The organism is Phenylobacterium sp. (assembly GCF_046590535.1).
GTDB lineage: Bacteria > Pseudomonadota > Alphaproteobacteria > Caulobacterales > Caulobacteraceae > Phenylobacterium.
This window is the reverse complement of the sequence record NZ_JBKJTG010000044.1, coordinates 1-46,069: the sequence shown is the minus strand read 5'-3', so window position 1 is coordinate 46,069 and position 46,069 is coordinate 1. Positions and strand designations below refer to the sequence as shown.

Genomic DNA, 46,069 nt, shown 5'->3' with positions numbered 1-46,069 from the left:
CTGCAGGGTGCGGCGGTGCATCCTGGCCAAGCGCGCCCCGCAGCGCATCCTGGCCAAGCGCGCCCCGCGCTAGAGCATTTTCCGATAAGTGTGAAACGGTTATCGGGTCGAAAAATGCTCTAACTTTTTGAATTAGAGCCCTTTTTATCCGATCTGATTGACGCAGTCAGGTCGGAAAGGGCTCTCGAGCGGGATGCGAAAAAGTGGGAACCGGTTTTTCGCGTCAATCCCGCTCTAAACAAAAGGGGTCGATCACGTTTATGATTTTGGATCGGTTCGATCCAAGATCATCGTGATCTAAGGCGCGATGACCTTCAGGGTCTCGGGGTCGAAGATCTGAATCTCGCTGCCCACATCGGCATAGACGACGAGGTCAGGGTGGCCGGGCAGGACCTTGAAATAGCGGTTCCCAGCCGCCGAAACCCCCATGGGGCCGCAGGGCGGGTCCTGGGGCTCCAGCGCCTGGCTGGCCTCCCAAGACGTCTTGGCCGCGCCTGTGGGTTCGAGCACGAAGCGGCCCTTGTCCTTGTCGTCATAGCCCTGGGCCGGGGCGAAGGCGCAGGTCGCCGTGTGAGCACCGGGCGACGCCGCGCGGATCGCCGGCAGGATCGCCTCCAGCGGCGCGTCGGCCGGCTTGGCGAAGATGCGCACCACGGGGCGCCGCTCGGCCGGCGGGCCGACATGGACCAGCTGGAAGCCCGGCAGGCCATCGTCGGCCTCGATATGGACGCCGCCCTGCTCAGGCCCGCAGGCGAAGGCCTGTAGGGCGAGCTTGGCGCCCTTCACCTCCTGCCAGGCGCAGGCGGCGAACTCCGGCGCCGAGCGCAGGGTCGAAACCGGCATTTCAGCGACCGGCGCGGCGGGCGGCTTAGCCGCAGGCTCCGGCTGCGAGCAGGCGCTCATCAGGCCGAGGCCGCCAAGGCCGGCGGCCAGTGTGATCCAATGGATGCGCATGGAGGTTCCCCGCTTCCCGAGGCCTGACCTTCGCCGCGATCACCCAGCGGCGCAAGAATGTTGGATCAGGAGAGGTGAACGCCACGCCGGTCGGCGGCCGATTGCGCGGTAGGTCTCCCCGACGGCATCGACGAAGCGCAAGGCGATCATCTCGCCGGCCTCCGCTGCACAGTCGTCGATCGCGGCTTCAACATCCTGTCGGGCCACCTCGCGCGGGATGGCCGGCTTGGCGTTCATCCCGCGGTGGGACCGCGCGCGCGGCGCCGAAGCCAGTCAAAATGGGCTGGATCGGCAGGCGCCGTGGACGCTGACGACGCGCCATCCAGGAGGAGGCCGCGCAGATGCAGGCGGTCCTGATCCCGCCGGATCAGCTCGCGGACGTACTCGCTGCTGGTGCTGTAACCCCTGCCCTCAACCTGTTCATCGACAAAGGTCTTGAGCGCCTCGGGAGGGGAGATGTTCATGGTGGTCAACAGGAAAGAGGATGTTGTCCTGCCAAAATTTGGCAAGACATGGATTGCCAGCGTTCTCGGCGAACCTACGGCTTCAGTGGGGTTCGAAGGTGTCGGGTTGGAGCAGCTCATAGATGGCCGCGATCTTCCTGGTCTTTTTCACCTTGGCGAGTAGCGGCTTGAATTCGTCTTCGTCCTCGTCTCCATCCGAGTAATCCTCTGCGTGGGCCTCCATAGCGGCGCACGCGCGGCGCTGAACCTCCTCGAGTGAGACCTTCTCCAGGGGTTCAAGGTCTTGCTCGATACGCGATTGCCGGGGCCCGAACGGCAGCAACAGAGAGAGCCAAGAACCGGCACGACCCGTTCTGGCAATCGAGCGAACGACCCAGCGGCTTCCCGCCGCATCGATCAATTCCATGCCTATCTGCGTACCTTCCTTCAGCGTGCGAGGACCGCACCTCGTAAGGGTATCCAGATCGCGGAACCCCCAGATTTCCTGGTCTGTGGTAAATCCCAAGACCGGAAAGCGAAAGCTTACGTCAGCAGACCTCATCGACGCCTCCAGATTGGACAAATGGAGAACATAGACTTTCGGCATGGCGTGTGAAGCTTAAATTCAGCGTCGCGGCTTCGTGGAGGGTGCGGAGGTAGGGGGAGAAAATTGGCGTGCGAGATTCTCTACGGAATCCGCGAGGTAGCCGCCCGTAGCTACCGTTCCAGTCTTCATCCAGTCGGTGGTTCCATGCCAGACACGCCTTATGGGGTCATATCGCGGCTTGCCGGCCCAACTCCCGGTCAGACGCCGATGCTGCTCCTTCGGGAGAACCTTGAGGAAGGCATAGTGATTTTTCCAATTCTGGGCGGTGCGACTTGCGCCGTTGAGGGGGACGGTGTGGTGGATTTCCTGCCCCTTTGTCGCCACCCCCCAATCTCGGAGGCGACTGGCGGCGGCCTTGGCGGTAACGGACCCTTTCTTGAGAACGGTCACGCCCTTTCTGGCAGCACTGAGTCCCTTGATAGCGGGGCCGATGGGTAGCGCGTCAGCGACGGCCATCGCGCCGTTGAATGTGGCGCCCGCGTAATTCCCATCCTGTAGATCGGCGACCGCCTCCCAGGCGGGCCCCACGATTGGAATGAACGACTGCGCCAGGTTTGGGCGCGAAATATCTGGACTGTCCTGAAAGTCTCGAAGCGCATTCTGAGCGGCTGCGAGCGGCGAGTGGTATCCTCGATCCTCCCTCTGCGCCCTGAGCTTCGCCATTTCGCGATCATAAAGTTCGCCGGCGGGATCCGGCACAGACTGCGGCTGCCCGCGAGGTGCGCTGGCCATCTTCTTCTCCATCGATGAGGGACATCGGCGCATGCTCAACAGCGGCGAACATGCCCAGCCGTTGCGGCGCCCGAAAGCGCGATACTCTTGCTGCGCTGGCCTTGTCCGTTCAGTTCGGATGACTCGGCGCAGTGATGATCGCAGCCGAACATCTCACGGATGCCCGCAGAAATCGAGAACAAAACACGAACAAGTCGCATACTGCGCGCGATCACATTGCCCCGCTGATGATCTCCAGGCTGTGTTTCTTGCGAAAGCCGTGAAAAGTCAGTGTGCTATGGAGGGCGTCGGCGCTGTCGCGCCAAGTGGATGTAAACAGCGCGCAGCGGTGGCGGCGACTAACCACGTGAGTTCTCAGGAAAAATTGGCGCGCCCGGAACGATTCGAACGTCCGACCCTCAGATTCGTAGTCTGATGCTCTATCCAGCTGAGCTACGGGCGCGCACGCCTTGCGGCGAGGGCGCGGAACCTAGTCGCGGACGGAGCCGAGCGCAAGACGGCGGCGGTGCGAAAATCGCCCTACCCCGCCAGATCTCGCCAGCAGCGCACGTCCGTGCCCGGCCAGGGCGTCGCCTCATAAGCCGCCCGGGCCACGGCGCGGGCCAGGCAGTCGGCGGCCAGGGCGCCCAGGCGGGCCAGAGTGAAATCGGCCGGGTCGGCCAGGGGTTGGGCGGCGGTGGAGATGGCGAACACCACGTCGCCGTCGAACGGGGCGTGGACCGGGCGGATGGCGCGCGCCAGACCGTCCTGGGCCATCACCGCCAGGCGCTTGGCCTGGGCCGGCGTCAGGGCCACGTCGGTGGCGACGCAGGCGAGCGTGGTGTTGCGCGCCGCGTCCGGGCGCTTGGCGAGGCCCCAGTCGTCGGGGCCGGCGGTGAGGCCTGCGGACCCCAGGCCGCCGAATTCCCCGTCGATCTCGAACGGCGCGGCCCAGAAGCTGCGGCCCCCCGGCGCGGTCACCGAGCCCCAGGCGTTCACCGCCACCAGGGCGCCCACCGTGAAGCCATCGGCGCTGACCACCGAGGCCGAGCCCACACCGCCCTTCAGGGCCCCGGCCATGGCGCCGTAACCCGCTCCCGCCGTGCCCAGGTCGAATTGATGGGAGGCCGACGCCACCGCCTCGCGGCCCAGGCCGCGGTAGGGCGGGTCCTCGCTCCAGGCCTTGTCGCCGCCATTGGCCAGGTCGAACAGGATGGCTGCCGGAACCACCGGCGAGGGTGGAATCCTCGGATCGCCGGCCAGGGCGTAGCCGCGACCGCGGGCCCCCAGCCAGACGGCCACGCCGTCGGCTGCGGCCAGCCCGTAGACTGAGCCGCCAGAGAGCACCACGGCGTCCACCGCCTCGACCAGGTTCTCAGGCGAAAGCGCCTCGGTCTCCCGGGTGCCGGGCGCCCCGCCGCGGACATCGCAGGCGCAGACCGCCCTCCGATCGGGCAGGATCACCGTCACCCCGCTGCGCACGCCCACATCGTGGGCCTGCCCCACTTGGAGGCCGGCCACGTCGGTGATCAGATTGCGGGTCCCGGGTCGGGCGCGAGAGCTGGACATGGCCGGCGACCTCGCACGCCTTGGCGTTTGTTGTCCACGCGCGCGCGGCCTATGGGTGGCGCTTTCCGTCCCGGAGCTTCCCGTCCCGTGTCCCTGATGACCCGCTTCGTTCCCGTCGTTGCAGCGTTCTCCCTTCTCGGCTGCGCCACCGCGCCTGCGGCTCCGTCGGCGCCCACCACGGGCATGGTCGCCGCCGCCAATCCGCTGGCGGTGGAGGCGGGTCTGCGGGTGCTGCGCGAAGGCGGCTCGGCGGTGGACGCCGCGGTGGCGGTGCAGGCGGTGCTGGGGCTGGTGGAGCCGCAGAGCTCGGGCCTGGCCGGCGGCGCCTTCATGACCTTCTACGACGCGCAGAGCCGCCGGGTGACCGCCTACAACGGCCGCGAGACGGCGCCCGCCGGCGCGACCCCCGACATGTTCACCGGTCCCGACGGCCGCCTGCTCAGCCCGCCCCAGGCGATCCTCAGCGGCCGCTCCACCGGCGTCCCCGGCGCCGTGGCCATGCTGTCCATGGCCCAGGCCGAGCACGGCCGCCGCCCCTGGGCCAGCCTGTTCGCCGACGCCGAGCGGCTGGCCGACCAGGGCTTCGTGGTCAGCCCCCGCCTGGCCGGCATGATCACCTCGCGCGCGCCGCAGAGCGCGGCGCCCGACGTGATCGCCTATTTCAGCAAGCTCGATGGCGCGAAGTACAAGGCCGGCGAAACCCTGCATAACCCCGACTACGCCGCCACCGTGCGCAAGATCGCCGCCGAGGGGCCGCGCGCCATCCTGCAGGGCCCGATCGCCGCGGCCATTGTCGCCCGGCTGGGCCAGGGACCCCTGCCCGGGACCATGACGCTCGCCGATCTGGCGAGCTATAGACCCAAGTCCACCGCGGCGCTGTGCCGGCCCTATCGGGTCTATATCGTCTGCACCCCGCCGGCCCCCTCAGGCGGCCCGGCCGTGCTGCAGGGCCTGGGCATCCTGGAGCGCACCGACATCGCCACCCGCGGTCCCGACGACCCGCAGGCCTGGTACCTGTTCTCCCAGGCCAGCCGGCTGATGTACGCCGACCGCGACCGCTACATGGGCGACCCGGACTTCGTCGACGTGCCCACCGAGGGACTATTGGAGCCCGCCTACCTGGACCAGCGCGCCAAGCTGATCGCTCCCAGCGCCGGCGCCCCGCCACAGCCCGGCAAGCCCCGCGGCGCCGGCGCGCGCGCCCCCGACGCCACCGTGGAACCGGACGGCACCTCCCACTTCGTGGTCGTCGACCGCTGGGGGGACGTGGTCTCCATGACCACCACTGTGGAGAGCATCTTCGGTTCGGGCCGGATGGTGGGCGGCATGTTCCTCAACAACCAGCTCACCGACTTCTCCTACGCGGCGAAGAACGCCGACGGAGTTCCCGCCGCCAATGCGGTGGGCCCCAGGAAGCGCCCGCGGTCGTCCATGGCGCCGGCCGTGGTGCTCAACCGCGACCGCCGGTTCGTGGCCGCCGTGGGCTCGCCCGGCGGACCGGCGATCCTGGCCTACAACCTCAAGGCCCTGGTGGGCCTGCTCGACTGGAAGCTCTCCATCCAGCAAGCCATCGACCTGCCCAATCTGGTCAGTCGCGGGACGTTCTACGCCGCTGAGGTCGACAAGTTCGCGCCTGGCGTGGTCTCCGGCCTGGCCGACCGCGGTGTGACGCTCAGGTCAGGCGGCGGCGCGGAGGGCTCCGGCCTGCACGGGGTGGTGGCGACCCCCACCGGGCTGCGGGGCGCCGCCGATCCCCGCCGCGAGGGCGTGGCGCGGCAGCCCTAGACCGCAGTCTTCGTCCGCCGCTTGCGGGGCGCCAGCCTGGCCGGCGCCCCCGGCAGGAGAAGCTCGAAGGTGGTCCCCTTGGGGCCGCTGTCGATCAAGGTCAGGTCGCCCCCGTGGCCCTGGGCGAGCTCCCGGGCGATGGCCAAGCCCAGGCCCGCGCCGTCCGGCCGGCTCGACCCGGCGAACGGTAGGAACAGCCGCTCCCGCGACCGATCTGGCAGGCCAGGCCCGTTGTCGCTCACCCGCACCAGGCTGGCGTTCCCCGTCTGGCTCACCGAGACGCGGATGCGGCCAGCCCCGCGGCGCCGCTCCTGGAGTTCGATAGCCTCGCGGGCGTTGCGCAGCAGGTTGACCAGGATCCGGTGCAACTGGTCGGGATCGGCCAGCACCACCTCGGCGCGGCCCACGTCGGCGACCAGCTTCACGCCGTCTTCGGTGAGCCTCGCCTCCTCCGCCGCCTGCTCCAGGGCCACGGCCAGCGGCACGGCCGCCGGGGTCGGCGCGGCCTCTTCGGTCTTGCCATAGGTGAGCACGTCGGTGGCCAGCTTCACCGCCCGGTCCAGAGCCCGCTCCAGGCGCGGCAGGGCCTGGCTGACCTTGGGGTCCTTCAGCGCCGCCAGCCGCTCGGAGGCGATCTGGGCGCTGGTCAGCATGTTGCGCAGGTCGTGGTTGATCTTGGCCACCGCCTCGCCCAGGGCCGCCAGTCGGGCGCGGGAGGAGAGCGCGGTGCGCAAGTCCGCCTGCATAAGGTCCAGCTCGACCTCCGCGCGGCCGATCTCGTCGCGGCGTCCGGAGAGCTGCACCCGCGCCTCCACGTCCTCCGGATCGGCGCGGAACCGCTCCATGGCTTTGGTGATCCGCTGCATGGGCCGCACCAGGAAGAAGTTCAGCGACAGATAGACCAGCACCCCGGCCATGGCCGAGACGAAGGCCGCCACCGAAATCAGGCCCCACAGGTAGCTGACCAGGGCCCGCTTCAACTCCGCGTCGGGGGCGACGATCTCGATGAAGTCAGCCTGGCGGAACCGCGGCTCGGCCACCACCCGCACCCGGCGGCCCTCGCCGCCCAGCAGGGTCTGGAAGGGCGCGGAGAGCCAGGAGGCCACCGCCTGGTCGCGCAGGTCCACCAGGTAGGGCGCCCGATCCAGGGTCGGGCCGCCCAGCACCAGACGGCGCATACCGTCGGTCTGGATCGCCACCCGCTCGACGCCCGCGCCCTGCAGGAGCTGGGCGGAGAGACGTTCGGAGACCACCCGATCGGGCGCCACTTCCGGCGCCAGGGAGGCCAGCTCCGCCGCCCGGATGCGGTCCAGCAGCCACTGCTCCTCGAAGGAGGCCAGGGCCGGCGGCAGCGCCAGGGCGCCGCCCATGGCCACGAACAGGATGGTCAGGATGAGCAGGCGCGCCGACAGGCCGCCCGGCCAGAAGAAGCGGCGCCTGTCGGTCCGGGCAAGCTCGTGCGGCGTTGCGGCGTCCGCCATGATGCCTTCCCGTTAACCCGCCAAGCCGGCTTCGGCAACGCTTCGGAGGCGGCGCAGGCACCTCACGCGCCTGACTATTTTGCGCCAACGGCGTGGCTTGTCGAAGCGAAACCGTCGCCGCGCAGGCGATCGGCCAGGTCGCGCTTGATGCGGGCGACCAGGCCGGGGCCCTCGAACACCAGCGCCGAATAGAGCTGCACCGCGTGCGCGCCCGCCCGGATCTTGGCGTAGGCGTCCGCGCCCGACCCCACGCCGCCAACGCCAACCAGCGCCAGCCGACCGGCCGCGGCCTCCCCGAACCGGCGCAGAACCTGCGTGGAAAGCGCCATCAGTGGCGCCCCGGAAAGCCCTCCCGCCTCGTCTCGTCCGGCCGAACGCAGGGCGGGCCGCGAAACGGTGGTGTTGGCGACCATGATCCCGGCGAGCCCGAAGGCGCAGACAGTCTCCACTATGGTCTCCACCTCGCCGTCCTCCAGGTCCGGCGCCACCTTCAGGAACATCGGGACCCGGCCCTCGGGCGCAAGGCCGTCGCGGGCTTCCGCCACCCGGCCTAGCAGGTCCTCCAGCGCGGCTCTGGTCTGCAGAGCGCGCAGGCCCGGCGTATTGGGCGAGGAGATGTTCAGCGTGAAATAGCTGGCCAGGCCCCACAGGCGCTTCAGGCCGGTCACGTAGTCGGCGATGCGGTCTTGGGCGTCCTTGTTGGCCCCGATGTTGGCGCCGACGATCCCGGGGCCGCGCCGGGCCAGCCGGGCGGCGAAGGGCTCCAGCCCCTGGTTGTTGAAGCCCATCCGGTTGATCACCGCCCGGTCCTGCGTGAGCCGGAAGAGCCGCGGCCGGGGATTGCCCGCCTGCGGCAGGGGCGTGACCGTGCCGCACTCCACCAAGCCGAACCCGGCCCGCAGCATCGGGCCGAACGCTTCAGCGTTCTTGTCGAACCCGGGCGCCAGGCCCACGGGGTTGGGCAGCTTCAGACCCGCAAGGTCCGTGGCGAGGATCGGATCTTCGGGCCTTCCCACCGGGCCCAGCCCCATCTGCAGGGCGCGGATCGCCAGGCCGTGGGCGTCCTCTGGATCAAGACCCCGCAGCGCCCGGGTGGCTAGGCCATGCAGGCCGCTCACGCCAGGGTCCCGACTTGGGGAATCCCCTGGGCGTCCAGCGGCGCGTCGGTGACGTTCAGGACCCGCGCGGCGTCGAGCGGGCCATGCAGGTGCGGAAAGAGATCGCCGCCCCGGGACGGCTCCCAGCGCAGAGCCTCGCCCAGGTCGTCGGTCTCGACCTCCAGCACCACCAGGCCGGCTTGGCCCGCGAAGTGGCGCCGCGCGGTCTCCTGCGCCTGGGCGGCGGTGGAGAAGTGGACGAAACCGTCGGCGAGGTCGACCACCGAGCCCTTGAAGCGGCCGGCGGAGCGGGCAGCCGCCCAGTCAGCGCGGTTGAGGATCTTGTAGATGCGGCTCAATCGCCGCGCTCCGGGAAGAACAGGCCGTCGAAGGCCGGGCGGCCGTTGGAATCGATGAGGAACACCGCCGCCGCCGCGGTGGGAAACCGCCGCTGGGCGCGCGAGACCAGCGAGGCCGGCGCGCCGCCCTCCACCAGCAGCTGCACGGCGAGTTCCTGCAGGCCCGGATTGTGCCCTACCACCATCACGGTTGCCGCGGTCTCGCCGGCCTTCTCCGCCGCCCGCCGCACAGCCCCGGAATCGGCGTGATAAAGGTCGTCGTCGAACCGCGCCTGGGCCCTTGGGAAGGCCGGCTGCGCCGCCGTCCAGGTCTCCCGCGTCCGGGTGGCCGGCGACACGAGCGCAATGTCGGGCTTCAGGCCAAGGTCGGCCAGGGTCTCGCCCATGGCGGCCGATTCGCGCTCGCCCCGCACAGCCAGCCGGCGGTCGAAGTCGTCTCCGCTCTCGGAGTCCGGTTCGGCCTTGCCGTGCCGGAATAGGATCAGCCGCTCCATGGACTCTCCAAGCTTGCAGAAGCCTCATAGCCGCGTCCGCCCGGGCTGCGAAGCATTGACAGTGAATGGGGTTGGCGGTCCAAGGCGGCGATGGACACGACGGCGCAGGCCAGCCCTGCCAGCGAGACGGACGGCGGGACCTGGCGGTTCCCGTCGAGCCAGCCCCTGCGCCTGGACTCAGGCGCCGTGCTGCAGCCCCTGGAGGTCGCCTACAAGACCTACGGCCGCTTGAACACGGAGAAGTCCAACGCCGTCCTGGTGTGCCACGCACTGACCCTGGACCAGCACCTGGCCTCCACCCACCCGACCACCGGCAAGCCCGGCTGGTGGAGCCGTGTAGTCGGTCCCGGCCTGCCCCTCGACCCGGACCGCTATTTCATCATCTGCGCCAATGTGGTGGGCGGCTGCATGGGCACGACGGGACCCGGCTCCACGGATCCCGCCACCGGCGAACCCTATGGCCTGGCCTTCCCGGTCATTACCATCGCCGACATGGTCCGCGCCCAGGCCATGCTAGTGCAAGCGCTGGGCATCGACACCCTGTTCGCGGTGATCGGCGGCTCCATGGGCGGTATGCAGGTGCTGCAGTGGGCGGCGGACTATCCCGGCAAACTATTTTCCGCGGTGTGCATCGCTGCGGCCGCCCGCCACTCCGCCCAGAACATCGCCTTCCACGAGGTCGGCCGCCAGGCGATCATGGCCGATCCAGACTGGCGCGGCGGCGCCTATGAGAAGCTGGGGGTGCGTCCCGAGAAGGGCCTGGCCGTGGCCCGCATGGCCGCGCACATCACCTATCTGTCGGAGACCGCCCTGCAACGGAAGTTTGGCCGGGAGCTGCAGCGGGACAGCCTCTCGTGGGGCTTCGACGCTGACTTCCAGGTGGAGAGCTACCTGCGCCACCAGGGGACCAGCTTCGTCGACCGCTTCGACGCCAATTCCTACCTCTACATCACCCGGGCGCTAGACTATTTCGACTTGGCCGGGGAGCACGGCGGGGTGCTGGCCCAGGCCTTCGTCCCGGCCCGCAGCGTGCGCTTCTGCGTGCTCTCGTTCTCCTCCGACTGGCTCTATTCCACCGCGGAGAGCCGCGACATCGTGCGCGCCCTGAACGCGGCGGGTTGCCGGGCCAGTTTCGTGGAGATCGAGACCGACAAGGGCCACGACGCCTTTTTCCTTGACGAGCCGCAGCTCGACGCCACCCTGCGTGGCTTCTTCGACGCCACCGCCCAGGCCCGGGGGATCGCGTGAGCGTGGTGCGCGAGGACTTCCGCGAGATCCTGCGGCTCGTGCGCCCCGACGCGCGGGTGCTCGACGTGGGCTGCGAGGACGGTGAGCTGCTCGAGCTCCTAAAGCGCGAAAAGAACATCGACGGCCAGGGCCTGGAGATCAGCCAAGCCGGGGTCTCCGCTTGCCTGGCCAGAGGCTTGGCGGTGGTGCAGGGCGACGGCGACCGCGACCTAGACCACTTCCCTACCCGCGCCTTTGACTACGCGATCCTTTCCAAGACCCTGCAGCAGATGCGTGAGCCCCGCCACGTGCTCGCCGAACTGTTGCGGATCGCCGACCAGGCCATCGTATCGGTCCCCAACTTCGGCCACTGGCGGATGCGGACCTCGCTGATGACCCGGGGCCGGATGCCCGAGACCCGCGCCCTGCCCGACCCATGGTGGGCGACACAGAACATCCACCTGTGCACCCTGGTGGATTTCACCGACCTGTGCCGCGAGCTGGGCCTGCGGATCGACGCCTGCGCGGCGCTCAGCGGCGGCAAACCCGCACGACCGATCAACCCCGACGGCGCCTTCGAGAACTGGCGGTCCGAGACAGCGCTCTTCCTGCTCAGCCGCCCGGCGGGGGGCGCGGCTGACGCCGTGCCGACCGACCTGTTCGGCGAGGTGGCGATGCCGAAGGCCGAGGCGCCCGCACGGCGCCGGAAGGCCTGAGCTTCAGCCTTTCGCGGGGGGCTCCCATAGCTCGATGGCGTTGCCTTCGGGATCGTGGATGCGCGATGCCGCCGATGCCGGTGAGGCCCATGCTGATCTCCTCAGCCGGCGATCGCCGCCGCGTCGCGGTCGCCTGTGCGAATCCGCAGGGCCTGTTCCAGATCCATGACGAACACCTTGCCGTCGCCGATCTTGCCGGTGTTGGCGGTGCGCGAGACGGCCTCGACCACCGCGTCGACGATGTCGGTGGGCACGGCGATCTCCAGCTTCACCTTGGGCAGCAGCTTCACCTCGTATTCGGCGCCGCGATAGACCTCGGTCTTGCCCCGCTGGCGGCCATAGCCGCGCACTTCGGTGACGGTGAGCCCGGACGCACCGGCCTCGGTAACGGCTTCCAGCACCGCGTCGAGACGGCTGGGCTTGATGATCGCGACGATCATCTTCATGGGGCAAGGTCTCCGGGAGCTGAACCAGGTCGCACCGTCAGGCTACGGCGTTCGGCGGCCGGCTCCAAGGGGCTGCTGAGGCCCCGCGGCCCAGGCGTCCTCGAAACAGGCGCCCCGCTCGGCGCCAGCACCGGCCGCGCCGCGCGGACCCGGGACCGGGCGCCCCTGGGCTTCACCGCAAAGGTCTGTTTGACCGCCTCCATAAGCACCAGGCCGGCGAACCCTGGCCACAACCGTGAACCGGCCTGTTCGAAGCCCTCGGCCCAGCCGGCCATCCAGTTCACCGGCGGCACATAGAGCGCCCGGGTCCAGCCCGAGGGTTCCAGCTCCGCCTCCCGCAGCAGTTCGGCCAGCTGGCCACGGCTGTAGGGCCGGCCGTGGCCGAAGGGGGTCTTTTCAGTGTTGGCCCACAGGCCGTTGCGCGACGCCACCGCGACCACCACCCGCCCCGAGGGGGCCAGCACCCGCCAGACCTCCCTGAGGAAGGCCACTGGGTCGGGGCTCTCCTCCAGGCCGTGGACCACCAGGATGCGGTCGAACAGGGCGTTGGCGAAGGGCAGGGCGTCCTCGGCGGTGAGGGTCGCCAGGTTGCGCGCGTCGCCCGGCCACACCTCGACCCCCTGCTGCGCCGGCATGGCGGCCACCACCCGGCGCGCGGCGGGGCGAAGCTGCCAGACGAACGGGGTGGCGTAGCCCAGCGCCAGCACGTCCAGGCCGTGAGCGTCGCCCCAGGCCTCCAGCACCTTGCGGCCCACCATGGCGCGCGCCGCCCGACCGAGGTCGGAGGCGTAGAACCGGCGAAGCTCCAGGACGTCTCGGCGCATCTTGCGCGGGCCATGCTCGACTATTGCGTCCGCGCCAGCCTAAATCGCTTTGCTGGCGCCTGTCGCGCCGCGATGGAGACGCGCCTTCGATGTCGCTTACGGTGCACCAGTTTGCCTGCCTGTCGGACAACTATGGATTCCTCGTCCGCGATGAGGCCTCCGGCTACACGGCCTGCATCGACACGCCTGAGGCCGGCGCCATCTTGCGCGAACTTAAGTCCCTGGGCTGGAAGCTCGACCTGATCCTCAACACCCATTGGCATCCGGACCACGCCGGCGGCAACGCCGACGTCCAGGCGGCCACCGGCGCTCGGGTGGTGGGGCCGGCGGAGGTCACCCGCATCGCCACCCTTGACCGCGAGGTGCGCGGCGGCGATCAGGTGCAACTCGGCGACACCCGTTTCGAGGTGATCGAGAGCGGCGGCCACACGCTCGGCCACATCGCTTTCCATTCCCCGGAGGAGAAGGTCGCCTTCGTGGGCGACACCCTGTTCGCCCTGGGCTGCGGGCGCCTCTTCGAAGGGACGCCTGAGCAGATGTGGGCCAGCCTGCAGCGGCTGGCCGCCCTGCCCGACGACACCACCGTCTACTGCGCCCATGAGTACACCGCTTCAAACGCCCGTTTTGCCCTGTCGGTGGACGACGATCCCGCGCTGAGGGCCCGCGCGGAGGCGGTGTTCGCCGCCCGGGAGCGGGGCGAGCCCACCGTGCCCACCACCATCGGCCTGGAGCGGGCCACGAACCCGTTTCTGCGGGCGCCTGTGCTGGCCGAGCGGGTCGGTGCGGCGGGTCAGTCGGACCACCAGGCCTTCGCCGCAGTGCGCGCCGCCAAGGACATGTTCCGGGGCTAGCGGCTTCCGCCCGCCACAGCCACCGCGACGATCCGGTCGGAGGATGGCCGGCCCGCCTGGCCCTGGGCGGGGGCCACGGTGATGCGCATGACGCCTTTGTCGATGATCGCCGCGGCGCGGCGGCCTTCCACCAGCAACACCTTCTGGAACCGGCCCAGCAGGGCGCGGCCGTCCCGGCGCTCGGACATCCGCACCACAGCCACGCTGGTGACGATGGCGGCGTCGGCGATCAGGGCCGAGGAGGCCGGCGTCGCCTCGGCTTCGAAGGTGATGCCGCGCCGGGCCGCGCGGCTGGCGCGGATGCTGGCCTGGAGCAGCCGCTCGGCCAGGGCTTGCGGGCCCATGACCCCCAGCTTCAGCGTGGCTCCGGCCCCCGCCAGCGCCGCCGCCGAGCCGCCGGGCCGTCCCGGTGTGAACAGGGTCACCCCGCCCAGTCGCGTGGCGCGAAGCATCGGCTGGCCCAGGTCGTTCTTGTAGATGGTGTCGCCGCGCGGCGCGGGCTGCTGCTGCAGGGCCCAGACCTCGGGACTGCCGTCGAACTTCAGGAGCGGCTTGGGCTGGCTGCGGTCGAGGACGAAGATGTCGCCGTCCTCGGAGACGTAACGGGCCACCGGCGGGGCGGCGAAGCTGCGGCCATCCCCGCGCTTGCGCAGCAGGTTCTCGCGCAGGGTGTCCGGACCCTGGGCTGCTGCGGGAGCGCCGAATCCCAAGGCGGCCGCGAACAGCAACGCGGCGCAGACCGCCTTTGAAAACGCCGATGGCTCACCCGTTGTCACCGGCAAGGGATGCAGCTTGATCGGGGCGCTTTTAGGACGCAGGCTAGGCCGTCATCCGGCCATGTACTGGCCGCCGTTCAGCGAGAGGGTCGATCCCGTCACATAGCCGGCGTGTTCGCCGGCCAGGAAGGCCACCATGTCGGCGATCTCGTCGCCGCGGCCAAGCCGGCCCACGGGAATCTGGCTGATGATGCTCTCCAGAACCTTCTCCGGCACCGCCTGCACCATCTCGGTGTCGATATAGCCGGGGGCGATGGCGTTCACGGTGACGCCCTTCCTGGCGTTCTCCAGAGCCAGGGCCTTGGTGAAGCCGATCATGCCCGCCTTGGCCGCGGAGTAGTTGGTCTGGCCGATCTGGCCCTTCTGGCCGTTGATCGACGAGATGTTGATGATCCGGCCCCACTCGCGCTCGCGCATGCCGTCGATCACCTGGCGGGTCATGTTGAACAGGCTGTCCATGTTGACCCGGATCACCTCGCTCCACTGCTCGGAGGTCATCCGGTGGAACACGCCGTCGCGGGTGATGCCGGCGTTGTTGACCAGCACATCTATGGGCCCGAGCTCGGCGGTCACCGCGTCGACCGCGCGCTTGCAGTCCTCGAAACTGCCCACGTTGCCCTTGATGACCATGACGCCCAGCTCCCGGGCGCAGGCCTCGGCGGCGGCGTCATTGCCGGAATAGCCGGCCGCCACCTTCATCCCGTCGGCCTTCAGCCGCTCGATGATCGCCCGACCAATGCCACCGGTGCCACCCGTGACCAGCGCAACCCTGGCCATTCGCTTCATCTCCCTAACGACAGTCGCCGGTTGGCCCGGCGTTCCGATCAGACCTGTTCGACGCACATGGCCACGCCCATGCCCCCGCCGACGCACAGCGTGGCCAGGCCCTTGGACGCGCCGGAGCGCTTCATTTCGTGCAGCAAGGTGGTGAGGATCCGCGCGCCGGAAGCGCCGATCGGGTGACCGATGGCGATGGCCCCACCGTTGACGTTCACCTTAGCCGGATCGAGGCCCAGGTCGCGCACCACACAGATCGACTGGGCGGCGAAGGCCTCGTTGGATTCCACTAGGTCGAGGTCGGAGACCTGCCAGCCGGCCCTCTCCAGCGCCTTGCGGCTGGCTGGGATCGGGCCGGTGCCCATGATCTCCGGGTCGACGCCGGCGTGCGCCCACGACGCAATCCGCGCCAGCGGCTTGAGGCCGCGCTTCGCCGCCTCGTCCGCGCTCATCAGCACCAGGGCCGCGGCGCCGTCGTTGAGGCCGGACGCATTGGCCGCGGTGACCGTGCCATCCTTGGTGAAGGCCGGGCGCAGGCCCGAGACGCTGTCCATCGTCGTGCCGTGGCGGATGAACTCGTCCTGGTCGACCACCGTGTCGCCCTTGCGGCCCTTGATGGTAACCGGCGCGATCTCACCAGAGAATTTGCCGGCCTTCTGGGCGGCCTCGGCGCGGTTCTGGGAGGCCACGGCGAATTCGTCCTGGTCCTGGCGGGTGATCTGCCAGCGCGCGGCGATGTTCTCGGCGGTCTGGCCCATGTGATAGCCGTGGAAGGCGTCCCACAGGCCGTCCTTGATCATGGTGTCGACGAAGCCCAGGTCGCCCATCTTCTGGCCGTTGCGCAGGTGGGCGGCGTGCGGCGACTGGCTCATGCTCTCCTGCCCGCCCGCGATGACGATGTCGGCTGAGCCGTCCTTGATCTGTTGGGCGGCCAGGGCCACCGCGCGCAGGCCGGAGCCGCAGAGCTGGTTCAGGCTCCAGGCGGGCGTCTCCACCGGCAGGCCAGCGTTGATCGCCGCCTGGCGGGCCGGGCCCTGGCCGGCGCCGGCCTGCAGCACCTGGCCCATGATCACCTCGTCAACGTCGGCCGCGGCGATACCGGCGCGCTCGATCGCCGCCTGGATCACGATGCGGCCCAGTTCGTGGGCCGGCAGGCTGGCCAGCGCTCCGTTGAACGACCCCACGGGGGTGCGGGCGGCGGAAACGATGACGATGTCGCTCATGGCGTGGCTCCTGAAGGCAAGTCTCAAGCCGCCCAGTGGCCTATCTATCGATAAGGCCAGGGCGGAGGGCAAGCCGCCTCGTTCGGCAAAACACCGCTCCATTTGCCATTAAGCTCGCATCCGCGATACTGCGGTGCAGAAAGATGGGCCGCCAGTTGGGTCGGCTCCTCGCGAAGGATTTCGGATGGCCGACACCCAGGAGACCGGCGCCGGCGCCGCCACAGGCGAAAAAGTCGTCATCAAGAAGTACGCCAACCGGCGGCTCTACAACACGGCTTCCTCCAGCTACGTGACCCTGGAACACCTCTCCGAGATGGTGAAGCAGGGGGTCGATTTCGTGGTCTATGACGCGAAGACCAACGACGACATCACCCGTTCGGTGCTGACCCAGATCATCTTCGAGGAGGAAAGCCACGGGCAAAGCCTGCTGCCGATCCAGTTCCTTCGCCAGCTGATCGGATTCTACGGCAACTCCATGCAGGCCTTCCTGCCCAGCTACCTGGAGCTGTCGCTGGCCAGCTTCACCCAGCAACAGGACCGCATGCGTGGCCAGTTCGCCAACCTGGGCCAGGGCGCCACTCCAGGGGCCTACGAGGAACAAATCCGCCAGAACCTGGCCCTGTTTGACCGGGCTATGAAGATGTTCTCCCCCTTCGCCTATGCGAACCGTCCGGAAGAACCCGGTCCCGCGAAGGCGGTCGAGCCCGCCGCCACGGCCGACGATGCGCTGGTCGCACTCCGCCGCCAGATGGAGGAAATGCAGGCCCAGATCGAGAAGCTGGCCTCCAAACGCTGAGCGTTAGCAGCGTTTCTTAACCCTAGGGCGCAAGGATAGCTGCCCATGACGTCGCCCATCGATCCCATCCGCAGGGCCGCCCTGCTCCGCCGCGCCGCCCGTCCAGAGACCGACGAGGCGGAAGACGCGCCGGATTCCACCGTGGTCAGCCTGCCGGTCCCGGCGGGCCGGGCCTCCCGCGTGCCGCCCCGCGCCGACCCGGGCGACGGCGCCTCGATCTTCGCCGCACAGTTGATGGGCCAGGACGGACAGAGGCGCGGGTTGCGCGCCGGGCCCGCCGCCATCGACAGCGCGAAATTCGCCTACAACAAGACCGAATGGTCGGGCGCCAACGACCGCCGCTCCGGCAAGGGCCGCGCCGCCAAGACCGACGTTTAGCGCGCCGTCAATCGCGCCAGCTCCGCCTCCAGCGCAGCCACCCGCCGTTCCAGTTGTCTGATCCGCGCCTCCGCCGAGCCCTCGCCGGGCACGGGGGTCGAGACCCCGGCGTGGCGGGCCACTTCGTGAGCTTCCACCCCCAGCAGCTCGGCGAAGGCCGCCACCTCGGTGGCGGAAAGCTCCCGCTGGTCCTTGAAGGCCAGCGCCAGGTCCGCCTCGCTGAGGCCGGCGGCGGCGGCCATAACCCGCCGGGACAGGCCGCGTTCGGCCAGCCGGGCGTCGAACCATTGCGTGTCGAAGAATAGGGCCATGGCCTCCGCCTGACGTGGCGCCGGTCTTGCTTAACCGTGATCGCAGCTTCGATCACGGGCCGGACCATGACTCAATTCGCGTTCCGCTTCATCGACCTGACCCTGGTGGCGCTGATCTTCACGGCCTTCACCTAGGCCTCGTCGACGCCGCCCGGATTACGCGCCCGCGACTGTAGCCACATCACGCCCGCCAGGTCCGACAGCGACGCCCAGAGGCGGCCGAGGTTGGTGTACTTCGACTGACCGGTCTCCCGGTGGCGGTGGTTCACCGGCCGAAAGGCGGTCTGATAGCCCTCGCGCAGCATTAGCGCCGGCAGGTAGCGGTGGATGTGATCGAAGTAGGGGAGCGCCAGGAACGCCTCGCGCCGGAAGGCCTTGAGCCCACAGCCGGTATCGTTCGCCGTATCCTTGAGAAGCCGCTTACGCACGCCGTTGCCAAGCCGCGAGGCGATCTTCTTGGCTTGGCTGTCCCGGCGCTTGACCCGCTCGCCCCCCACCAGGGCCAGTTCCGCAGGCCCGGCGGCCAGGGCGTCGGCCAGGGCCGGTCCATCGGCCGGGTCGTTTTGGCCGTCGCCGTCGAGCGTGACGATGATGGCGCCTCGGGCGCCCAGAATTCCCGATCGGATCGCCCGGCTCTGGCCGGAGTTCCTGCGGTGGCTCAGCACACGAAGCTGCGGGATCTCGGCGCTCAGCGCCTTCAACGCCGCGCGTGTGCCGTCGCGGCTGGCGTCGTCCACGAAGACGATCTCGAAACTGCGCCCGGCGAAGGCCCGGGCGATCTCCCGCGCCAAGGCCGGCGCCGCGCCCTCCTCGTCGAAGACCGGGACGACGACGGAGATGTCGGGGGCGGACGCCATCATCCCCCCATAGCGGAAAAGGAGCCCGAAGGAAGGATCGTGCTATCAGGGCGCAATGACGCTCGACGCTGAACTGGCCAAGTGGAGCCGTGGCTGGCGGGGGCCGGCCATCGCCGCCCTGGTGGCCTTCCTGGCCGGGCTGCCGGGCCTGCTGGCCGTCCCGCCCCTGGACCGCGACGAATCCCGCTTCGCCCAGGCCACCGCGCAGATGCTGGAGACCCATGATTTCGTGGTGATCCGCTACCAGGACGAGCCCCGGTTCAAGAAGCCCGTGGGCATCCACTGGATGCAGGCGGCCAGCGTCACCCTGCTCTCCAGCCCCGAGGCCCGGGAGATTTGGGCCTACCGGGTCCCGTCCCTGCTGGGCGCCATGCTGGCCGCCGCCGCCTGCGCCTGGGGCGCCGCGGCCTTCTTCCCCGCACCGGCGGGTCTCTTGGCAGGGGCCATGCTGGCCGCCACCTTCCTGCTCTCCACCGAGGCCCTGATCGCCAAGACCGACGCCATGCTGGCCGGTGTCACCACCCTGGCCATCGCGGCCCTGGCCCGGATCTACGCCGCCGCCCGGGACGGGCCACCGGCCGGACGTCGCACGGTGGTGGTCTTCTGGGTGGCTATAGCCCTGGCCGCCCTGATCAAGGGGCCAGTCGGCCCGCTGATTGTGCTGCTGACCATCCTGGCCCTGGCGGCCCAGGAGCGCCGGGTGCGCTGGCTGGTGCGGCTGAACTGGCCCTGGGGCGTAATCATCGTGCTGCTCATCGTCGGCCCGTGGGCCGGCGCGGTCACCGTGGCCACCGACGGCGGCTTCTGGAGCGCGGCGGTGGCCGGCGACCTGGCGCCCAAGCTGGCCGGCGGCCAGGAGACCCACGGCGCGCCCCCCGGCTACCACACCCTGCTGGCGCCCCTGCTGGCCTTCCCGATGACCCTGCTGCTGCCCGCCGCCATGGTCACCGCCTGGCGCAGGCGCGGCGAGTCCGGCGTCCGCTTCGCCCTGGCCTGGCTGGTCCCCGCTTGGCTGCTGTTCGAGATGCTGCCCACCAAGCTGGTCCACTATCCGCTGCCGGCCTATGGCGCGCTGGCCTGGCTGGCGGCCGCGGCCCTGACCGAGCCCCTGGGCTCGCGGACCCGCTGGGCGGGCGCGGGCCTGTCGGCCCTGGCCGGTGTCGTCCTGGCGGTGGGCGCCTTCTACCTGCTGGCGCTGTATGGCGACGCCTCGGACCTGACCGCCGCGACCCTGGCCGGCGGGCTGCTGGCCGCCGCGGGGCTGGTGGGCGGCTACATGCTGCTGCGCCAGGCGCCGCGGGTCGCCCTGGTGGGCGCGCTCGGCCTGGGGATTCTTGGCCACGCGGCGCTGGCGGCGGGCCTGGCGCCCAGGCTCGATCCCCTGTGGCTCTCCGACCGCACCGAGCAGGCCATGGCCAAGGCCCGGCTGCTGCCCCGTCAGGGGGTTGCCGATGCGCCGGTGACCGTCGCGGGCTACGCCGAGCCCAGCCTGGTGTTCGCGCTCGGCACCCCCACCGAACTGGAGGACGCCGCCGACGCCGCCCAGGCCATCGCCGAGCGCCGCCCCGCCGTGGTCGAGGCCCGCGAGGAACCCGCCTTCCGCAGGGCGTTGGCGGCCCTGGGGGCAACCGCCGTTCAGGTGGCGGAGATCAAGGGCCTGGACTATTCCAACGGCGATGAGATGACCCTGCGCGTCTACGAATCCCGGGGCGTGCGCCTGCCGGAGACCGCGCCATGAGCCGGCCTATCGAGATCGTGGAGGTCGGGCCCCGCGACGGGCTGCAGAACGAAAGAGCCCTGCTGGAGATCGATCAGAAGCTGGAGTTCATCCACCGGCTGGAAGCCGCCGGCGCCCGCCGAATGGAGACCGTCTCCTTCGTCAATCCGCGCCGGGTGCCGCAAATGGCTGGCGCAGAGGAAATCTCCGCCGCCCTGCCCCACCGCGAGGGCCGCTCGCGGATCGGCCTGGTGCTCAACGAGCGCGGCTGGGACCGCTGCGTGGAGGCCCAGTGCGACGAGGCCAATGTGGTGGTCTGCGCCACCGACGGATTCGGCATCCGCACCCAGGGCGCCTCGGTGGACGAGCAACTGGCCGCCCTTCGCGCCATCGCCGCTAAACGCCGGCTGTCCGGCGGCCCGCCGATCAGCGTCACCGTCTCGGTGGCCTTCGGCTGCCCCTTCGACGGCGAGGTTTCCGAAGAGCAGGTGCTGAAGGTGGTTCGGGTCGCTGCGGAACTGGGCGTGTCCGAGATCGCGCTGGCCGACACCATCGGGGTCGCCGACCCCTGGACCGTACGCCGGCGCATCGAGGCCACCCGCAAGGCGGCGCCGGACGCTCGCCTGCGCATGCACTTCCACGACACCCGCAACACTGGCCTGGCCAACGCCTTCGCCAGCGTCGAGGCCGGTATCGACATCCTCGACGCCAGTTGCGGCGGCCTGGGGGGCTGTCCCTTCGCCACCGACGCCACCGGCAACATCGGCACCGAGGACCTGGTCTACATGCTGGAACGCGCCGGGTTCGACACGGGCTACGACCTGCCTGCCCTGATCGACACCGCCAAATGGGTCTCGGCCCTGCTGGGCAAGGCGCCCACAGCCTCGGTCACCCGGGCGGGCGGGTTCCCGGTTCCCCCACCTGCGGGGTAATTGCCCGCGACCCGTCCTGCCCCGACCCTGCCTCGCTCAAACAGAGCAGAGGATAACGCCATGGCCGACATCCCTCCCGCCCCCGTCGAGGTCGTCAGGGCCTTCCTGGCCGCCATGGCGGTGAAGGACTACGGCGCGGGCCTGCGCTACATCGCCGACACCTGCGAGTACCACAACATCCCGCTCTCCAAGGTCCATGGGCCGGCCAGGGTGCGCCCGGTGCTGGAGCCGTTCTTCGCGCCGACCCTGGAGAACGAGTTCATCATCCTGCGCGAGGTCAGTGACGGGCCCGTGGTGTTCACCGAGCGCCTGGACCGCCATCGCCTGGCCGACGGCTGGGCGAGTTGCCGGTGACGGGGGTTTGGGAGGTGCGCGACGGCCGCATCACCCTGTGGCGGGACTATTTCGACGCCGCCACCATCCTCAACGTCTGGCCGGCGCCGCCGGCCTAGGACGAGCGAGCGCTCTTCAGCTTCCAGAACACCGGCCGAACGATGGCCGTGCAGACGATCACTGGGGAGAGCAGCCATGCGGTCAGGGTCTGGCCGACGCCCACAGCACGCTTGCGGAAGAAGCGGGCCAGGCCGACGCCCTTGTGGAACTCCACCTTCAGCGGGCTGGTCATGCTGGTATGGCCTAGGTGTACCACCTCGGCGCGCGGGTGGAACAGCACCTGGCCGCCCTGCTCGCGCACCCGCCAGCAGAGATCCACGTCCTCCACGTGCAGGAAGTAGCCCTCGTCGAAGCCCGCCACACAGTCGAAATCCTCGCGGCGCATGCAGAAGCAGGCGCCGGAGATGGTCGGCACCGGCGCCACCTGTTCAGGCGCGGCGTCGTCCTCCCAGTGCACCTCGTAGCGGCGCCAGGCCGGCACCCGCTGGGAGAGCCGGCTGAGCGACATCAGCGCGGTCATCAGGGTGATGTCCCCGCGCCGGGCGCCACGCTGTTCGGTGCGGTCGGCGTTCAGCACCCGACCACCAACGACGCAAGGCACGGGCCGGTCTTCGATCGCGCGCACCAGTTCGCCGACGCAGCCGCGCTGCAGGAAGGCGTCGGGGTTGAGAAACACCAGGACGTCGCCCGTGGCCTTGCGGGCCCCGCAATTGGCGCCCCGGGCGAAGCCGATGTTGCCGTGGCCGGCCACCAGGACCACCCGGGCGTCGCGGTCGGCGAGGTTGCGCAGGCGCGCGGCATCCACACGGCTGGAGCCGTTGTCGACGATGACGAACTCATCCACCAGCGGATCAGCCAGCACGCACGCCACGCTCTCCTCGAGCGCCTCGCCGGTCATGTAGACGACCATCACGACGGAGACGCGGCGGCGGGGCCGCAGAAACTCCGGCATTGGGGCGCGTTCCATGGCGACGATCGGTGCGGCGATGCCGTTCATCCAGCCTCCATCACCCCAACCGGCCCCTCGGGCGTCGCACGTCCGCCTCGTGCCTGGCCCGCAACATCAGGCGGACTTGCCTCTAAGGCAAGCCTGTTCGACGCCACATCCAGGGCGAGCACTTCCTGGCCGTCCGAGCCCAGCCGCCGAAGCGCGACCTGGCCAAGCTCCGCCTCGCGACGGCCGATCACCGCCAGCACGGGGACCTTTGCAAGGCTGTGTTCTCGCACCTTGTAGTTGATCTTTTCGTTACGCAGGTCGGTTTCCACACGAAGCCCCTGTGCGGCAAGCGTCCTGGCCACCTCCCGCGCATAGTCGTCAGCGTCGGACGTAATCGTCGCCACCACCACCTGCACAGGAGCCAGCCAGAGCGGGAACGCGCCGGCGTAGTTTTCGATCATCACCCCCATGAACCGCTCCATGGAGCCGCAGATCGCCCGGTGCAGCATCACCGGCCGCTGCTTGGAGCCGTCCTCGGCGATGTACTCGGCTTCCAGGCGCTCGGGCAGGACGAAATCGAGCTGCAGCGTGCCGCATTGCCACGTCCGCCCGATGGCGTCGCTCAGGTGGAACTCCAGCTTCGGGCCGTAGAAGGCGCCTTCGCCCGGCAGTTGCTCGACAGGCATGTTCACGGCCTGGCGCGCGGCGCGGTCCAGCTTGTCCTCGGCGATGTCCCAGACGGCGTCGGAGCCGGCGCGGATGTCGGGGCGCAGCGCCAGCTTGACGCTGTGCAGCTCCAGCCCGAAGTCGGCGTAGACCGAGTTCAGTAGGCGCACGAACTTTGTCGTCTCCGCCTCGATCTGGTCCTCGCGGCAGAAGATGTGCGCGTCGTCCTGGGTGAAGGCGCGCAGCCGCATGATGCCGTGCAGGGCGCCGGAGGGCTCATAGCGGTGGCAGGCGCCAAACTCGGCCATACGCAGGGGCAGGTCGCGGTAGGACTTCTGGCCATAGTTGAAGATCTGCACGTGGCCGGGGCAGTTCATCGGCTTGACGGCCAGCTCCTCGCCCTCGGTCGTCTCGCAGACGAACATGGCGGCGCCGAACTTCTCCCAGTGGCCGGATTTCTCCCACAGGGAGCGGTCCATGAGCTGCGGCGCCTTGACCTCCACATACCCGTCGGCGTCGAGCCGACGGCGCATATAGGCCTCCACCGTGCGGTAGAGCGTCCAGCCCTTCGGGTGCCAGAAAATCATCCCCTTGGCCTCTTCCTGCAGGTGGAAAAGGTCCATGGCCCGGCCGATCTTGCGGTGGTCGCGCTTCTCGGCCTCCTCGATGCGCGTCAGGTAGGCCGCGAGGTCGGCCTCCGAGGCCCAGGCCGTGCCGTAGATGCGCTGCAGCTGGGCGTTGCGGTGGTCGCCACGCCAGTAGGCGCCGGCCAGCTTGGTCAGCTTGAAGGCCTTGCCCACGTGCTTCGTGGACGGCAGGTGCGGCCCGCGGCAGAGATCCTTCCACTGACCCTGGCGATAGACGCTGACGTCCTCGCCGGCCGGGATGCCTTCGATGATCTCCGCCTTGTAGGCCTCGCCGATGGACTTGAAGTGGGCGATGGCTTCATCGCGGGACCAGACCTCGCGCGTGATCGGCTCGTCGCGGTCGACGATCTCTTTCATGCGCTGCTCGATCCTGGCCAGGTCGTCGAGGCTGAACGGTTCGTCGCGGGCGAAGTCGTAGTAGAAGCCGTCCTCGATCGCCGGGCCGATGGTCACCTGCGTGCCGGGGAACAGGTCCTGCACCGCTTCGGCCATGACGTGGCTGGCGTCGTGGCGGATGGTCTCCAGGGCCTCCGGCGCGTCGCGCGTCAGGATCTCGAACGTGCCGCCGCCGGGCAGGGGCCGGTCCAGATCATAGAGCTCGCCGTCGAGCTTGATGAGCACCGCGCGCTTCTCCAGGGATTTGGCGATGCCGGCGGCGACGGCGCGGCCCGTGACGCCGTCGTCGAACTGGCGTTTGGAGCCGTCAGGGAAAATCAGGTCGATCATATTTCACACGTCCATTTCCGTCCGGGACCCCTCGGGCCTTCCGGCGGCGGGGGCGGCGGGTCATAGCCCGCGGCCCCCCAGGGATGACAGCGGCACAGCCTGCGCGCGGCGAGCACGCTACCGCGCCACGGGCCGTGGCTGACCAGGACCTCGGCGGCATATTCCGAGCAGGTCGGAAGGAACCGGCACTGGCGCCCGATCAGCGGCGAAAGCGTCAGCTTGTAGGCGCGAAGGGCGCCCCTGACGCAGCTTTCGTAGGAAGTCATGCTGGCTACGGGATGCGGAGGTCGCCTCGGCGCTCAGGCCGGGCAACGCCCTGGGATCAAGCCGCGCCGGCGGGGCTAGTTCGGGCAACCGCGCGCCGGACAGCCTCAGTCACCGCCTCGAACGCGAGCAGCGTCGAAGCGTGGCGGGCGGGGTAATCCTTAACCGGGGCGAGCATCGAAAGGTCCGAAAAGCGTCCAACGGGCGCGGGTGCGCCACCCTTCAACATAGCACGGAACTGGTCGCGGGCCACCTCAAGCTCCGGCAGCGTGGCGCCGACCACGTGCTCGCCCAGCACCGAGGCGGCCGCCTGGCCGAGCGCGCAGGCCTTCACCTCCTGGGCGAAGTCGGCCACCCGGTCGCCCTCCACCGTCACGTCTACCACCACCCGGCTGCCGCACAGCCTGGCGACCTTCTCGGACGACCCGTGCGGGTCGGCGAGGCGCCCGGCGCGCGGCATGTTGGCCGCCAGCCTGAGCAGATTGGCCGAATAGAGGTCGTCGATCATCGCGCCATGGATGTAGGCGCCGCCTTGCCCTCGCGCCACGCCGCCTCGGCGCGGGCCTTCAGCGCCTCGTTCATCTCGATGAAGCCGCGGCGCACCGCGCGGCCCATGCGCTTGGCGATGGAGGGACCCATCAGGCCGCCGAAGATCTCGCCGTTGGAGACGATGCAGCTCTCGTCGCCGAGCTGTTCGATCTCGATGTAGCGGGTGGTCTTGATCATCCCGCGCATCAGGGTCAGGCGCCAGTGCAGCTGGTCGCCGGGAACCCAGTCCAGCACCACCGGATGGATCTGTTGCGGGGGCTGACCCGGGACCACCAGGGTCAGGTCCAGGGTCTGGCCGATGCGGATTTCCCCCGAGGCCTTGGGGTACATCGGGTTCCACTCCTCCCAGCGATCCAGGTCGTAGATCACCGCCCAGACGGCCTCGGCCGAGGCCTGCACGCCGATGCGGTGCTCGATGCCAACGCCGCCGGGCGGTTTGGGGGGCGCAATGGTCCCCGCGGGGGCCATGGGCTTGGGCTTGGGCGGCGCGGGGCCGCGGAAGCCGAACAGGCTGGATTTTAGCGGCGGCGGCGGTGTGAAGGGCATCAGGCCTGCTCTCGGAGGCGCCAGGTAGCGCCGTTGGGTCCATCCATGACGTCGACGTTGAGCGCCGTCAGTTCGGCCCTTATACGGTCGGCTTGCGGCCAATCCTTGGCGATCCTGGCCGCGTCGCGGGCCACGATCAGGGCGTCGATGCGGTCCTTCAGGCCCGCGTCCGCGCCGCCCTGGAACCAGGCGTCGGGGTCGCTCTGCAGGAAGCCCATGACGCCGGCCAGAGCCATCAGGTCCTGCTTCAGGGCGCCCGCCCGGCCCGCGCCTTCCCGCACCGCCTTGTCCAGGTCGTTGGCCAGGGCCTTCAGCGCGGTCATGGCGGCGGGGCTGTTCAGGTCGTCCATCAACGGGGCGATCTGATCCTCGGCCAGACTGGCGCTGCCGCCGGCGTCCACCGCCGCGGCCCGCTGCAGCACCCCGTACATGTGGTCGAGGGAATTCTTCGACTGGACGATGACCTCCTCAGTCCAGGCCAGCGGCTGGCGGTAGTGCGCCGAGAGCAGCGCCCAGCGGATCGCCTCGCCGGGGTACTGCTGCAAAAGGTCGTGGGCCAGGGCCACATTGCCCAGGCTCTTGGACATCTTCTCGTCGCCCATGTTGAGGAAGCCGTTGTGCAGCCAGAATCGAGCGTATTCCTCGGCGTGGTCGGCGCACAGCCCCTGGGCCATCTCGTTCTCGTGGTGCGGAAAAACCAGGTCGATGCCGCCCCCGTGGATGTCGATGGGCAAGCCCAGTACTTGCTCGATCATCGCCGAGCATTCGATGTGCCAGCCGGGCCGCCCGGCCCCCCAGGGGCTGTCCCAGGAGGGCTCGTCAGCCTTCGACGGCTTCCACAGAACGAAATCGGCCGCGTGGCGCTTGTAGGGGGCCACCTCCACCCGGGCGCCGGCGATCATGTCATCCAGGGACCGGCCCGAGAGCTTGCCGTAGTCCGGCCAAGCCTGGGTGTCGAACAGCACATGGCCTTCGGCGGCGTAGGCGCCGCCGTTCTCCACCAGGCGGCCGATCATGGCGACGATCGCGTCCATGGTCTCGGTGACCCGGGGCTGGAAGCTGGGCGGCAGGGCGCCCAGCGCGGCGGCGTCGGCGTTGTAGGCGGCGAGGTAGCGGTCGGTGACCGTGGCGATCGGCACGCCCTCGGCGGCGGCCTTGGCGTTGATCTTGTCGTCCACGTCGGTGACGTTGGCCGCATAGGCCACCGCGTCCGCGCCATAGAGCCGGCGCAGCACCCGAAACAGCAGATCGAAGACCACCACCGGCCGGAAATTGCCGATGTGGCTGTAGTTGTAGACGGTGGGCCCGCACACATACATCGTCACCCGCCGGGGATCGGCAGGGGCGAAAGGCCGCTTCTTGCGGGCCATGGTGTCGTAGAGGTTCAGGGTCATGGCAAAGCTAACGCTGCGTCACAGTTGCCCGGTCGGGCGGTCGCCCCATATACAGTTCGCCCGGACTTGAAGCCACGGGGTCTAGAACCGCCATGGCCAGGCTCCGGAGCTAAGGGTGGCACGCGTCATTCCGGGGCCTTCGTCCCGGCGCAACTCAGCCCTGGAAAGACCGCTCGCACACATGGACGCCGTGACTCGCGACCGAACCCTGATCGGGAAGTCCGACCAGGAACTTGAAGCCGTGAAGCGCCCCACGCGCGAAGAGGCGATGGAGGCGGTGCGCACGCTGATCGCCTGGGCCGGCGACGACCCGCGCCGCGAGGGCGTCATCGACACGCCCAAGCGGGTGGTGGACGCCTACGGCGAATGGTTCGAAGGCTACAACCTCGATCCCGCCAAGGAATTGTCACGCACCTTCGAGGACGTGCAGGGCTACGACGACATCGTCATGCTGCGCGACATCGAGGTGGAGAGCCACTGCGAGCACCACATGGCGCCGTTCCTGGGCAAGGCCTTCGTGGCCTACATGCCCACCAACCGGGTAGTGGGCATCTCCAAGCTGGCCAAGGTAGTGGAGATATTCGCTCGCCGGCTGCAGACCCAGGAGACCATGACCCAGCAGATCGCCGACGCGATCACCGACAGCCTGCGCCCGGCCGGGGTCGCGGTTCTGATCGACGCGGCGCACCAGTGCATGACCACCCGTGGCGTGCACCACCGCCACGTGACCACCATCACCACCCAGTTCACCGGGGTATTCAAGACCGACGCGACGCTCCGCCAACGCTTTCTGGACTTCGCCAACCGCCGCTAAGGGCGCGAGGCTAGCGCGTCGCGGCCAAGCGGCGCCATATGGACGCGATGACCAAGTTCTCCACCGCCCCCGACAAGCGAGCCCTGGAACAGGGCTCCGAGCTCACGCCGCGCTTCGACGCCGCCGGCCTGATCGCCGCCGTCGCCACCCACGCCGACACCGGCGAGGTGCTGATGGTGGCCTGGATGAACGCTGAAGCCCTTTCGGCGACCCTGGCCACCGGTGAGGCTCACTACTTCAGTCGGTCCCGGGGCGAGCTCTGGCATAAGGGCGCCACCAGCGGCCAGGTGCAGCAGGTGGTCGAGACGCGCATCGACTGCGACCAGGACGCCGTCTGGCTGAAGGTGCGGCCGCAGGGCGACGGCGGCGCCTGCCACACCGGCGCCCGGTCCTGCTTCTACCGCGCCATCGAGGACGGCAAGCTGGTCCCGGACCGCGCCTAGGCCTCCGCCACGCCGGTCAGGCCCTGGCCGTCCGGCCTCACGCGGAAGGTCTTGACCACCCGCGTCGTAAAGGTCGGCTCTACGACGCTGGAGACCGCCACCATGTCGGCGCGGGCCTCGTCGCGGGTCAGGGTCAGCAGGACGAAGCCCTTCGAAGTCTGGTCGTTGAACACCACTTCCTTGTTCACCCGCGCGATTACCTCGCCCCAGTCGAGGCCGGGGGCCAGCTCGCCGGCGCCCGGGCTGGTGATGCCGGTGGTTCCGAACTCGCAGGCGACCCTGCGGCCCCCCGCGTCGTGCAGGTCATTGGCCCAGAAGGAGTGCGAGTCTCCGGTGACGACGATCGGCCGGGCGGCGGCCTGTTTCACCAGGCCGTAGAAGCGCTCGCGGTCGGTGGGATAGCCGTCCCACATGTCCAGCGCGGTGGGCAGTCCCAGTGCCGCAATCGGCTCGCGCTGCTCAAAGCGCCTGCGGCCAGCCGGCGACATCGCCGCCAGTTCGGCGGGCGACAGGGCGGCGCGGGTGGCCGGCATGACCCGGGCCATCACCACCTGGTTGCCGATCACCTGCCAGGCGTGCCGGGCCGCCACGGAGCGGCTCAGTTCCTTGGCGATCCAGGTTTCCTGCCGCGCCCCCATCATCCGCCGCTTGGGGTCGTTCAGCTTGGCCTTGAAGCCCTCCACGTCGCGCTTGCCGGCCACCTCGGGCATGTCGCGGTCGAAGTTAAGCTGCCGGTCGCGGGCGCCCAGCCGGGTCTCCACCATGATCAGGCTGGCCAGGTCGCCGAAGTGGAACGACCGGCTGGCGGCCTCCACCATGGAGGCGCCTGGCGCCGGCTCGCGGATCGGCATCCATTCGTAGTAGGCCTTCAGGGCCACCGCCTTGCGGGTGTTCCAGTCGCCTTCGGTCTCCGGGGAGTGATTTTCGGCGCCGGTGGCGTAGCTGTCATTGGTGGTCTCGTGATCGTCCCAGGCGACGATCCAGGGCGCCCGCGCGTGGGCCGCCTGTAGCTGCTTGTCGGACTTGTACTGGGCGTGGCGGCGGCGGTAGTCGGCCAGAGTGACGATCTCGTGCGGCGGATCGTGCGGCCGCTGGCCGGCCACCGCGGAGTTCATGCCGTAGGTGCCCGGGCCGCCGTACTCGTAGATGTAGTCGCCCAGGTGCAGCACCGCGTCGACCCGCTCCAGGTCGGCGATGGCCTGGTATGCGTGGAAATAGCCATTGGGGTAGAGCGAGCACGACGCCACCGCCAGCACGACGTCCTTGACCCCGGCGCGCGGCAGGGTCCGCGTGCGGCCCCCGCCGATCCCCACCGACTCGAACTGGAACCGGTAGGCGTACTCCGTTCCCGGCTTGAGGCCGCCGACATCAACCTTCACCGTGTAGTCGCGGTCCGCGGTCGCCCATTGGCTGCCCTTGGCGACCGTGCCCGCCGACCCGGCCAGCGCCACGTCCCAACTGACCAGGAAGCCATCCTTGGGGGTCTGCTCAGCCGTGAGAGGGGTCACGCGGGTCCAGATGACCACGCGGTCGGACAGAGGATCGCCACTGGCCAACCCATGGGCAAACACCACGCGCGGGGTCGGCAGGCTCTTGGCCCGCGCCGCCGGCGCCGCTGCGCCCAGTCCCAGGAGGGCCAGCGCCCTGCGTCTGTCGATCTTCATGGTCGTTCCCCCCGGTTCGGCCCCGTAGTATGGCGCGCTATCACCACAGGAGCATGACGGCCCATGTCGAAGGAAGACCTCCACGTCCCGCGCGACAAGATAAGCCGCGAGACGCTGAACAAGCACTACGCGATCACCTCGCTGATCGAGGAGCTGGAGGCGGTCGATTGGTACCGGCAGCGGGCCGACGACTGCGACGACGCCGAGCTGAAGGCGATCCTGCTGCACAACGCCCGCGAGGAGTTGGAGCACGCCGCCATGGTCCTGGAGTGGCTGCGCCGCAACGACGGCGAGGTGGACGAGCAGCTGCGGGAATACCTCTTCAAGGAGGGCTCGATCACCGACCACGAAGAGGGCGCCAGCGGGAAGCATGACCTCTGAGCCCCCGGCGGACGAGGCCGAGCTCGAGGCCGCTGACGTCCGCATCGTGGAAATCACCACCGAGGAAGCTGTCGGCCGCATCGACAAGGTGCTGGCCGTGCGCCTGCCGCAGATGTCGCGCGGCCGCATCCAGGCGCTGATCGCCCAGGGACGGATCAGCTTCGCAGGGGTGGCCGTGGCCGACTCCGCGGCCCGCGCCGTGGCCGGCGACTACACCCTGTCGATCCCGCCGCCGGAACCGGCCGAGCCGGCCCCCGAGGCGATCCCACTGAGGGTGCTGTTCGAGGACGCCCATCTGATCGTGATCGACAAGCCTGCCGGGATGGCGGTCCACCCGGCCCCCGGCAGCGCCAACGGCACCCTGGTCAACGCACTGCTGCACCACTGCGGCGCCAGCCTCTCGGGCATCGGCGGGGTGGCCCGGCCGGGCATCGTCCACCGCATCGACAAGGAAACCTCCGGCGTCATCGTCGCCGCCAAGACCGACGCCGCCCACCATGGCCTCTCGGCGCTGTTCGCCGCCCACGACATTGATCGGGTCTATCTGGCTTTCACCCGCGGCGCCCCGCACCCGGCTCGGGGCGCCATCGAAGGCGCCATCGCGCGCTCCACCAGCGACCGCAAGAAGATGGCGCTGGTGAAGTCCGGTGGCCGCCACGCCATCACCCACTATGCGGTGGAGGCGGCTTATGGCCCGGCGGAGAAACCCTCGGCGGCCCGGGTCGCCTGCCGGCTGGAGACCGGCCGCACCCACCAGATCCGCGTCCACCTGGCGTCGAAGGGCGCCCCCTGCCTGGGCGACCCGACCTATGGCTCCGGCCCGCCGACGCCTGCGGTGCGCGAGGCGATCGCTGAGGCGGGCCTGACCCGCCAGGCGCTGCATGCCCAGGTGCTGGGGTTCGTCCACCCGGTGACGGGCGAGACCCTGCGCTTCGAGAGCCCGCCGCCGGCGGACATGGCCGCGCTGGAAGCATTGCTGCAGGCCTTGTGAGATTACATCGCCTTGAAGACGCCCCGTTCAGGGGGTAGAAATCCCCCACTAGAGCAGTCGGACTTTCGGGTCGTTCTCCCAACGGCCTTCCGCCACCGCAACCTCATCCTTATCTGAAGGGTTGGAGGGGGCGGACGGTCTTGCGCGCACGGCGCGCATCGGGCCGAACGTCCGGGAACAGGGGATCGTCCATGGCCTCGAACGCCATCACCGTCATGTCGCCGGAAGGCGGCCTCAGTCGTTATCTGTCTGAGATTCGCAAGTTCCCCATGCTCGCCAAGGACGAGGAGTTCATGCTCGCCAAGGCTTGGCAGCAGCATGAAGATTCGGAGTCCGCCCATCGCCTGGTCACCAGCCACCTGCGTCTGGTGGCCAAGATCGCCATGGGCTACCGCGGCTACGGCCTGCCCATCGGGGAAGTGATTTCCGAGGGCAACGTCGGCCTGATGCAGGCGGTAAAGAAGTTCGATCCCGACCGCGGCTTCCGCTTGGCGACCTACGCCATGTGGTGGATCCGCGCCTCGATCCAGGAATACATCCTGCGATCCTGGTCGCTGGTGAAGATGGGCACAACCGCGGCGCAGAAGAAGTTGTTCTTCAACCTTCGCAAGGCCAAGAGCGAGATCGAGGCCCTGCAGGAAGGCGACCTGCGGCCCGATCAGGTCAGCCAGATCGCCACCAAGCTGGGGGTGCTGGACGCCGAGGTCATCTCCATGAACCGCCGGCTGGCCGGGGGCGACGCGTCCCTGAACTCGCCGCTACGCTCAGACAGCGAAAGCGAATGGCAGGACTGGCTGGTCGACGACCAGACCCCCAGCCAGGAGACCGTGGTCGCCGAGAACCAGGAGAAGTCCCAGCGCATGGGCCTACTGGGCGAGGCCATGACCGAGCTCACCGACCGCGAGCGTCACATCCTGACGGAGCGGCGGCTGAAGGACGATCCGACGACCCTTGAGCAGCTGGCCTCGCAGTACGGTGTCAGCCGCGAGCGGGTGCGCCAGATTGAGGTGCGGGCGTTCGAGAAGCTGCAGAAGTCGATGAAGGCCGCCGCGGTCGAGCGCAACCTGGTCAACGCCTAGGCGGGCCGATCAGGCGGCCACGTCGGTGCGGTCGTCCATGTCCTTGGGCATGTAGGCCAGGAGCGGCGCGGCGCGCTTCTCCAGGTCGGGCCGGCTGAAGGGCGCGCCCAGGCTCGCAGCCTGCTTCAGGTAGCGGTGGAAGTCGGTGGCGGCGGTGACCAGGGTCAGGTCGGAGACCGCCGTGGCCGCCTTCTGGATGTCGCCGGCCTGCGCCAGCATGGCCCGCAGGGCCTGTTCCGGATCGCTCTCCACCGCCATCACCGCCGAGCGCAGAATCTTCAGCGCCTGGGCGATGCGGGCGGCGTCCGGGGTTGCGCGGTTGTCCGAGCGTCGCTTGAGCGCCCCGGTATAGTCGCCGGAGTTGAACCGGCGTCGGTCGGGGCCGATGTAGCCCACCGCCTCCACCCAGTCGCGCTGGCGAAGGGTCACCGCCTCCAGGCGGCGCAACAGGTCCTTCACCGTAAAGGGCTTGCGCAGGAATTCGTGCACCCCGGCGTCGCGGGCGGCAAGGATGCCCGCCGCCGTGGCCGAGCCCGTGGTCATCACCACCGGCGCCTGGCGGCAGGAAAGCGTGCTGCGGCGCAGCTTCTTGGTGAAGTCCGCGCCGTCCACGGCCCCGTCCTTCAGCTCCACAAAAATGATGTCCGGATTGCAGGTCTCGGCGAGCCTCAGGGCCTTTTCGGTGGTCGACGCCATCCAGATCTGCGAGCGCACGATATTGCGCATCAGCTCGCCCACCAGGCGTGCGCTGGCCGGCTGCGGGTCGGCGATCAGCACCCGCTGCAGCAGGGGCGCCATTCGCTGGATGGTTTTCTTGTCTTCGTCGAACACGTCAGGCTCCGCGGATCGCAAAGCCTTACGCGGGACGGGTAAAGAACGCCTTGACGATACCGCCGGTCGCCGGCGAAGAAATCAGTCCTGGAACGGATCGCGCACCAGGATGGTGTCGTCCCGCTGCGGACTGGTGGACAGCAGCGCCACCGGTGCGCCGATCAGCTCCTCAATCCGCCGGACGTACTTCACCGCGTTGGCCGGCAGATCCTTCCAGGACCGCGCGCCCTGGGTGGTCCCGGCCCAGCCCTCCATCTCTTCATAGACCGGCGTCAGGGCCGACTGCGCCTTCAGACCGGCCGGCAGGTAACTGAAGTCCTGGTCGCCCAGCCGGTAGCCGGTGCAAATCTTCAGGGTCGGCAGCCCATCGAGTATATCGAGCTTGGTGAGCGCGATGCCGCTGATGCCGTTCAGCGCCACGGACTGGCGCACCAGGGCCGCGTCGAACCAGCCGCAGCGGCGGCTGCGCCCGGTGACCGTGCCGAACTCCTTGCCCACCGTCCCCAGGTGCTCGCCCACCTCGTCGAACAGCTCCGTGGGGAACGGCCCCTCCCCCACCCGGGTGGTGTAGGCCTTGACGATCCCCAGGACGTAGCCCGCGCCCCTGGGTCCCAGGCCGGAGCCCGCCGCGGCCTGGCCGGCCACGGTGTTCGACGATGTCACGTAGGGATAGGTGCCATGGTCCACGTCCAGTAGCGCGCCCTGGGCCCCTTCGAACAGCACCCTTCGGCCTGCCTTGACCACCCCGTCCAGCAGCAGCCAGGCGGGGCGTGCGTAGGGCAACAGCCTCGGCGCCATGGCCTCCAAGTCGGCCAGCAGGGCGGCGGCGTCGATCTCAGCCAGGCCGAGCCCGCGGCGCAGCGGTCCGTGGTGGGCCAGCAGCCGGTCGATCTTGGCCTCCAGGGCCTCGCGGTCGGCCAGATCCGCGACCCGGATGGCGCGCCGGCCGACCTTGTCCTCATAGGCGGGCCCGATGCCGCGTCCGGTGGTGCCGATCTTGTTGAGCGCCGCGGCCTCGCGGGCCTGGTCCAGGTCGCGGTGCATCGGCAGGATCAGGCAGGCGTTGTCGGCCACCACCAGCAGCTCAGGAGTGATGACGATGCCCTGGGCGCCGATTTTTGCGATCTCGTCCATCAGGTGCCACGGGTCGACCACCACGCCGTTACCGATCACCGAGAGCTTGCCCTGCACGACGCCCGAGGGGAGCAGGCTGAGCTTGTAGGTCTGGTTGCCCACCACCAGGGTGTGGCCGGCGTTGTGGCCGCCCTGGAAACGCACCACCACGTCGGCACGGTTGGACAGCCAGTCCACCAGCTTGCCCTTGCCCTCGTCGCCCCACTGGGCGCCGATCACGGTGACATTGGCCATGGATACGATCTCTCCACCTGCCCGGAGAAGTCCGCTGCGCCCTTCGACAGGTGCTCGGCGCGGGACTGGAGATCGAATGTGGCCGGCTGCGCGAACGCTCCAGCGGGCGCGGTGTAGACGATGCCGGCCCCGGCCTCAAGGGCTCGCGCGACTCCGCTCTGCGCGCTAAATCGCAGGGCATGGACATTCCGCGCTTCCACCTGGCCTTTCCCGTCCGCGATCTGGCCGAGGCCAGAGCCTTCTACGGCGGCCTGCTGGGTTGTCCGGAGGGCCGCTCCAGCGACGACTGGATCGACTTCGATTTCCACGGCCACCAGATCGTCACCCACCTGGCCCCGCCCGAGGCTGGCGTGGCCACCAACCCGGTGGACGGCGAGGACGTGCCGGTGCGCCACTTCGGGGTGATCCTCAGTCTGCCCCAGTGGGAGGCCCTGGCCGAACGGCTGAAGGCCGCGGGGACCCGGTTCATCATCGAGCCGCAGGTTCGCTTCAAGGGCGAGCCCGGAGAGCAGGCGACCCTGTTCTTCCTCGACCCCTCTGGCAATGCGCTGGAGTTCAAGGCCTTCGCGGACGACGCCATGGTGTTCGCCAGATGAGCGTCAGCCTCGCCGACATAGACGCCGCGGCGGGGCGGCTTGCGGGCCATGCGGTAGAGACCCCGCTCATCGAGAGCCCCGCTTTGAACGAACGCATGGGCGTCCGCGTCCTGCTGAAGCTGGAGACCCTGCAGCGGGTGGGCGCCTTCAAGTTCCGCGGCGCCTACAACCGGCTGGTCCAGCTGACGCCCGACGAGCGAACCCGCGGGGTGGTGGCCTTCTCGTCCGGAAACCACGCGCAGGGGGTGGCGCTGGCCGCAAAGCTGCTGGGCATGCCGGCCCTGATCGTCATGCCCCTGGACGCGCCGGCGGTGAAGGTGGCGGCCACCAAAGGGTATGGCGCGGAGGTGTATTTCTACGACCGGCTGACCGAGAGCCGCGAGGCCATCGCCGCGCAGATCGCCGCCGAACGGGCCTGCGTGGTGGTGCCGGCCTTTGACGATCCGCACATCATCGCCGGCCAGGGCACGGTCGGCCTGGAACTGGTCCGCCAGGCCCGGGCCATCGGCGTCACCCTGGGGGTAGCGGTGGCGCCGATCAGCGGCGGCGGGCTGATCTCCGGCATGGCGACGGCGATCAAGGCCCTGTCGCCCGACACCGCCATCGTCGGCGCCGAGCCCACAGGCTTCGACGACACCTTGCGCTCCCTGCAGGCCGGACAGCGCGTCACTATCAAGCCCACCGGCCGCTCCCTCTGCGACGCCCTGGAGAGCCCTTTCCCCGGCGAGATCACCTTTCCGATCATGCTCGAGTCCGTGGCCGACGTGGCCCTGGTCACCGACGCGGAGGTGGCCGAGGCCATGCGCTACGCCTTTTCCACCTTGAAGCTGGTGGTCGAGCCAGGCGGCGCGGCGGGGCTGGCGGCGCTGCTGGCCGGCAAGGTGAACCTCTTCGGCGGGACCAGCGCGGCGGTGGTGCTTTCCGGCGGCAATGTGGATCCGGAGCTGTTCGCCAAGGTCCTGCGCAGCGAAATCTAGGCCAGCGCCGCCAGGGCGCCGGCCGCATCCAGGATCGGATCCACCCGTCGCCGGGCCTCAACCGACAGCCGCGCGTAGGCGGCGCGCAGCTCCGCCAGGCACTTGGCCTGGTAGCGAAACACGCCCTGGCTGTAGGCGTGGCCCATCAGCTCCGTCTCAAAGGTTTCGCGCCCGTCATGGATCGCCTGGGCGTTCGCCTGCAGGAACGGCAGATAGACCTCCCCCGCCAGCTTCAGGAGCCCGGCCGTCGCCGCGGTGGGCGCCAGGGTCGGATCTCGCCATTCGCCCTCGATCCCGCTGGCGTCGTCGATGTTTACTAGCCAGCGCATCAACAGCGGGGCGGTCTCGCGCATCAGGTCGTGCGGGGTCGGATCGACGGCGAGCTGCGAAAGCTGGCCGAACCAGGCGAAGTCGGCCAGCGAGGGGCGCGATCCGAACAGGTAGAGGTCCTCGGCGGCCATGCGGTCCAGCAGGGCGTAGACGCGCTGCGCCGTAGCCTCGATCAGCGGGGCGTTCTGCGGCGTGCAGCCGACCAACGCCATGCGGCCCACCTGGCGCGCCCGGAACAGGTCCGCCGCCGCCTGGATCGCCTCGCGGCCGCGACCCTTCAGGCGGTCGAAGGCCAGCCACTGGCTCATCTGCCGCTGGTCGCGCTCCCGGTCCCAGCGGTAGTGGAACATGGCCTTGGTGCCCCACTCGTCGGCGAAGTCCTCCAGCAGGGCGGCCAGGAAGGCTTGGCCAGCGTCGTCCGGCACGATCGATCGCACTCCCGGATGTCGCCGCTCGAGCTCCAGGACCAACGGGGTGGAGTCGTTCATCACCGTGCCGTCAGGGAATTCCAGCACCGGGATCACCGGCGCCTTCACCTGTGCGAACAGCGGAGCCATGACCTGCGGGTCGTTGGCCGAAATCCACTGGTGCGGCAGCCGGCGGTAACGCAGCACCGCGCGCATCTTCATGGAGTAAGGCGAGCCGAGGCCGCCATAGAGCTTGTAGTCGGCCATTGGCTCTCCCCTGATCTAGAGCCGGTCCTCCGGCGCGGGCTGGCGCCGAGCTTCCCTTGGCGTGATCAGCCTGGCCAGCCTTGGCTTCAGCCAAGCCTCGAAGTCGTCGACGAACTCATAGACCACAGGCACCAGCACCAGCGACAGGATCGTCGAGGTGATCAGGCCGCCGATTACCGCCACCGCCATCGGCTGGCGGAACTCCGCGCCCTTCTCCAGGGCGAAGGCCGTAGGCAGCATGCCCGCCGCCATGGCCATGGTGGTCATGACGATTGGCCGAGCCCGCTCGCGGCAGGCTTCCAAGAGCGCCTCGCGCTGGCCCATGCCCTCGCGCTCCCGCTCGATGGCGTACTCGACCAGCAGGATCGAGTTCTTCGCGGCCAGGCCCAGCAACATCAGGAAGCCGATCAGCGAGGGGATCGACAGCGACAGGTTGAAGGCCAGCAAGCCCAGGAACGCCCCGCCCACCGCCAGCGGCAGGGCCGAGAGGATCACCGCCGGCTTGAAGAAGCTGCGGAACAACAGCACCAGCACGCCGTAGATCATCGCCACCCCGGCGAAGATCGCCAGGCCAAAGGAGCCGAACAGCTCGGCCATGGCCTCCGCGTCGCCGGTGGCGGCCGGGCGCACGCCGGGCGGCAGGTTCTTCATGATCGGCAGGGCCGCGACCGCCTTTGAGGCCTCGCCCAGCTCCACGCCGTTCAGCTCGGCCTGGATGGTGATCTGGCGCTGGCGGTTCAGGCGCTCGATCTTCGCCGGCCCGGCCTGGAAGTCCACGTCGGCCACGGCGTCGAGCGTGGTCATCCCGCCACCGGCCGTGGGCACCCGCAGGGACCTGATCCGCTCCAGGTCGCTCCGCGCCTCCGCTGGCAGGCGGATGCGGATGGGGATGCGGCGCTCGCCTTCGTTCAGCTTCGGCACATTGGCGTCGATGTCGCCCACTGTGGCCACCCGGGCCACCTGGGAGATCGCCTCCACCGAGACCCCCAGGCGGGCGGCCTCGTCAGGGCGGGGCCGGATGATCAGTTCGGGGCCCACCGGCGGGACCGAGGGCCTGGGATCAGCCAGCTCGTCAAGGCCGCGCATCTGGCGTTCCAGCTCCAGGCCAGCGCGCTGCAGGTTGGCGGGGTTGTCGCCGGCGAGCACCTGCTGGAAGCCCGCCGCACCCTGGACGCTGAGGAAGCCGACGCGGGCGTCGGGGATCGCCCGCAGCTCGTCGCGCACCCGGGCCTTGATTTCGTTGCCGGAGACGCTGCGCTTGGTGTGCAGCACCACGGTGATGGTGCCGTCGCGCAGGTCGCTGCTGCCGGAGCTCATGCCGGGGCCGAAGCTGGCCACTGTGGAGCCCACCTGGGCGAACACGTCCTTCACCTCCGGCTGGCGCTGGAAGATCTGGGTCACCCGCTGGGCGGTGTCCTCCATGGCCGCGACGTTGGCGCCGGGGGGGCCCTGGACGCTGACGTACATGAAGTCCGGGTCGCCTTCGGGCTGGAACCCGGTCGGCAGCAGGGGCGCCAGCATCAGCGAGCCGATGAACACAAGGCCGCCGACGATGGAGGCGATGATCCGGTGGTCCAGCGCCCACTCCAGGATGCGGCGGTAGCGGCCCTCGAAGGGTTTGCGCGGCGCCGGCTTGTGGCTGGGCGTCAGCAGGTAGGCGGCCATTAGCGGGGTGAGCAGCCGGGCCACCACCAGGGAGAACAGCACCGCCACGGAGACGGTCAGACCGAACTCGCGGAAGAACTGGCCGGCGATGCCGGGCATGAAGCTGACCGGCGTGAAGACCACCACGATGGCCATGGTGGTGGCCACCACGGCTAGGCCGATGGCGTCGGCGCCCTCGATGGCGGCCTGGTACGGCCGAACGCCGGTGGCCACGCGTTTTTCGATGTTCTCGATCTCGACGATGGCGTCGTCGATCAGGATTCCCACCACGAGGGTTAGGGCTAGAAGCGTCACCACGTTCAGGGAGAAGCCGGCCAGCTGCATGACGAAGAAGGTCGGGATCAGCGACACCGGCATGGCGAAGGCGGTGATCAGGGTCGCGCGCCAGTTCCGCAGGAAGAACAGCACCACCAGCGAGGCCAGCGCCATGCCCTCCAGGAGTACGTTCTGGGTGGCGTGGAAGCTCGCCCGGGTCTCGTCGACGGAGGAGAAGATCTTGGTGACCTTGACCCCCGGCTGGGCCTTCTCCAGCGCGGCGATCTTGGCGGTGACCGCGTCCTCCACGGCGATGTCGCTGGAGTCCCGGGTCTTGGCCACCTGGAAGCCCACCACCGGGCGGCCGTTGAGCCGCGCGAAGCCGCGCACCTCCGACGCCCCGTCCCCCACCTCGGCCACGTCGGTCAGCCGCACGAAGCCGCCGGACGGCGTCGGGATGGAGGTATCGCGAAGCTGCGCCAAGGTGTCCACCGAGCCCAGGATGCGCAGGGTTTGTTCGCGCCCGCCCACCGATACCCGCCCGCCGGGGGCGTCGAGCTGGAAGCCGCGCAGGGCATTGTTCACCTGGGCGGCGGTCAGGCCGCGGGCCGCCAGCCGGTCGGGGTTGACGATCACGTTGATCTCGCGGGCTACGCCGCCCACCCGGCTGACGCGGGCCACGCCCTTGGCGGACTGCAGTTCCCGCGACAGGGTGTCGTCCACGAACCACGAGAGCTGTTCGTCCGACATGGCCGGCGCGGCTACGGCGTAGGTCAGGATCGGCGCGGCGCTGTCGATCTCGACCTGGGTGACAGTGGGCTCGTCGATGTCGCGGGGCAGTAGCGCGCGGGCCTGGTCGATCTTGGCGCGCACCTCGTCGGTCTTCTTCTGCAGGTCCTGGCCCATCTCGAATTCGATGGCCGTGGACGACACGCCCTGGCTGACGCTGGACATGATGTTGTTGACGCCGGAGACGCCGGCGATGGCGTCCTCCACCGGCCGGGTGATCTGGGTCTCCACCTCGCCGGGCGCGGCGCCGCTCTGGGTCACAGTGACCGAGACCAAGGGGAACTGGATGTTCGGGTACTGCTTCACGGGCAGGCCGCCGTAGGCGATCATGCCGGCCAGCACGAGGGCGATGAACAGCACTGACACCGGCACTGGGTTGCGGATCGCCCAGGCCGATATGGGGAAGCCGGTGACGCCCTTCATCGGCGCACGACCGCGGCCTTGGCCGCGGGGGCCGCGCCCGCCATCGGGCGGATCATGTCACCGTCCAGCAGGAAGGCCGCGGCGTTCTGCACAACCCGCGACCCCGCGGGCGGACCTTTGACCAGTTGCACCAAGCCCGAGCCGCGCTGGCCGGTCTGCACCGCCACGCGCTTCACCCGGTTGTCAGCCCCCACCACCATGACGCTGGCGCCATCGGCGTCGTAGCGCACCGCCGTCTCCGGCACGGCCAGGGCCAAGCCGGAGGCCTCGGCAAACACCGCGCGACCGAAGCCGCCGGCCCGGATGTCGCTGCGCACCGGCAGGTTGATGCGCACGGTGGCGAGCTTGGTCTGCGGATCGATCTGCGGGCTGACCAGGCGCACGGTCCCCTGCGCCACCCCGCCCCCCGGCAGGGTGACGGTGGCCGACTGGCCGATGCGTACGCCGGAGAGGTCGTCCTCGGATAGCTGGGCGGCCAGCTCCACCTGCCCGTCGCGGGCCAGCCGGAACCAGGGCGTCGTGCTGCCGCCGGAAAGTTCGCCCGGACGCACGTTGCGTTCCAGCACCAGGCCGGAGACCGGGGCAGTCACCGACAGCTTGGCGGTCCGGGTGCGGATGTCGCGCAGCGCCGCGGCCTGGGCGTTGGCGCTGGCCCGGGCCGCGCGGGCCTGGAAGCGGCGCTGGTCGATCTGTTCCTGCGACAGCACGCCCTGGCCGTCTAGGCCGGCCACCCGGCGGGCCTGGTCCTCGGCCTGCAGGGCCTGGGCCTCGGCCTGTGCGCTAAGCGCTTGCTGCTGGGCGAGCTGGGCCTGGATCAGGGCGGGGTCGAGCTGCACCAGGGTCTGGCCCCGGCGGACATAGCTGCCGACGTCCACCAGCACCCGGGCCACCCGGTAGCCGGCGACCTCTGGGGACACGGCGGCCTCCTCGCGGGCCACTAGGTCGCCGGAGGCGGCCAGCGCCCCGGTGATGGCCTGCGGCGCCACGATCACCACGCGCACGGCGCGGGCCTGCTGGGCGTCGGTCTCTTTCGGCGCGGCGGGTTTCTGGCAGGCGCTCAGCGCCAGGAGGGCGGTGATCGCCAGGAAGGCGGGGTTTGGTCTCATGCCATCTCGCTCAGCGGGCCGGGGCTTGGGTTGGATAGTTTTGCGCCTGCCAGCCGCCGCCCAGGGCCTTGTAGGCCTGGACGGTGCGACGCAGGGACTGCACCTGGGCGGCGGTCAACTGGGCGCGGGTCGCGCGCCACGCCTGCTCGGCGCCCAGGGTGGTCTGCAGGTCGGTGAGGCCGCGGCCGTAGCCGATCCGCGAGGCCTCATAGGCCCGGGCCGCGCGGGCCTCGCCGTCGGTCAGCAGCGCCGCGCCGCGCCGGTCGGCGTCGAGGCGCACCAGCGCCCCCTCGGCCTCGGCGAAGGCGGTCTGCACGGCTTTCTCGTAGGCGATCACCGCCTGTTCGGTCCGCGCGTTCTGCGCCTTCAGCTCCGCCAGCAGCCGCGGGATCGACAACAGCGGCTGGGTCACCCCGCCGCCGATCGACCAGCTCTGGGTCTCCGAGGAGAAGCCGGGTTGCACGGTCTTCGACCAGCCGAGGCCAGGCGTCAGGGTGAAGGTCGGGAAGAAGGCCAGCGCCGCCACGTCCTGGCGCCCGGCGGCCGCCGCCACCCGCGCCTGGGCTTCGCGCACGTCGGGCCGCCGCGCCAGCAGCTCACTGGGGATCGCCGACGGCACGGGCGGGGCCTGGCCGACGTTGGGTGGGGCGGAGATGTTGGCGGTGGGCTCGACGATCCGGCCCGTGAGGATCAGCAGGGTGCGGCGCTGCACCTGCAATTCGGCCTCCAGGCTGGCCGCACGGGCCTCGGACTGGGCCAGGTCGCCGGAGATTCGATCGGGTTCGGAGGTGGCCGCGATCCCCGCCTGGGCGCGGCGCACGGCTAAGTCATAGAGGCTACGCTGGATGCGGGCGCTCTCGCGGGCGTCGGCCAGTTGGATGGCCAGGCCGCGCGCCTGGAACCAGGCGTCGGCCACCTGGGCGGCCAGCGCCGCGCGGGCGCCCTCATATTCGAAGCGGGCGGCGGCCACTTCGGCGTTCACCGTCCGGCGGGCGGCGAACGCCCGGCCGAACAGGTCGACCTCCCAGCTCACATTGAAGTCCGCCGAATAGGCCTCGGACCGGCCGCTGGTGGAAAAGCCCGGGATATTGATCCGGGTGCCGGAGAGCTGGTCGGTCTCGGTCTGGCGGGCCTGGGCCCTGAGGCCTCCCTGCGGCAGGAACTGCACCAGCGCGCCGGTGCGTTGCGCGCGAACCTCCGCCAGCCGGGCCGCGGCGCTGCGCGCGTCGGGATTGGCCACCAGGGCCTGCTCGATCAGGGTGGTCAGTTCGGGATCGCCGAACGCCGTCCACCAGCGGTCCAGCGCCACCGCCGTCGCCGGCGGGGCGGCAGGCGCCTCGAAGGCCCCGGGCAGGCGCACGTCCGCCTGGCGCGGCGTCGCGCAGGCGGCGAGCGCAAGGCAGGCCAGGACGGCTGCGGGAGTGAGGTGGCGCATCAAGGGGTCTTCGCTTCGGGCCGTGGCGACGGGGGTGTTGAACACAGGTATGCAACTGCGCAATGGCTGCGCTGTAACAAATCGCCCGCCCGTTCGCCCCTCCGCCGGCGGCTCCGCGGCCCCTGACGACGCACCACTGGCCGAAACTCGGCCCGCGGTCCAGACCTTCATGCCCGCTGGCGTTTCCGGGCGGACAAGCTCGAAACACCGGATTCGCGCCACCCGGCCTCGTTCAGCTGATTTCCTCCGAACATGGAAGGCTCTAGGGTCGCGGCGAATCCGAGCTCAGAATCCCAGGTTCCCGCGATGAAAACCCTCCTCCTCTGCACCGCCGCGGCCGTGCTCTCCGCCAGCGCCGCCAGCGCCGCCGACGCGCCCCTGGACGCCGCCCGCATCACCCGCGACGTGCAGGTGCTGTCCTCCGACGCCTATGAGGGCCGCGGCCCCGCCACCCCCGGCGAGACCAAGACCGTCGCCTACCTGATCGAGCAGTTCAAAGCCGCCGGCCTGCAGCCCGCCGGGGATCTCCAGGCGAACGGTACGCGCGCCTGGACCCAGGACGTGCCCCTGGCCCGGTTCACCACCAAGGGCCCGGTGGCGGCCAGCTTCACCGCCGCAGGCCAGGTCCAGACCCTCACCCAGGGCGAACACATCGCCATCCGCGCCGCCCAGACCGGCGTCGATCGCCTGACCGTCAAGGACGCTGCGGTGGTGTTCGTCGGCTATGGTGTGAAGGCGCCGGAGCGCAACTGGGACGACTTCAAGGGCGTGGACCTGAACGGCAAGGTGGCCCTGGTGCTGGTCAACGACGCCGACTTCGAGACCGGCCAGGGCGACTTCGGCGGCAAGGCCATGACCTACTACGGCCGCTGGACCTACAAGTTCGAGGAGGCCGCCCGCCAGGGCGCGGTGGGCTTCCTGGTGATCCACGAGACCGCGCCGGCCTCCTACGGCTGGGCCACGGTGAAGAACTCCAACACCGCCGAGATCTTCGACGTGATCCGCGAAAAGCCCCTGGAGGCCCACGCGCCCCTGGAAGGCTGGGTGCAGCGCGACGTGGCCGTGGGCCTCTTCCAGAAGGCCGGCCTGGACTTCGAGGCCCTGAAGAAACAGGCCCAGACCCGCAGCTTCAGGCCGGTGGCCCTGGCCGGCGTCAGCTTCTCCACCGACTATGCGGTGGACGCCCAGAAGGTGGTCTCCAAGAACGTCATGGCCGTATTGCCGGGCGCCAAGCGGCCCAGCGAGCGGATCATCTACACCGCCCACTGGGATCACCTGGGGGTGGGCCTGCCCGACGCCTCGGGCGACCGCATCTATAATGGCGCCGTCGACAACGCGACCGGCACGGCGCTCCTCATGGAACTGGCCCGGGTGCACGCCAAGGCCCCGCGCACCGCCCGCTCGATCGTCTTTCTGGCGGTGACCGCCGAGGAGAAGGGCCTGCTGGGCTCGGAGTACTACGCCACCAACCCGGTCTATCCCCTGGCCACCACCGTGGCGAACCTGAATATGGACGGCCTGCGCCCCGCGGGTCCCGCCCGCGACTTCACCACCTCCGGCAACGCCCCGGTGAGCCTGCAGGACGACCTGATCGCGGTGGGCAAGACCCATGGCCGCACCTACAGTCCCGATCCCCGTCCCGAGGCGGGCAGCTTCTTCCGCTCCGACCACTTCTCCTTCGCCAAGCGCGGGGTGCCGGCGATCTCCTATGGGGCCGGCCAGGACCTGTTCACCGGCGGGCGGGCGCGCGGCGCCGCGTGGCAGGCCGCCTACAACACGGACAGGTACCACCAGCCCTCGGACGAGTTCGATCCCAACTGGAACGCCGCCGGCATCGTCGCCGACGGCCGGATGATCCACGACCTGGGCGCCATGTTGGCCAACTCCACGGTCTGGCCCGAGTGGAAGGCGGGGTCCGAGTTCAAGGCGGCGCGCGACGCGACCGCCGCCCAGCGGAAGTAGCGCCGGTGGCGGGGGCCGGCCGCATCCGCGCGGGAATCGGGGGCTGGACCTTCGAGCCCTGGCGCGGGGTGTTCTATCCCAAGGGGCTGAAACAGGCGGAGGAGCTCGCCTACGCCAGCCGCCAGCTCACCGCCATCGAGATCAACGGCACCTACTATTCGAGCTTCAAGCCGGAGAGCTTCGCCAAGTGGGCGGCGGCCACCCCCGACGGCTTCAAGTTCGCCGTGAAGGCCTCGCGGTTCTCCACCAACCGCAAGATCCTGGCCGACGGCGCGCCTTCCATCGCCATCTTCCTGGGCCAGGGGATCGTCGAGCTTGGGGACCGGCTGGGGCCGATTCTCTGGCAGTTCATGCCAACCAAGACGTTCGACTACGACGACTTTGCTGGCTTTCTCGACCTGCTGCCCGCAAGGCTCGAGGGCCTCGCGCTCCAGCACTGTGTGGAGGTGCGCCACGCAAGCTTCGCCGACGCCAGGTTCGTCGGCCTGTGCCGCGACCGCGACGTGGCTATCTGCCTGTCGGAGAACGAGAACTACCCGATGATCCCCGACGTCACCGCCGACTTCGTATATGCGCGGCTGCTGAAGGGCTCCGACGCCATCGAGACCGGCTACCCTCCCGCCGACCTGGACCTGTGGGCCCAGAGGTTCGCCGCCTACGCCGCCGGCGAGGTTCCCCACGACCTGACGCCCATCGACCGCACCGGCCTGCCCCCCGAGCCCCGCGACGCCTTCGTGTTCTTCATCCACCAGGGCAAGGTCCGCGCGCCCGCGGCTGCGATGGAGATGGTCACGCGGGTGGACGGATAGGCGCCGGCGCAAGGCCCCCGCGCG

General features: G+C 69.7%; 48 protein-coding genes and 1 tRNA gene. 19 read left to right on the top strand and 30 right to left on the bottom strand.

The window, feature by feature from the left end; translation table 11 throughout:
• Window positions 1-297: 297 nt before the first annotated feature.
• The 6 genes from ACLL81_RS02545 to ACLL81_RS02520 all read right to left on the bottom strand — a co-directional run bounded on the left by ACLL81_RS02545 (window position 298) and on the right by ACLL81_RS02520 (window position 4,284).
• On the bottom strand, window positions 298-954 hold the full coding sequence (locus tag ACLL81_RS02545) for a hypothetical protein (RefSeq protein ID WP_411286775.1): 657 nt from the start codon (window positions 952-954) through the stop codon (window positions 298-300).
• A 233-nt stretch (window positions 955-1,187) separates the two neighbouring features.
• Complete coding sequence (locus tag ACLL81_RS02540) at window positions 1,188-1,418, bottom strand: type II toxin-antitoxin system ParD family antitoxin (protein WP_411286779.1); 231 nt, start codon at window positions 1,416-1,418, stop codon at window positions 1,188-1,190.
• 82 nt (window positions 1,419-1,500) lie between these two features.
• Complete coding sequence (locus tag ACLL81_RS02535) at window positions 1,501-2,004, bottom strand: hypothetical protein (RefSeq protein WP_411286774.1); 504 nt, start codon at window positions 2,002-2,004, stop codon at window positions 1,501-1,503.
• 18 nt (window positions 2,005-2,022) lie between these two features.
• Window positions 2,023-2,748: a hypothetical protein gene (locus ACLL81_RS02530; protein WP_411286773.1), complete on the bottom strand. Its 726-nt coding sequence runs from the start codon at window positions 2,746-2,748 to the stop codon at window positions 2,023-2,025.
• A 353-nt stretch (window positions 2,749-3,101) separates the two neighbouring features.
• Window positions 3,102-3,178 (bottom strand) — tRNA-Arg (locus tag ACLL81_RS02525).
• Window positions 3,179-3,255: 77 nt separating this feature from the next.
• On the bottom strand, window positions 3,256-4,284 hold the full coding sequence (locus tag ACLL81_RS02520; protein ID WP_411286772.1) for a P1 family peptidase: 1,029 nt from the start codon (window positions 4,282-4,284) through the stop codon (window positions 3,256-3,258).
• Between the two features lie 96 nt (window positions 4,285-4,380).
• Between ACLL81_RS02520 and ACLL81_RS02515 the strand changes: the two genes are divergently transcribed.
• Window positions 4,381-6,069 carry a gamma-glutamyltransferase family protein gene (locus ACLL81_RS02515; RefSeq protein WP_411286778.1) on the top strand — a complete coding sequence of 563 codons (1,689 nt, stop codon included), beginning with the start codon at window positions 4,381-4,383 and terminating at the stop codon, window positions 6,067-6,069.
• On the opposite strand, the gene ACLL81_RS02510 is transcribed toward ACLL81_RS02515, so the two are convergent.
• The 4 genes from ACLL81_RS02510 to ACLL81_RS02495 form a co-directional block, all read right to left on the bottom strand.
• Entirely contained in the window at window positions 6,066-7,550 is a 1,485-nt protein-coding gene (locus ACLL81_RS02510; protein ID WP_411286771.1) for a sensor histidine kinase, read from the bottom strand. The two genes, ACLL81_RS02515 and ACLL81_RS02510, sit on opposite strands and share 4 nt — an antisense overlap.
• A 74-nt stretch (window positions 7,551-7,624) precedes the next feature.
• Entirely contained in the window at window positions 7,625-8,668 is a 1,044-nt protein-coding gene (locus tag ACLL81_RS02505) for a quinone-dependent dihydroorotate dehydrogenase (protein WP_411286770.1), read from the bottom strand.
• Window positions 8,665-9,006, bottom strand: coding sequence for a DUF952 domain-containing protein (locus ACLL81_RS02500; RefSeq protein WP_411286769.1), 342 nt, complete (start codon window positions 9,004-9,006; stop codon window positions 8,665-8,667). The genes ACLL81_RS02505 and ACLL81_RS02500 overlap by 4 nt, the downstream gene beginning before the upstream one ends.
• Window positions 9,003-9,500: a SixA phosphatase family protein gene (locus tag ACLL81_RS02495; RefSeq protein WP_411286768.1), complete on the bottom strand. Its 498-nt coding sequence runs from the start codon at window positions 9,498-9,500 to the stop codon at window positions 9,003-9,005. The genes ACLL81_RS02500 and ACLL81_RS02495 overlap by 4 nt, the downstream gene beginning before the upstream one ends.
• Window positions 9,501-9,590: 90 nt before the next feature.
• Here ACLL81_RS02495 and ACLL81_RS02490 point away from each other — a divergent pair, with 90 nt between their 5' ends.
• Complete coding sequence (locus ACLL81_RS02490) at window positions 9,591-10,748, top strand: homoserine O-acetyltransferase (protein ID WP_411286767.1); 1,158 nt, start codon at window positions 9,591-9,593, stop codon at window positions 10,746-10,748.
• Window positions 10,745-11,443, top strand: coding sequence for a methionine biosynthesis protein MetW (gene metW, locus ACLL81_RS02485; RefSeq protein WP_411286766.1), 699 nt, complete (start codon window positions 10,745-10,747; stop codon window positions 11,441-11,443). Before ACLL81_RS02490 ends, metW begins: the two co-directional genes overlap by 4 nt.
• A 101-nt stretch (window positions 11,444-11,544) precedes the next feature.
• Here the strand turns inward: metW and ACLL81_RS02480 are convergent, their stop codons facing one another.
• Window positions 11,545-11,889, bottom strand: coding sequence for a P-II family nitrogen regulator (locus tag ACLL81_RS02480; RefSeq protein ID WP_411286765.1), 345 nt, complete (start codon window positions 11,887-11,889; stop codon window positions 11,545-11,547).
• On the bottom strand, window positions 11,886-12,713 hold the full coding sequence (locus ACLL81_RS02475) for a class I SAM-dependent methyltransferase (protein ID WP_411286764.1): 828 nt from the start codon (window positions 12,711-12,713) through the stop codon (window positions 11,886-11,888). Before ACLL81_RS02475 ends, ACLL81_RS02480 begins: the two co-directional genes overlap by 4 nt.
• Window positions 12,714-12,802: 89 nt before the next feature.
• Between ACLL81_RS02475 and gloB the strand changes: the two genes are divergently transcribed.
• Window positions 12,803-13,564: a hydroxyacylglutathione hydrolase gene (gloB, locus tag ACLL81_RS02470; protein ID WP_411286763.1), complete on the top strand. Its 762-nt coding sequence runs from the start codon at window positions 12,803-12,805 to the stop codon at window positions 13,562-13,564.
• Here the strand turns inward: gloB and ACLL81_RS02465 are convergent.
• Genes ACLL81_RS02465 through ACLL81_RS02455 form a run of 3 tightly spaced genes read right to left on the bottom strand, consistent with a single transcriptional unit; the run spans window position 13,561 to window position 16,340 of the window.
• A complete protein-coding gene (locus ACLL81_RS02465) occupies window positions 13,561-14,340 on the bottom strand; it encodes a DUF4908 domain-containing protein (RefSeq protein WP_411286777.1) in 780 nt (259 codons plus the stop codon). The two genes, gloB and ACLL81_RS02465, sit on opposite strands and share 4 nt — an antisense overlap.
• A gap of 51 nt (window positions 14,341-14,391) precedes the next feature.
• Window positions 14,392-15,117: a beta-ketoacyl-ACP reductase gene (locus ACLL81_RS02460; RefSeq protein ID WP_411286762.1), complete on the bottom strand. Its 726-nt coding sequence runs from the start codon at window positions 15,115-15,117 to the stop codon at window positions 14,392-14,394.
• A 47-nt stretch (window positions 15,118-15,164) separates the two neighbouring features.
• Window positions 15,165-16,340: an acetyl-CoA C-acetyltransferase gene (locus tag ACLL81_RS02455; RefSeq protein WP_411286761.1), complete on the bottom strand. Its 1,176-nt coding sequence runs from the start codon at window positions 16,338-16,340 to the stop codon at window positions 15,165-15,167.
• A gap of 184 nt (window positions 16,341-16,524) precedes the next feature.
• On the opposite strand from ACLL81_RS02455, the gene phaR reads away from it, so the two are divergent.
• Both phaR and ACLL81_RS02445 read left to right on the top strand, forming a co-directional pair.
• Window positions 16,525-17,136, top strand: a complete 612-nt coding sequence (phaR, locus tag ACLL81_RS02450) for a polyhydroxyalkanoate synthesis repressor PhaR (protein ID WP_411286760.1) — start codon at window positions 16,525-16,527, stop codon at window positions 17,134-17,136.
• Window positions 17,137-17,181: 45 nt separating this feature from the next.
• Window positions 17,182-17,514, top strand: a complete 333-nt coding sequence (locus tag ACLL81_RS02445) for a hypothetical protein (protein WP_411286759.1) — start codon at window positions 17,182-17,184, stop codon at window positions 17,512-17,514.
• Here ACLL81_RS02445 and ACLL81_RS02440 read toward each other — a convergent pair.
• Window positions 17,511-17,825, bottom strand: coding sequence for a DNA-binding protein (locus ACLL81_RS02440; RefSeq protein WP_411286758.1), 315 nt, complete (start codon window positions 17,823-17,825; stop codon window positions 17,511-17,513). The genes ACLL81_RS02445 and ACLL81_RS02440 overlap by 4 nt on opposite strands.
• 131 nt (window positions 17,826-17,956) lie before the next feature.
• Window positions 17,957-18,682: a glycosyltransferase family 2 protein gene (locus ACLL81_RS02435; protein ID WP_411286757.1), complete on the bottom strand. Its 726-nt coding sequence runs from the start codon at window positions 18,680-18,682 to the stop codon at window positions 17,957-17,959.
• A gap of 55 nt (window positions 18,683-18,737) precedes the next feature.
• Here ACLL81_RS02435 and ACLL81_RS02430 point away from each other — a divergent pair, with 55 nt between their 5' ends.
• The 4 genes from ACLL81_RS02430 to ACLL81_RS02415 are packed head-to-tail and all read left to right on the top strand — an operon-like array spanning window position 18,738 to window position 21,783.
• Window positions 18,738-20,420: an ArnT family glycosyltransferase gene (locus tag ACLL81_RS02430; RefSeq protein ID WP_411286756.1), complete on the top strand. Its 1,683-nt coding sequence runs from the start codon at window positions 18,738-18,740 to the stop codon at window positions 20,418-20,420.
• Window positions 20,417-21,331, top strand: a complete 915-nt coding sequence (locus tag ACLL81_RS02425; RefSeq protein ID WP_411286755.1) for a hydroxymethylglutaryl-CoA lyase — start codon at window positions 20,417-20,419, stop codon at window positions 21,329-21,331. The genes ACLL81_RS02430 and ACLL81_RS02425 overlap by 4 nt, the downstream gene beginning before the upstream one ends.
• 60 nt (window positions 21,332-21,391) lie before the next feature.
• Window positions 21,392-21,685 (top strand): limonene-1,2-epoxide hydrolase family protein, encoded by a 294-nt coding sequence (locus tag ACLL81_RS02420; protein WP_411286754.1) that lies wholly within the window; start codon window positions 21,392-21,394, stop codon window positions 21,683-21,685.
• Window positions 21,682-21,783 carry a limonene-1,2-epoxide hydrolase family protein gene (locus ACLL81_RS02415; protein WP_411286753.1) on the top strand — a complete coding sequence of 34 codons (102 nt, stop codon included), beginning with the start codon at window positions 21,682-21,684 and terminating at the stop codon, window positions 21,781-21,783. The genes ACLL81_RS02420 and ACLL81_RS02415 overlap by 4 nt, the downstream gene beginning before the upstream one ends.
• Here the strand turns inward: ACLL81_RS02415 and ACLL81_RS02410 are convergent.
• From ACLL81_RS02410 to cysS, 6 genes are read right to left on the bottom strand one after another with little or no spacing between them, the layout of a single operon-like run.
• Window positions 21,780-22,721, bottom strand: coding sequence for a glycosyltransferase family 2 protein (locus ACLL81_RS02410; protein WP_411286752.1), 942 nt, complete (start codon window positions 22,719-22,721; stop codon window positions 21,780-21,782). The genes ACLL81_RS02415 and ACLL81_RS02410 overlap by 4 nt on opposite strands.
• Window positions 22,718-24,700 (bottom strand): threonine--tRNA ligase, encoded by a 1,983-nt coding sequence (gene thrS / locus ACLL81_RS02405; protein ID WP_411286751.1) that lies wholly within the window; start codon window positions 24,698-24,700, stop codon window positions 22,718-22,720. The genes ACLL81_RS02410 and thrS overlap by 4 nt, the downstream gene beginning before the upstream one ends.
• The gene (gene yidD / locus ACLL81_RS02400; RefSeq protein WP_411286750.1) at window positions 24,697-24,966 is read right to left on the bottom strand and encodes a membrane protein insertion efficiency factor YidD; all 270 of its coding nucleotides are present in this window, start codon (window positions 24,964-24,966) and stop codon (window positions 24,697-24,699) included. The genes thrS and yidD overlap by 4 nt, the downstream gene beginning before the upstream one ends.
• Before the next feature lie 56 nt (window positions 24,967-25,022).
• Window positions 25,023-25,472 carry an iron-sulfur cluster assembly scaffold protein gene (locus tag ACLL81_RS02395; RefSeq protein ID WP_411286749.1) on the bottom strand — a complete coding sequence of 150 codons (450 nt, stop codon included), beginning with the start codon at window positions 25,470-25,472 and terminating at the stop codon, window positions 25,023-25,025.
• Window positions 25,469-26,059: an SRPBCC family protein gene (locus ACLL81_RS02390; RefSeq protein WP_411286748.1), complete on the bottom strand. Its 591-nt coding sequence runs from the start codon at window positions 26,057-26,059 to the stop codon at window positions 25,469-25,471. The genes ACLL81_RS02395 and ACLL81_RS02390 overlap by 4 nt, the downstream gene beginning before the upstream one ends.
• A complete protein-coding gene (cysS, locus tag ACLL81_RS02385) occupies window positions 26,059-27,453 on the bottom strand; it encodes a cysteine--tRNA ligase (protein WP_411286747.1) in 1,395 nt (464 codons plus the stop codon). The genes ACLL81_RS02390 and cysS overlap by 1 nt, the downstream gene beginning before the upstream one ends.
• A 181-nt stretch (window positions 27,454-27,634) precedes the next feature.
• Here cysS and folE point away from each other — a divergent pair, with 181 nt between their 5' ends.
• The gene (gene folE, locus ACLL81_RS02380; protein ID WP_411286746.1) at window positions 27,635-28,267 is read left to right on the top strand and encodes a GTP cyclohydrolase I FolE; all 633 of its coding nucleotides are present in this window, start codon (window positions 27,635-27,637) and stop codon (window positions 28,265-28,267) included.
• A 47-nt stretch (window positions 28,268-28,314) separates the two neighbouring features.
• Window positions 28,315-28,710: a phosphoribosyl-AMP cyclohydrolase gene (hisI, locus tag ACLL81_RS02375; protein WP_411286776.1), complete on the top strand. Its 396-nt coding sequence runs from the start codon at window positions 28,315-28,317 to the stop codon at window positions 28,708-28,710.
• Here the strand turns inward: hisI and ACLL81_RS02370 are convergent.
• Window positions 28,707-30,374, bottom strand: coding sequence for an alkaline phosphatase D family protein (locus ACLL81_RS02370; protein ID WP_411286745.1), 1,668 nt, complete (start codon window positions 30,372-30,374; stop codon window positions 28,707-28,709). The two genes, hisI and ACLL81_RS02370, sit on opposite strands and share 4 nt — an antisense overlap.
• A gap of 63 nt (window positions 30,375-30,437) precedes the next feature.
• On the opposite strand from ACLL81_RS02370, the gene ACLL81_RS02365 reads away from it, so the two are divergent.
• The 3 genes from ACLL81_RS02365 to rpoH all read left to right on the top strand — a co-directional run bounded on the left by ACLL81_RS02365 (window position 30,438) and on the right by rpoH (window position 32,825).
• Window positions 30,438-30,755 carry a ferritin family protein gene (locus tag ACLL81_RS02365; protein ID WP_411286744.1) on the top strand — a complete coding sequence of 106 codons (318 nt, stop codon included), beginning with the start codon at window positions 30,438-30,440 and terminating at the stop codon, window positions 30,753-30,755.
• On the top strand, window positions 30,745-31,746 hold the full coding sequence (locus ACLL81_RS02360; protein ID WP_411286743.1) for an RluA family pseudouridine synthase: 1,002 nt from the start codon (window positions 30,745-30,747) through the stop codon (window positions 31,744-31,746). The genes ACLL81_RS02365 and ACLL81_RS02360 overlap by 11 nt, the downstream gene beginning before the upstream one ends.
• A gap of 191 nt (window positions 31,747-31,937) precedes the next feature.
• Window positions 31,938-32,825 (top strand): RNA polymerase sigma factor RpoH, encoded by an 888-nt coding sequence (gene rpoH / locus ACLL81_RS02355; protein WP_411286742.1) that lies wholly within the window; start codon window positions 31,938-31,940, stop codon window positions 32,823-32,825.
• Between the two features lie 9 nt (window positions 32,826-32,834).
• Here rpoH and ACLL81_RS02350 read toward each other — a convergent pair whose 3' ends face one another.
• Together ACLL81_RS02350 and ACLL81_RS02345 are read right to left on the bottom strand one after the other, a co-directional pair.
• Window positions 32,835-33,656, bottom strand: coding sequence for a two-component system response regulator (locus tag ACLL81_RS02350; protein ID WP_411286741.1), 822 nt, complete (start codon window positions 33,654-33,656; stop codon window positions 32,835-32,837).
• 81 nt (window positions 33,657-33,737) lie between these two features.
• Window positions 33,738-35,024, bottom strand: a complete 1,287-nt coding sequence (locus ACLL81_RS02345) for an adenylosuccinate synthase (protein ID WP_411286740.1) — start codon at window positions 35,022-35,024, stop codon at window positions 33,738-33,740.
• Window positions 35,025-35,203: 179 nt separating this feature from the next.
• Between ACLL81_RS02345 and ACLL81_RS02340 the strand changes: the two genes are divergently transcribed.
• Together ACLL81_RS02340 and ACLL81_RS02335 are read left to right on the top strand one after the other, a co-directional pair.
• Window positions 35,204-35,620, top strand: a complete 417-nt coding sequence (locus ACLL81_RS02340; protein WP_411286739.1) for a VOC family protein — start codon at window positions 35,204-35,206, stop codon at window positions 35,618-35,620.
• Window positions 35,617-36,597, top strand: coding sequence for a threonine/serine dehydratase (locus ACLL81_RS02335; RefSeq protein WP_411286738.1), 981 nt, complete (start codon window positions 35,617-35,619; stop codon window positions 36,595-36,597). Before ACLL81_RS02340 ends, ACLL81_RS02335 begins: the two co-directional genes overlap by 4 nt.
• Here the strand turns inward: ACLL81_RS02335 and ACLL81_RS02330 are convergent.
• Genes ACLL81_RS02330 through ACLL81_RS02315 form a run of 4 tightly spaced genes read right to left on the bottom strand, consistent with a single transcriptional unit; the run spans window position 36,594 to window position 43,274 of the window.
• Window positions 36,594-37,601: a glutathione S-transferase gene (locus ACLL81_RS02330; protein WP_411286737.1), complete on the bottom strand. Its 1,008-nt coding sequence runs from the start codon at window positions 37,599-37,601 to the stop codon at window positions 36,594-36,596. The two genes, ACLL81_RS02335 and ACLL81_RS02330, sit on opposite strands and share 4 nt — an antisense overlap.
• A gap of 15 nt (window positions 37,602-37,616) precedes the next feature.
• On the bottom strand, window positions 37,617-40,733 hold the full coding sequence (locus ACLL81_RS02325; RefSeq protein WP_411286736.1) for an efflux RND transporter permease subunit: 3,117 nt from the start codon (window positions 40,731-40,733) through the stop codon (window positions 37,617-37,619).
• A complete protein-coding gene (locus ACLL81_RS02320) occupies window positions 40,730-41,839 on the bottom strand; it encodes an efflux RND transporter periplasmic adaptor subunit (protein ID WP_411286735.1) in 1,110 nt (369 codons plus the stop codon). The genes ACLL81_RS02325 and ACLL81_RS02320 overlap by 4 nt, the downstream gene beginning before the upstream one ends.
• A 10-nt stretch (window positions 41,840-41,849) precedes the next feature.
• On the bottom strand, window positions 41,850-43,274 hold the full coding sequence (locus ACLL81_RS02315; protein WP_411286734.1) for an efflux transporter outer membrane subunit: 1,425 nt from the start codon (window positions 43,272-43,274) through the stop codon (window positions 41,850-41,852).
• Window positions 43,275-43,580: 306 nt separating this feature from the next.
• Between ACLL81_RS02315 and ACLL81_RS02310 the strand changes: the two genes are divergently transcribed.
• Window positions 43,581-45,236 (top strand): M28 family metallopeptidase, encoded by a 1,656-nt coding sequence (locus ACLL81_RS02310; protein WP_411286733.1) that lies wholly within the window; start codon window positions 43,581-43,583, stop codon window positions 45,234-45,236.
• Window positions 45,237-45,241: 5 nt separating this feature from the next.
• Complete coding sequence (locus ACLL81_RS02305) at window positions 45,242-46,045, top strand: DUF72 domain-containing protein (protein ID WP_411286732.1); 804 nt, start codon at window positions 45,242-45,244, stop codon at window positions 46,043-46,045.
• Window positions 46,046-46,069 lie beyond the last annotated feature (24 nt).

What these genes read in the sequence shown, in the direction of transcription:
- ACLL81_RS02545 (WP_411286775.1), bottom strand. Translation starts at nt 954, where the DNA reads ATGCGCATCCATTGGATCACACTGGCCGCCGGCCTTGGCGGCCTCGGC.
- ACLL81_RS02540 (WP_411286779.1), bottom strand. Translation starts at nt 1,418, where the DNA reads ATGAACATCTCCCCTCCCGAGGCGCTCAAGACCTTTGTCGATGAACAG.
- ACLL81_RS02535 (WP_411286774.1), bottom strand. Translation starts at nt 2,004, where the DNA reads ATGCCGAAAGTCTATGTTCTCCATTTGTCCAATCTGGAGGCGTCGATG.
- ACLL81_RS02530 (WP_411286773.1), bottom strand. Translation starts at nt 2,748, where the DNA reads ATGGAGAAGAAGATGGCCAGCGCACCTCGCGGGCAGCCGCAGTCTGTG.
- ACLL81_RS02520 (WP_411286772.1), bottom strand. Translation starts at nt 4,284, where the DNA reads ATGTCCAGCTCTCGCGCCCGACCCGGGACCCGCAATCTGATCACCGAC.
- ACLL81_RS02515 (WP_411286778.1), top strand. Translation starts at nt 4,381, where the DNA reads ATGACCCGCTTCGTTCCCGTCGTTGCAGCGTTCTCCCTTCTCGGCTGC.
- ACLL81_RS02510 (WP_411286771.1), bottom strand. Translation starts at nt 7,550, where the DNA reads ATGGCGGACGCCGCAACGCCGCACGAGCTTGCCCGGACCGACAGGCGC.
- ACLL81_RS02495 (WP_411286768.1), bottom strand. Translation starts at nt 9,500, where the DNA reads ATGGAGCGGCTGATCCTATTCCGGCACGGCAAGGCCGAACCGGACTCC.
- ACLL81_RS02490 (WP_411286767.1), top strand. Translation starts at nt 9,591, where the DNA reads ATGGACACGACGGCGCAGGCCAGCCCTGCCAGCGAGACGGACGGCGGG.
- ACLL81_RS02480 (WP_411286765.1), bottom strand. Translation starts at nt 11,889, where the DNA reads ATGAAGATGATCGTCGCGATCATCAAGCCCAGCCGTCTCGACGCGGTG.
- ACLL81_RS02475 (WP_411286764.1), bottom strand. Translation starts at nt 12,713, where the DNA reads ATGCGCCGAGACGTCCTGGAGCTTCGCCGGTTCTACGCCTCCGACCTC.
- gloB (WP_411286763.1), top strand. Translation starts at nt 12,803, where the DNA reads ATGTCGCTTACGGTGCACCAGTTTGCCTGCCTGTCGGACAACTATGGA.
- ACLL81_RS02460 (WP_411286762.1), bottom strand. Translation starts at nt 15,117, where the DNA reads ATGGCCAGGGTTGCGCTGGTCACGGGTGGCACCGGTGGCATTGGTCGG.
- ACLL81_RS02455 (WP_411286761.1), bottom strand. Translation starts at nt 16,340, where the DNA reads ATGAGCGACATCGTCATCGTTTCCGCCGCCCGCACCCCCGTGGGGTCG.
- phaR (WP_411286760.1), top strand. Translation starts at nt 16,525, where the DNA reads ATGGCCGACACCCAGGAGACCGGCGCCGGCGCCGCCACAGGCGAAAAA.
- ACLL81_RS02445 (WP_411286759.1), top strand. Translation starts at nt 17,182, where the DNA reads ATGACGTCGCCCATCGATCCCATCCGCAGGGCCGCCCTGCTCCGCCGC.
- ACLL81_RS02440 (WP_411286758.1), bottom strand. Translation starts at nt 17,825, where the DNA reads ATGGCCCTATTCTTCGACACGCAATGGTTCGACGCCCGGCTGGCCGAA.
- ACLL81_RS02435 (WP_411286757.1), bottom strand. Translation starts at nt 18,682, where the DNA reads ATGGCGTCCGCCCCCGACATCTCCGTCGTCGTCCCGGTCTTCGACGAG.
- ACLL81_RS02430 (WP_411286756.1), top strand. Translation starts at nt 18,738, where the DNA reads ATGACGCTCGACGCTGAACTGGCCAAGTGGAGCCGTGGCTGGCGGGGG.
- ACLL81_RS02425 (WP_411286755.1), top strand. Translation starts at nt 20,417, where the DNA reads ATGAGCCGGCCTATCGAGATCGTGGAGGTCGGGCCCCGCGACGGGCTG.
- ACLL81_RS02420 (WP_411286754.1), top strand. Translation starts at nt 21,392, where the DNA reads ATGGCCGACATCCCTCCCGCCCCCGTCGAGGTCGTCAGGGCCTTCCTG.
- ACLL81_RS02410 (WP_411286752.1), bottom strand. Translation starts at nt 22,721, where the DNA reads ATGAACGGCATCGCCGCACCGATCGTCGCCATGGAACGCGCCCCAATG.
- thrS (WP_411286751.1), bottom strand. Translation starts at nt 24,700, where the DNA reads ATGATCGACCTGATTTTCCCTGACGGCTCCAAACGCCAGTTCGACGAC.
- yidD (WP_411286750.1), bottom strand. Translation starts at nt 24,966, where the DNA reads ATGACTTCCTACGAAAGCTGCGTCAGGGGCGCCCTTCGCGCCTACAAG.
- ACLL81_RS02395 (WP_411286749.1), bottom strand. Translation starts at nt 25,472, where the DNA reads ATGATCGACGACCTCTATTCGGCCAATCTGCTCAGGCTGGCGGCCAAC.
- ACLL81_RS02390 (WP_411286748.1), bottom strand. Translation starts at nt 26,059, where the DNA reads ATGCCCTTCACACCGCCGCCGCCGCTAAAATCCAGCCTGTTCGGCTTC.
- cysS (WP_411286747.1), bottom strand. Translation starts at nt 27,453, where the DNA reads ATGACCCTGAACCTCTACGACACCATGGCCCGCAAGAAGCGGCCTTTC.
- folE (WP_411286746.1), top strand. Translation starts at nt 27,635, where the DNA reads ATGGACGCCGTGACTCGCGACCGAACCCTGATCGGGAAGTCCGACCAG.
- hisI (WP_411286776.1), top strand. Translation starts at nt 28,315, where the DNA reads ATGACCAAGTTCTCCACCGCCCCCGACAAGCGAGCCCTGGAACAGGGC.
- ACLL81_RS02370 (WP_411286745.1), bottom strand. Translation starts at nt 30,374, where the DNA reads ATGAAGATCGACAGACGCAGGGCGCTGGCCCTCCTGGGACTGGGCGCA.
- ACLL81_RS02365 (WP_411286744.1), top strand. Translation starts at nt 30,438, where the DNA reads ATGTCGAAGGAAGACCTCCACGTCCCGCGCGACAAGATAAGCCGCGAG.
- ACLL81_RS02360 (WP_411286743.1), top strand. Translation starts at nt 30,745, where the DNA reads ATGACCTCTGAGCCCCCGGCGGACGAGGCCGAGCTCGAGGCCGCTGAC.
- rpoH (WP_411286742.1), top strand. Translation starts at nt 31,938, where the DNA reads ATGGCCTCGAACGCCATCACCGTCATGTCGCCGGAAGGCGGCCTCAGT.
- ACLL81_RS02345 (WP_411286740.1), bottom strand. Translation starts at nt 35,024, where the DNA reads ATGGCCAATGTCACCGTGATCGGCGCCCAGTGGGGCGACGAGGGCAAG.
- ACLL81_RS02340 (WP_411286739.1), top strand. Translation starts at nt 35,204, where the DNA reads ATGGACATTCCGCGCTTCCACCTGGCCTTTCCCGTCCGCGATCTGGCC.
- ACLL81_RS02335 (WP_411286738.1), top strand. Translation starts at nt 35,617, where the DNA reads ATGAGCGTCAGCCTCGCCGACATAGACGCCGCGGCGGGGCGGCTTGCG.
- ACLL81_RS02330 (WP_411286737.1), bottom strand. Translation starts at nt 37,601, where the DNA reads ATGGCCGACTACAAGCTCTATGGCGGCCTCGGCTCGCCTTACTCCATG.
- ACLL81_RS02325 (WP_411286736.1), bottom strand. Translation starts at nt 40,733, where the DNA reads ATGAAGGGCGTCACCGGCTTCCCCATATCGGCCTGGGCGATCCGCAAC.
- ACLL81_RS02320 (WP_411286735.1), bottom strand. Translation starts at nt 41,839, where the DNA reads ATGAGACCAAACCCCGCCTTCCTGGCGATCACCGCCCTCCTGGCGCTG.
- ACLL81_RS02315 (WP_411286734.1), bottom strand. Translation starts at nt 43,274, where the DNA reads ATGCGCCACCTCACTCCCGCAGCCGTCCTGGCCTGCCTTGCGCTCGCC.
- ACLL81_RS02310 (WP_411286733.1), top strand. Translation starts at nt 43,581, where the DNA reads ATGAAAACCCTCCTCCTCTGCACCGCCGCGGCCGTGCTCTCCGCCAGC.